Below are 56,354 nucleotides of genomic sequence, written 5' to 3'. Positions count from 1 at the left end.
TCACTGCCGTACGCGTCGAGTCTGTGCGGCGCCTGCTACGAGGTGTGCCCGGTCGCCATCGACATTCCCGAGGTGCTGGTGCATCTGCGGGAGCGGGTCGTGGAGGGCGGTCCGGCGGTCCGGCAGGGCAACAAGGTGATACTGAGACCGGCCAAGGGACACGCGGCCGAGCGGGCGGCCATGCGCGCGGCACGCTGGGCGTTCACCCACCCCGCCGCCCTGCGCTCGGGCCAGCGGCTCGTCTCCCGCACCCGCCGGCTGCACCCCCGTACCCTGCCGGGCCCGGGCAAGGCCTGGAGCGGCACCCGGGACCTGCCGGCCGTGCCCGCGGAACCCTTCCGGGACTGGTGGCAGCGCACGCGCGGTGGAAGGGACGGCGCCAAGTGAGCAGCAGGGAACGGATCCTGGGCCGGGTGCGGCGCGCGCTCGCCGATGTGACGCCGGACGAGCGGCCGTACGAGGAGGCCGTGCCCCGCGACTACCTGCGCGAGCACGGGGCCGGCACGGCCGGGCAGACGGTGGAGCTGCTGGCCGGGAACCTGGCGGACTACCGGGCGATCGTGCACCGCAGCGACGCCGAGGAGCTGCCGGATCTCGTCATGCGGCTGCTGAACGAGCACGGCTCCCGGGAGGTGCTGGTGCCTCCCGGGCTGCCGCCGGAGTGGCTGTCCGCCGCGGACCCGGTGCGGATCCACGACCGGGCGGTGAGCACGCCGCAGCGACTGGACCAGGTGGAGAGCGTGGTGACGGGCTGTGCCGTGGCGATCGCCGAGACGGGCACGATCGTCCTGGACGGCTCCCCCGACCAGGGCCGGCGCCGTATCTCGCTCGTCCCGGACCACCACATCTGTGTCGTCCGGGTACCGGACCAGGTGGTCCGCTCGGTCCCGCAGGCCCTCGAACGCCTCGACCCGGCCCGCCCGTTGACCTGGATCTCCGGCCCGTCGGCGACCAGCGACATCGAGCTGGACCGGGTGGAGGGCGTGCACGGTCCGCGCAAGCTGGAAGTCATCCTGCTCAGCTGACGGACCGGTCACCCGAATGGGTCCGGCCTGCGCCACCCGGCGGACGCCGCCACCGCGCGCCGCGCGCGGCCCCGTTAGCGTGCGGACATGATCCGGTTCGAGCAGGTCACCAAGCGGTATCCGGACGGCACGACGGCGGTGGACGGCCTCTCCTTCGAGGTGGCCGAGGGAGAGCTCGTCACGCTCGTCGGCCCGTCGGGCTGTGGCAAGACGACGACCATGATGATGGTCAACCGGCTGATCGAGCCGACCTCCGGCCGGATCTTCGTCGACGGGGAGGACATCGCCGGCGTCGACCCGGTGCGGCTGCGCCGCCGCATCGGGTACGTCATCCAGCAGGTCGGCCTCTTCCCGCATCGCACCGTCCTGGACAACACCGCCACGGTGCCCGCGCTGCTCGGCTGGAAGCGGGCGACGGCGCGGGCGCGGGCCGCCGAGCTGCTGGACCTGGTGGGGCTCGACCCGAAGACGTACGGGCCGCGCTATCCGGAGCAGCTGTCCGGCGGGCAGCGGCAGCGGGTCGGGGTGGCGCGGGCGCTCGCGGCCGACCCGCCGGTGCTGCTGATGGACGAGCCGTTCGGCGCGGTCGACCCGGTGGTGCGCGAGCAGCTGCAGGACGAGTTCCTGCGGATGCAGGCCGCGGTGCGCAAGACCGTGCTGCTGGTCACGCACGACATCGAGGAGGCGGTGCGGCTCGGTGACCGGATCGCCGTGTACGGGCAGGGCCGGATCGAGCAGTTCGACACGCCCGGCGCGGTGCTCGGGGCGCCCGCGACCCCCTACGTCGCCTCCTTCGTGGGCGCCGACCGGGGGCTGAAGCGGCTGTCGGTCACCGCGATCGAGCCGGACGACCTGTCGCAGCCGCCCGTGGCCCGCCTCGACGAGCCGGCCGAGCGTGCCGTCGAGCGGCTGCGGGCCGAGGGCGCCCGGTGGGCCGTCGTCCTCGACGCGCACGGCGATCTGCACGGCTGGGCGGGCATCGAGGAGCTGGCGGCGGGCGGCACGGTCGGGGAGCTGGCGCACCGGATGACCGCGTGGGTGCCGGTGGGCGCGCCGCTGAAGCAGGCGTTCGGCATGATGCTCCAGTACGACGCCGGGTGGGTCGCGGTACTGGACGGCGCGCGCTTCCTCGGCGTGCTCACCCCGGCGAAGCTGCACGAGGCGCTGCGCCGCTCGGTGGACGCGGATGCGCGGGGCGTGGCGCGGGGGCAGGTGTCGTTCGACTCGGTGGCGGATGCGTGAGACACCTGCCGGGCCTCACTTCAGCAGGCCCTTGTCCTTCAGATAGGCGCGGGCCACGTCGGCGGGCAGCCTGCGCCAGCTGTCCACCTGCTGGTTCATGTCGGCCAAATCGCGTGTGCCGAGGACGTCGTTGAGCTTGCCCAGCGCCTCGGCCACGCCCGCGCTGCCGGCCCGGGAGCGGTTGACCACCGGGACCACGTAGTCGGCGTTCTGCAGGTGTCTGTCGTCGGTGAGCAGGACCAGGCCGAAGGAGTCGAGGGTGGCGTCCGTGGTGGTGGTCAGCACCAGCTGGTCCCGGCCCTCCTGCACGGCCCGTTTGGCCTGTGTGGTGCCGACTCCCTTGGGGTCGACGCCGGTGATGTCGATGCCGTACACCTTCTTCAACCCGGGCGCGCAGTACGGTCGTCGGACGCACTCGTCGCCGGCCGCGATGCGCACCTTCAGTTTCGACGCGCCGAGGTCGCCGAGGGTCCTGAGGCCATGCCGGCGGGCGTAGTCCGCGCGTACCGCGAAGGCGTTCTGGTCGACGGCGCGACCGGGCGGGAGGACGGTGAGGCCGCGGGGTGCGGCGAGCCGGCGCAGGGCGGTCATCGTCTCGCCGAGGTCGGGTGAGCCGACGGGCTCGGCGTTCGCGCCGTGGGTCTTGGCGTTCAGCCAGTCGGCGAAGGTGGCCGCGTACTCGGGCACGACGTCGATCTGGCCGGATTCCAGGGCCGGTTCGTACAGCTCCCGGTTGTTGACGGTGAGCAGGGACGTCCGGTAGCCGGCCTGGTTGAGCAACTGGGCGTAGAGCTGGGCGAGCAGATCGCTCTCGGTGAAGCCGGCCGAGCCGATGGTGAGGTGGTGGCTGTCGCCGGGTGCCGCGGTGACCTGGCCGCGGTTCTCCAGGGAAGGTCCGGTGCCGCAGGCGGTGAGGGAGAGCAGCGTGACGGCGGTGAGCGCTCTTCTCATCGGCCACCCCGCGCCCACCCCGGTGCCAGCCGCTCGGCGATCTCGAAGGCACCCTCGACGACGAGCGCGAACACGGCGACGAGCAGGGCGCCCGCGACCACCTGGGGCGTACTGGCGAGGTTGAAGCCGGCGGTGATGATCCGGCCGAGGCCGCCGCCGCCCGCGAGCGCGGCGATGGTGGCGGTGGCGACGAGCTGGACGGCGGCGATCCGCACCCCGTTCAGGACCATCGGCAGCGCGAGGGGCAGCTCCACCCGCAGCAGCATCTGCCGTCCGGTCATCCCCATGCCCCGGGCCGCCCGTACGACGCCGCGGTCGACCTCGCGCATGCCGACGTAGGCGTTGGTGAGCAGGGGCGGCACGGCGAACAGCACCAGGGCCACCACCGTGGGCCCCTCGCCCCACCGGCCGACCGGGGTGAGCAGCAGCAGGACCAGGACGGCGAACGTGGGCACGGCCCGGCCGACGTTGGAGATGTTGACGGCGAGCGCGCCACCCTTGCCGAGGTGGCCGAGGACCAGGGCGACGGGCAGCGCGATCACACAGCTCAGGAACAGGCAGACGCCGGTGAGCACCAGGTGCTGGAGCAGCCGGTGCCCGACGCCGTCGTCGCCCGACCAGTGCGCGGGGTCGGTGAGCCAGTGCCAGGTCTGGGTGAGCGTGCTCATGCACGGCCCGCCTCGGTCCGGGACGCGTTCTCCGCTCGCGAGACCTCGGGCCGCCCTCGCCCGGCGGGCACCCGTGCGCGGCCCGCCCTGCTCCACGGTGTGATCAGCCACTGCACGCCCAGCAGGAGCAGGTCGGCGCCGACGGCGATCAGCACGCAGAGCACGGACGCGGTGAGCACCTGGGCCTTGAAGTAGGTGTTCATGCCCGCGTAGATGAGGTTGCCGAGCCCGCCGAAACCGACGATCGCGCCGACCGTGACCAGGGAGACCGCCGAGACGGTGGCGATGCGCAGGCCGGCCATCGCGGCGGGCAGGGCGAGGGGCAGTTCCACGGTGAGCAGCAGGCGGACGGGGCCGTAGCCGAGGCCGCGCGCGGCCTGCCGGGTCTCCTCGGGGACGGCGCGCAGGCCCACGAGGATGTTCCGGACGAGCAGGGTCAGCGAGTACAGCACGAGCCCGGCGACGACGAGGGTGGCCGACAGGCCGTACAAGGGCAGGAGCAGGGAGAACATGGCCAGCGACGGGATCGTGTAGAGGACCGTCGTCAGGGCGAGCACCGGCCCGGCCGTCCAGGCCCAGCGGCGGGCCGACACCGCGAGCGGAAGGGCGACGGCCAGGCCGATGAGGACCGACAGGACGGTCAGCTGGAGGTGCTGCTCGACCGCGTCGAGGAGGATCTGGCGGCGGGTGCTCAGATAGGCGCCGCAGATCCATTCGTTGCGCGCGAGGCAGTCGTCCGGGGGCGCGGTCACGGTTTCATTGGACCGGGTGGACGAAGGGGACGGCACGTCGGGCTGGCCCGTACGGGGTGCTCCGCGGCACGGCGGACAGCAGCCGGTGCCCCGGCCCTCTCCGCCGCATCCACGTGACAGCGGCGGTGAACAAGCGCTTAGATAGGAGCTGAGACAGGAGTCCGTACACCACTCCCGACCTGCCGGAGGCCCCGTTGTTCACGTCCGTCGACGACGTCTCCGCCCGCCTCGCCGAGACCGGCTACCTCGCCTCGCCCGCCGTCGCCACGACCGTCTTCCTCGCCGACCGGCTCGGCAAGCCGCTGCTGGTGGAGGGCCCCGCCGGGGTCGGCAAGACCGAGCTGGCCAAGGCCGTCGCCCAGGTGGCCGGGGCCCGGCTGGTCCGGCTGCAGTGCTACGAGGGCGTGGACGAGTCTCGCGCACTGTACGAGTGGAACCACGCCAAGCAGCTGCTGCGGATCAGCGCGGGCCGCGACGAGAGCTGGGACGAGACCCGCACCGACATCTTCAGCGAGGAGTTCCTGCTGCCCCGCCCGCTGCTGACCGCCATCCGCGGTGACGAGCCGACGGTGCTGCTGATCGACGAGACCGACAAGGCCGACGTCGAGATGGAGGGGCTGCTGCTGGAGGTGCTCAGCGACTTCCAGATCACCGTCCCGGAGCTGGGCACGGTCGCCGCGACCCGGCGCCCGTTCGTCGTGCTCACCTCCAACGCCGGTCGGGAGCTGTCCGAGGCGCTGCGCCGGCGCTGTCTGTTCCTGCACATCGGCTTCCCCGAGGAGGAGCTGGAGCGGCGGATCGTACGGCTGAAGGTGCCGGGCCTCGACGCGGCGCTGGCCGAGTCGGTGGTCCGCGTGGTCGGGGCGCTGCGCGCGATGGACCTGCGCAAGGTGCCGTCCGTCGCGGAGACCATCGACTGGGCGCGCACCCTGCTGGCGCTGGGCGCCGACACCCTGGACGAGACGGTCGTACGGGACAGCCTCGGGGTGATCCTCAAGCATCAGGACGACATCCAGAAGGCGGCGGCGAAGCTCGACCTGGACGCGCTGTGACCGCGGTCGCCGAGCGGATCACCGGGCTGGTCGGGGCGCTGCGCGCACACGGCGTGCGGATCGGCACCGGCGAGACGGTGGACGCGGCCCGCGCGATGGAGGCCCTGGGCCTCACGGACCGGGAGCTGCTGCGCGAGGGGCTGGCCGCGACGCTGCTGCACGGCCCCGGACAACGGGCGGTGTTCGACCCGGTCTTCGACCTGTACTTCCCGCGCGGGGTCGGCGGCCCGGACGGAGAGTCCGGGGACCGCGAGGCACTGCGCGACCGGCTGGCTGAGGCCCTGGCGGCCGACGACCGCGCGTTGATGGCCCGGTTGGCGGTGGACGCGGTCGACGCCCTCGGCGGCTACGGCAGTTCACCCGGCTCGGACGGCTGGTCGGCGTACCAGACGCTGGACCGGCTGCGCCCGCAGACCCTGCTGGCCCGGGTACGGACGGACGTCCGGGGCCGGGACGGCAGCGGTTCCGGTTTCGCGGACCGGCTGCTGGACGACGAGATCCGGCGCCGTATCGAGGCGTTCCGGCGGATGGTGGGAGCGGAGGCGCGGCGCAGGGTCGCCGAGCGGCGCGGGCGGGACGAGATCGCCCGGCGCGGTGTCGTACCGACCGCGGACCGGGTGGACTTCCTGTACGCGAACCGGGACCAACTGGCAGAGCTGCGCAGGGCGGTGCAGCCGCTCGCGCGCAAGCTGGCCACCCGGCTCGCCGCGCGCCGCCGCCGGGCCGCACGCGGCACCGTCGACCTGCGCCGCACCCTGCGCTCCTCGCTCTCCACGGGCGGGGTGCCGATGCGGCCGGTGCTGCGCCGACGCCGCCCCGTGCGCCCCGAACTGGTGCTGCTGTGCGACGTGTCCGGCTCGGTGTCCGGCTTCTCCGACTTCACGATGCTGCTGGTGCAGGCACTGCACGACCAGTTCAGCAAGGTCCGCGTGTTCGCCTTCGTCAACCGGCTCGACGAGGTGACCGGCCTGCTCGACCACGGCCGCGCCGACCCCGACGGGCTCGGCGCCCGCATCCACGCCGAGGCCACGCTCACCGGCTGGCACGGCAGCAGCGACTACGGCATGGCACTGGGCGAGTTCGCCGCGCGGTACGGCGGCGCGGTGGGCCCGCGCACGACCGTGTTCGTCCTCGGGGACGCCCGGACGAACATGAGCGACCCGAACCTGGCCGCCGTACGGGAGGTCGCCGGGCGGGCCCGCCGCGTGTACTGGCTGAACCCGGAGCCACGGGACCGGTGGGGCACCGGCGACTCCGCCGCGCCCGCGTACGCCGAGCTGGTCGAGATGCACGAGTGCCGTACGGCCCGTCAGCTCAGCGCGCTGATCGCCCGGCTGCTGCCGGTGTGATCGACTGGTCCCGAACGACCACGACCGGCATCGAAGGACGTACGCGATGAGCCACTCCCCCGTAGCGCTCGGCACCTTCCCCACCCCCGTCGAACCGGCGCCCCGGCTCGCCGCGGCGCTCGGGCTCGGACCCGGGGACCTGTGGATCAAGCGGGACGACCTGACCGGTCTGGGCGGCGGCGGCAACAAGATCCGCAAACTGGAGTGGACGGTGGGCGCGGCGCTCGCCGAGGGCGCGGACACCCTCGTGACCACGGGCGCCCCGCAGAGCAACCACGCCCGGCTGACCGCCGCCGCGGCCGCCCGGCTGGGCCTGTCCGCCGTCCTCGTGCTGCGCGGCGCGCCGGGCGCCTCCCGGTCCGGGAACCTCGCCCTGGACGGGCTGTTCGGGGCGCGGATCGCGTGGGCGGGCGAGGTGGACCAGGCCGGGCTGGACGCCGCGGCGGCCGAGGTGTGCGCGCGGCTGCGGGCGGACGGTGCCCGGCCCGCGCTGATCCCGTTCGGCGGGTCGGGGGTGCCGGGCGCCCGGGGCTATGTGCGCTGCGGCGAGGAGCTGGACGAGCAGGTGCCCCAGCTGCGCACGGTGGTGGTCCCGCTCGGTTCGGGCGGCACCATGGCCGGCCTGGTCGCGGCCCTGGGCACCGGTTCGGTGCTCGGCGTCGACGTGGGCGCGCTGGCCGACCCGGCCACGGCCGTCGCCGAGTTCGCGGCACCGCTCTCGACCGAGGAGATCACCCCGGAGGGGCTGCGGGTGCGCCGGGACCAGGTGGGCAGCGGGTACGCGACGCTGACCGAGCCGGTGACACGGGCGCTCCGGCTCGCCGCCCGCACCGAGGGCCTGGTCCTCGACCCCATTTACACGGGCCGGGCCCTGGCCGGACTCCGGGCGGCCGTCCGCGACGGAGACGTCCGGCCGGGCGAGAAGACGGTGTTCGTCCACACCGGCGGCCTGCCCGGCCTGTTCGGCCACCCGGACGCGGTCGCCTTCGCGGAGGAGGGGGCGACGGTTTTCGACGGGTGACGGCGGAGGACGGTGACCGCGCTTCAAGGGGCCGTGGCGGGGCTGGTGGCGGGGCTGGTGGCGGCGCCCGGAGGGCTGACCGCGCGTGGCGCCGGCGACCGCGCGTCGAGGACTGACGGGGCATAGGGGGCTGACGGACCGAGTACGACTCCGGCCGCTGACACGCCGACCGGGCCGCACGGTGTGCGACCCGCTCCTGCGGAAAATTGGCCGGTCGTCACCTGCAACCTCGGCCGGGGTCGGACGTCTGTCGGGGTGGAGGCCTCCACTTCGACCACAAGTCCGACCCCGAACGACCGAAGGAACCCATGTCCGCACACCGTGCATCCAGGCCCAGCCGTGCCCGCAGGCTGAAGGCCGCCCTGGGGGTTTCCGCCGTAGGCGCGGCCCTGGCCGTCGCCGGCACCATGACCGCCCAGGCGGCCCAGGACGGCAGCCACGCGACCCCGTCCCCGGTGCCGTCGCCGGTCCGCACCGCCACGCCGTCCCCCGTGCCCTCGCCGGTCCACACCGCCACTCCGTCGCCGGTACCGTCACCGATCCGTACGGTGACTCCGACGCCCGCACCGGCCACACCCACCCCCGTGCCCGCACCCACGGACGCCGCCCCCAGCCCCGTACCCTCGCCTCCCGCCCGAGCCACCCCCAGCCCCGTACCCTCGCCTCCCGCCCGAGCCACCCCCAGCCCCGTGCCGTCACCGGCGCGGACCGGACATGGTCCGCACCACGGCGTCGCCACACCGGCGCCGGTTCCGCAGCACCGCTGAGCAGCAGCACCTAGGCAGGGCCGGGAGCGGGCGTCCCTCGGTGGCGCCCGCTCCCGGCTCCGGGAGATCCATGACGACAGCCACACCACCGGCGGCTGCCCTGCGCTGGGCGCGCGGCATCCCGCGACGCCCCACGCCCTGGCGGCGGTTCACGCAGGCACCGCGCACCCGCGCAGGCGCTCGCCTCCTCCCCCGCGCCCGTACGGACACGCCCACCGATCCGGCTCCCGGTACGGGCGCCACGCACACGGGAGCGCTCCGGGCGGTCCCTCTCTCCGGTGCCGAACAGCCGCCGGGCATCGAGGAGTTGTATCACCACCGCCGGCTCGCCCTGGTCCGGCTCGCGGTGCTGCTGGTGGACGATCTGCCCACCGCCGAGGACGTCGTGCAGGACGCCTTCACCGCGCTGTTCCGCCGCCACGGTCACCGGCTCGCCTCGCTCGACGACCCGGAGGCGTATCTGAGGACCAGCGTGGTCAACGCGGCCCGCTCGGTGCTGCGCCGGCGCAGGACCGTACGGGCGCACACCCCGGCCCCCGAGCAGCACGCCCCCGCCCCGGAGGAGGACGTGCTGCTGCACGAGGACCACCGGGAGGTACTGGCGGCGCTGCGCACGCTGACCCGGCGGCAGCGGGAGGTGCTGGTGCTGCGCTACTGGTCGCATCTGAGCGAGGCCGAGATCGCGGCGACGCTCGGCCTGTCGCGGGGTGCCGTCAAGTCCACGGCCAGCCGGGCCCTGGACGCCCTCGGCCGACGTCTGGAGGGGCTGCGATGACCGAGTCCGGTACCGGGACCGCGCCGACGCCGGTCGAGGAGCGGCTGCGGGCCGCGCTGGCCGCGCGGGCGCGTTCCGTCGGCCCCGCCGACCTGCGGCCGTTGCTGCCGCCGACGGCGGTGGAGCGGCCCCGCCGGGTGCTGCTGCGCCGGACGGTGGTGGGCGCGCTGGCGCTGGCCGCCGTGGCCGCGCTGGTGTTCTTCTCGGTGCGCGGCGGTCCGTCCCGCCCGACCGAGCCGGCCCGCCCTCCACGCCCGGCGACCGGCACACCGTCCCCGGTCCCGAGTACGGTCACCCCCTCCACGGCCGAGCCGTCGCCGAGCGCGCCGCACCCATGAGCTGACGAGCCCCCGACCACGCCCCGCGGTGTCCGAGTCCGATGTCGTGGTTCTCGACATCCGGGCCGGCGACGGTCACTCCGGCGGCCCGGGGCGGGCCGCGATCAGCGTGAACGGGCCGCCGTCCAGGTCGGAGAAGGCGTACGCCCCGTCGTAGCCGGTAGTGGTCGTCGCGACGACGTCGCCCGCGGCGTCCAGCAGGGTCACCCGGGCGTCGCCGAGCGGCCGGCCCGCCCCGGGCACGGTACCGCGCACATGGGCGCCCGGCCGCAGTTCGGCCTCGACGCGGGTGACGCCGGTGCCGTCGAATCGGGCCTCTTTCGGGACGACACGGTCTGCGTGCCGCTCCCTGATGTAAGTCGTTGATTGACGTAACCAAGGAAAATGCGCGTTTCCGCACTCACCGGTACGACGCCCGCCCCGCTAAGTTGGGCGCCATGAGCAATCTTGACCGCGCGCCCCTGCCCAGCGTCTGCGGCGGCCGCGGATTCGTCGTGGCCGAGCCCGTCCGCGAACTGCTGAGCCCCCGTCACGTGAGGCTGGGCGAGTCGACCGAGGTGCGCCGGCTGCTGCCGAACCTCGGCCGTCGCATGATCGGCGCGTGGGCCTTCGTCGACCACTACGGGCCGGACGACATCGCCGACGAGCCCGGCATGCAGGTCCCGCCGCATCCGCACATCGGGCTGCAGACGGTCAGCTGGCTGCACGAGGGCGAGGTGCTGCACCGCGATTCGACGGGCAGCCTGCAGACGATCCGGCCCGGACAGCTCGGCCTGATGACCTCGGGACACGGGATCAGCCACTCCGAGGAGAGCCCGCGCCCGCACGCCCGTTTCCTGCACGGCGCCCAGCTGTGGGTCGCGCTGCCCGACGAACACCGCCACACCGAGCCGGAGTTCGAGCACCACCCGGACCTGCCCACGGTCACCGCGCCGGGCCTGACCGCCACGGTGATCCTCGGCGACCTCGACGGCTCCGCCTCGCCCGGTACGACGTACACCCCGATCATCGGCGCCGACCTCGCCCTCACCCGGGGCGCAGACATCCGCCTGCCCCTGGAGCCCGACTTCGAGTACGGCGTCCTGGCCATGTCCGGCGAGGTCCACGTGGACGGCGTACCGGTGCTCCCCGGTTCGATGCTCTACCTCGGCTGCGGCCGCTCCGAACTCCCGCTGCGCGCCGAGTCGGACGCCGGAATCATGCTGCTGGGCGGCGAGCCGTTCGCGGAGGAGCTGATCATGTGGTGGAACTTCGTCGGACGCACCCAGGACGATATCAAACAGGCCCGGGAGGAGTGGATGAGCGGGTCGAGATTTGGGGAAGTGAAGGGGTACGAAGGGGATCCGTTGCCTGCGCCGGAGCTGCCGCCGGTGCCGCTGAAGGCACGGGGTCGGGTGCGCTGAGCTGGGACTGTTCAGCGCGGCACGCACATAGACCAGGGAGGGAAGGTGCACCCTGCTCAGTTCGCACAGCCCCCTGAGCAAACCCCCTTCAGACCACCCGCTCCCCTCCATCTCGAAGTGCATGCTCCGCCGGCCGTGGTCAGCTTCGGTCGGACCGATGCCGACCCAATGCTGACTTTACTGACAGGCAATCAGGTTACTCTCGGGAGTCCGCTCACCCTTCCCGCGCCCCCACTCACCTCCGCGTTCAGCTGATCGTGAAATGCCGCTTTGAAGATGCGCGGTGGCATCTGGTGCCCGGCTGGGTGCGGGCGCCGCGCACGATGTCGCCACCGGCTGCGACGGGATCGCGGCTGTTGCTCAGTGTCAGGGCGCAAGGACGCGGTAGGCCCTGGCGACCGAGGGGCGTTGCTCTGGTTCTTGCCCCGAGGTGCTGACGCCCTTCTGGGCGACCGCCTGTGAACCGGCCGAGGGGAGCCTGTAGCCGCCCTGCGTGTCCGGCGCCCGTGCCACCTCGACACGGGCACCGGACCGGTCTCCTTGTCCGGCCGGTCTGCCCGGCCCACGTCACCCGCGGAGGGCACGGACAAGTTGCACCCTGTGTACCGTCGGGTCCGTTGCCGGACTTACGGATAGCTCACCAGGTACGCCACGTTGCTGCTGGGGGTTACCTGGTTGCCGGTGTTGTCGATGATGTGGTTGATGGTGCCGTCTCCACCCAGGACCGTGGTGACCATGCTGTGGAACTTCACCGCTGACGTGGTGGGCACCTCGATGGCGTGGCCGAGGACGACGGAGGGGTTGTCGCGGAGGTAGGCGTAGACACCCACACCCCATGCCTCGTGGGAGGTGACCGAGTTGGCGACCTTGTAGGAGGCGTAGCCGAGGTCGCCTCCGCTGGTGGTCCAGCTGGACTGGTCGGGGACGTCGTAGGGGGTCTCGCTCTGGTAGAAGTACGTGCGGCCGCCGTTGCCGTTCCAGGTGGTCTGGTACTTCTGGTAGTGCTCGACCGCCAGGCCGTACATGGTGACGTTGTTGCCGTTGACGATCAGTCCGTTGGCGGCCGGGTTGGTCGTCCAGCCGACGCCGTTGGTGTGGTCCGCGCGCCACAGCCAGAGGTCGTCGCCGATGACGTCGTTGCTGTTGATCACCAGTGTCTGGGTGGCCTTGCCGGCGATGTCGCCGCCGATGCGGAAGAACACGTCGTGCAGCACGATCGGGTCGGCGGTGTGACTGGCAGTCGAGCCGGTCGGGCCGACCTGCATGAGGGTGTTGGAGTTGGTGGTGTTCGCGCTGATGAGCAGCCCGGCGATGTCTATGCCGTCGGCGTCGGCGGTGGTGATCGCGGTGACGCCGTTGTCCGGTACGAGGGTGGCCAGGCCCAGGCCGAGGACGACGGTGTCGGGGCGGGTGATGTTGAGCGGGGCGGACAGGTGGTAGACGCCCGGGGTGACGATCAGGTTCTGGCCCGCGGCGAGCGCGTTGTTGATCGTCGTGGCGGTGTCACCGGGCTTGACGATGTAGAACTGGCTGATCGGCAGCGAGGTGCCCGGGGCGCTGCCGTTCGTCCAGTCGGGGCCCTGCACATTGGTGCGCACCGAGGGGACGAACACCTGCCAGTTGCCTGAGCCGTCGACGTAGAGGAACGGCTTCTCGCGCATCACGGGGCTCTGGGCGACGGTGGTGTACTGCGGATTGGGGAAGCTGGTCGCGGGGGCCCCGGTGTCGCCGACGAAGACCATGTTCCAGTTGTGCCCGGTCCAGCCGCCGTTCATGGCGGTGTCCTGGGTGAGGAACTGCTGCTGGGTACCGGAGTTGATCTGGCCGGAGACGCGGGAGTCGCCGATGTAGCCGCCGCTGGACCAGTTGGTGCTGGTGCCGTGGGTGTCGTCCCACAGCTTCATGCTGCCGTGCACGTCCATGCGCCGGAACGGGTCGGCCTGCGAGACGGCCCACATGGTGCTGCCCGAACTGGGGCTCACCGACATGTTCTCCGCGTCGCGCCAGAAGTTCTGGGTGGCGTTGCCGTCGCTGGTGTGCCCCTCGACGTGCACGCCTCCGCCGGTGATGGACACCTGGTCCGGTGACAGGCCGAGTCCGGCGACCTGGGTGTAGTAGCCGACGGGTATGTCGACGTTGTAGGTGCCGGGGGTGAACAGCAGGGCGTTGCGCTGGGTGCCGAACTCGTTGTTCTGCTGGGTGCTGTAGACCTGGTTGATCTTCGACTGGATGGTGGACGTCGGCATCGACGGATCGAACACCGTGACGTTGGGGCCGAAGTCCGGGGTGCCGGCCGGCGGGGTGATGCCGGCGGAGAGCGAGAAGGACTGGGCGGCGGTGCCGTTGCAGGTGTATTGCTGCAGTTGGACGCTGTCGGCGGTGGACGCCGACGGCACGTCGAGGCACTTGCCGCTGTTGCGGTTGACGAAGTGGTACGTGCCGGAGGCCTCGGCGACGGGCAGCCACTGCTGGTTGGCGCCGCCGCCGTAGAGCCACAGCTGGGTCAGCGCGCCGTCGGCGGTGGAGACGCCGGTCTCGTCCCAGACCTGGTCCGGCGCTGAGGCCACGCCGATCCGGTAGTAGCCGCTGTCGGTCGGGGTGAACTGCCAGGACTGCGCTCCGGTGCCGTTGCAGGCGTACTGCTGCACGGCTGTGCCGTTGCCGGTGGCACCGCCGCTCGCGTCGACGCACTTGCCGCTGCCTGCGTTGACGACGGCGGTGGGAGCGGTGGGGATGCTCGCGGCGGCGGCACTCGGGGCGGACGCCAGCGCGATACCGGCGGCGGCCGGCAGCAGGAAGGCTGTCGTGAGGGCGGCCGTGCGTCTGCGCCGGCGGGGTGCGCGGACGCGCGCGGCGGGAACGGCGGCAGGAACGTCAGTCACACGTGTCTCCTCGGTCGCGATGTGGGGGCGCGATGCGGATCGGACGCTAGGGGCAGCCCGCCCGGCCGTCAATACATCAAAATATAAGGCGTGAATTATCTTGGTCATCGGCGGGTGCGGTGAGGGCCGTCCAGGGAGGTGTGGTCCGCCGCGTCCCGTGGCTGGGCCGATCAGGGGCAGTGTCGGATCGGCCCTCTTGGGGCGAGGCGCAGAACCGGGGATCGTCGTGCACGGGTACGCCGAGGCGCGACGGAGTCCTTCGCGGACACCCCGGCCGCTGCCCGCACCCTCGGCACCCTGCTCGACGCGGGCCTCGGCCATGCGGCCCCTTGGACGTAGCGGCGAGCCGGGAACACCTGGCCGGGTTTCGCGACACGCTCGCCCGTCACGGCCGCCCGTACGTCCCACTCGCCGAGGGCGGCTTGACCCTCGACAGCGGTATCGCGGCCATGTCGGACTGCTGGACCGCCGCCCGGACACGGACGGCGTGTTCGCAGCCAACGACCTCATGGCCCACGGCGCCTGCCAAGTGCTGCGCCGGCGCAGCTGCCGGGTGCCCGAGGACGTGACCGTCGTCGGCTTCGACGACTCCGGTATCGTCATCACCCGCCGTCCTCGACTGACCACGTCCGCCAGCCGGTTGAGGAGAGGGCGGCGGAGCTGACCCGCTTGCTCGACGAGCACACCCACCGCGCACTCACAGACGCGGCGCCGGTCGTCTCCGAGCCCTGACTTGTGGGTCGCGAGTCGGCATGACGGCGCGGTCAGGTCCGTACCGGATGCGTCAAGGGATGTAAGCAGAGCCCGGCTTGGGGCTGATCGGGCGATCGGAAGCCGAATGCGCCGGACGCGCCACACGCGACACCGGTGGCGAGATCAGTGCCGTGTCGTCGACAGAGCCGCAAACCCGACTGATTTCGGCTTCAGTTGTTGACGGCTGACACCGGTAGGACTACAACCCGAGAGAGCGCTCTCATGTCTGCTGTCGCTCCATCCCCACGCATGCCGGACCGGCTTGAGGAGACCCCACATGCAGAGTTCCGCCGGCGCACCCACCCACAGACCGCCGGTCGGCGCCGCACGCCCACGCGCGGCCCTCGGCCTGGTCGTCGTCCTGATCGCCGCCTGCTTCGCAGTCCTGGCACCGACGCCCGCGCGCGCCGCCGACCAGTTACTGTCCCAGGGCAGGCCCGCCACCGCCTCCTCGACCGAGAACGGCTCCTTCCCCGCAAGCGCGGCGGTCGACGGCAACACAGGCACCCGCTGGTCCTCGGCCTTCTCCGACCCGCAATGGCTGCGGGTCGACCTCGGATCCGTCCAGCAGCTCAGCCGTGTCACCCTGAACTGGGAGGCCGCCTACGCGACCGCCTTCCAGATCCAGACCTCCACCGACGCCGGCACCTGGACCACCGTCTACTCCACCACCACCGCCACCGGCGGAACGCAGGACATCGCCATCTCCGGCAGTGGCCGCTACGTCCGCCTCCACGGCACCGCGCGGGGCACCCCGTACGGCTACTCCCTGTGGGAGTTCCAGGTCTACGGCCCCGGCGGCACTACCCCGCCGGACGACTTCTGGGGCAGCACCAGCGACATCCCCCCGGCGAGCAACGCCGTCGAGGTGAAGATCCTCAACCGCACCAACGGCAAGTACCCCGACAGCCAGGTGTACTGGAGCTTCAACGGGCAGGTGCACTCCATCGCCGAGCAGCCCTACCTCGACATGCCGGCCAACTCCGCGGGCCGCATGTACTTCTACCTCGGTTCACCCAACAGCCCGTACTACGACTTCATCGAGTTCACCGTCGGCAACAATGTCTTCAACGGCAACACCACCCGGGTCGACGCCTTCGGCCTCAAGCTGGCCATGCGCCTGCACAGCAAGGACGGTTACGACGTCGAGGTCGGCGAGAACCGGCAGACCTTCGCCGAGGACCGCTCCACCACCTTCCAACGCTTCACCGACGCCGTTCCGGACCAGTTCAAAGTGCTGGCCCAGGCCCAGGCCCCGTACCGGATCATCGCGCCCGGCAGCGACGCCAGTTTCCGCGCGGGCGGCGCCAACGCGAACTACTTCACCGCCTACGCCCAGTCAGTGGGCGTGAACGCGGCCACCTCCGACATCTTCGGCTGCGCCGCCTCGCTGGCGGGCAACCCCGACATGTGTGCCGCCCTCAACCGCCACGTCGCCACCCTGCCGGCCTCCCAGCAGTCCGACCCGGCCCAGTTCTACAAGGCGGCACCAGCCAACTACTACGCCAAGTTCTGGCACGACAACGCCATCAACCACCTCGCCTACGGCTTCCCCTACGACGACGTGGCGGGCCAGTCCTCCTTCATCTCCCACGCCGATCCGCAATGGCTCCTGGTCGCCGTCGGCTGGTAGCCGATCCGGTGGCACGGACACCGAACGCATGCTGATCCCCTGACTGGCGGGTCCGGCGGGTCGCACGACCCCGCCGGACCCGACGGCCCCGTATCCGTCGCCCCCGCATGCCCCGTTCCCCGGACGGAGGGCACAACGTGGGACCACCCAGCACACCGATCACACCGGATCGCCCGACAACCGCCCGAGTCGCAGAGGCTTCCGCGCTCTCGGCGCCACCGTCGGCGCGACCGCGGCTCTTGGCCGTCTGCCTGCCAACTACCTTTTCACTAGGCTTACTTCACTACTTGACGAAAGCGGTCACCCCCCTTTAGGTTCTCGGGTCAGCCACGCGTTGTACGACGCCTCCCTCCGTTCACGAGGTGAGGCGTCGGCCGCCACCCCCATGTGAAAGGCCACCCCCCTCTCATGGCCCGATCCCTTTCCACAGCCGCCCTCACCGCCGCACTGGGTCTCTCCGCGTGCCTGCTCACCGCCTCCCCCGCCCAGGCCGCCACCGGCGCCATCACCGGGCTCGCCGGCAAGTGCCTCGACGTCGCCGGCGCCAACTCGGCCGACGGCACGCCCGTCCAGCTCTACGACTGCAACGGCACGAACGCCCAGCAGTGGACGGTCGGCACCGACGGCACCATCCGCGCCCTCGGCAAGTGCCTGGACGTGACCGGCGATTCGACCGCCGACGGCGCCAAGGTACAGCTGTGGAGCTGTACCGGCGGCGCCAACCAGAAGTGGACCGCCACCGCCGCCCACGACATCGTCAACCCCCAGGCGAACAAATGCCTGGACGTCACCGGCAACAACTCCGCCAACGGCACCCGGACACAGATCTGGAGCTGCAGCGGCGGCGCCAACCAGAAGTGGAACGCACCCGCGAGCGGCGGCGACAGCACTCCGTCCGGCTTCGTGGTGAGCGAGGCGCAGTTCAACCAGATGTTCCCGAACCGGAACTCCTTCTACACCTACAGCGGACTCACCGCGGCCCTCAGCGCCTACCCGGCCTTCGCGAACACCGGCAGCGACACGGTCAGGAAGCAGGAGGCCGCCGCCTTCCTCGCCAACGTCAGCCACGAGACCGGCGGACTGGTCTATGTCGTCGAGCAGAACACCGCCAACTACCCCACCTACTGCGACTGGAGCCGGCCGTACGGCTGCCCCGCCGGACAGGCCGCCTACTACGGCCGCGGACCGCTCCAGCTGAGCTGGAACTTCAACTACAAGGCGGCGGGTGACGCGCTCGGCATCGACCTGCTCAACAACCCCTGGCAGGTGGAGAACAACGCCTCCGTCGCCTGGAAGACCGGCCTGTGGTACTGGAACACCCAATCGGGACCAGGCAGCATGACCCCGCACAACGCCATGGTCAACAGCGCCGGATTCGGCCAGACCATCCGCAGCATCAACGGCTCCCTCGAATGCGACGGCAAGAACCCGGCCCAGGTGCAGAGCCGCGTGGACGCCTACCAGCGCTTCACACAGATCCTCGGGGTCTCACCGGGCAGCAACCTGTACTGCTGACGCCAGCCGCCCCGACAAGGAGCCGTAATGCCCAACGTGAAGTCCCTTGCCAAGGGCCTGCTCGCAGCACTCGGTGCGATGACGCTCGTCGTGGCCATTCCGGCGAGCGCCCACGCGAACGTCCTGCAGTTGCTGTCGCAGAACGCCGACGGCCTGGAACAGACCTTCTCCCCCGCCTACGACTACGACGGCGACGGCTGCTACGCCACCGCCGCCATCGGCGCCGACGGCACCATCAACCCCGGTCTGAAACTCGGCGGTGACGTCAACGGGCACTGCCACGACTACGCCCAACTCGCCAACGCCAACACCTACTCACGCGAGAAGTGCAACAACGGCTGGTGCGCCGTCATGTACGCCAGCTACTTCGAGAAGGACCAGGCCACCTACGGTCCGGCGGCCATCGGGCACACCCACGACTGGGAGCACGTCGTGGTGTGGATCAACAACAACGAGGTCCAGTACGTCTCGGTGTCCCAGCACACCGGCTACCAGGTGGCCGCCCGCTCCTCGGTCCGCTTCGACGGCACCCACCCGAAGATCGTCTACCACAAGGACGGCCTCTCCACCCACGACTTCCGCTTCGCCAACAGCAACGACGAGCCTCCGGAGAACGTGACCGGCGGCTGGTTCTACCCGCGCCTGGTGGGCTGGAACGGCTACCCGGCCGGCTTCCGGGACAAGCTGATGAGCGCCGACTTCGGCGCGGCCACCATCAAGATCAAGGACGGCGACTTCGCCTACGCGCTGGCACACTCCATGCCCTCGGGCATCCCCTTCGATCCCAACGCCTGACCTGCGGAACAGGGGGGATTGCAACCGGGCCGGTAGCGCCGCTTCCAGCTTCCTGGCCGTCCGCGCCACCTTGCGCGGACCCGGCACCTCCCCCTGGAACTGTCCCCATCACCTGGAACTGTCCCCATCACTGTCCGCAAGTTGAATCCCCAAGGCACAACGTGGCTGACGCCAAGGGCTCCGTCCTCCTGCACCGAGCCGCACTTGCGACTGGAACGAGCTTCTAGGCCCGGTAGGCCGCGGAGATCTGGCCGACCAGGACGGCGAAGGGCATGTCGAGGGCGCCGTAGACGGCGGCGGACTCCGGGGCCGCGTTGTCCGCCAGAGCCTCGACCATGAGGGTGGCATAGTCGGAGACGATGACCCCCGCCTGCTGCATGCGCAGCAGTCCTGCCTCGCGCTTGGCCTGGCTGAAGGTACCGGAGGCGTCCACGGCAACGTACGCGTCGTACCCGGCGGCCGTCGCGGAGATGGCGGGCAGCGCCGCGCACACCTCGAGAGACACCCCGGCGAAGATCAGTTTCCGCCGACCGGTGGCCTCGATGGCCTCGCGGACCCGATCGTCGTGCCAGGCGTTGACCGTGCTGCGATCTATGATCTTGTATCCGGCCGGCAGTGCCTCGACCAGCTCCGGGGTGGTCGGCCCCCACATGCTCTCCGCAGCGGTGGTGGTGACGACCAGTGGGATGCCCAGGACAGTCGCCGCCCGCGCCATGGCCACCACGTTGTGCTTCAGTTCGACGAGCGGAATGTCCCGGACGCCGGACAGAAGGCCCACCTGGTGGTCGACAAGCACCACGGCAGCGTTCTCCCGGGTGATCGGTTCCAGGAACTTGCTATGCGCGCTCATCTTCCGCTCCTTCGGGTAGAGCTGCAGTGGATTTAGTCACCAATGTTGATAGTCAATATCAGTGACTACTTCGACGCTACGCCCCGGCCTTTCGCAGCGCAAGCGCCGGTCGGTCATGCGGGATTCGCGTGACGCCGTCCGAGCCCTGAGGCAAGTGAATAAAATCGCTGGTGACCCAGCACAGCGGCGGACGCGCCGGGACAGGAGAGGCGTTGGACGGGCACCACACCGCGGAACCGGACCTCGGCATGCTCGCCGCCCGGGTCCTCCTCTCCGTCCAGCGCGAGCTGTTCTCCGCGCTCGCCGAGCAGGGCTTCGATGACATCCCGCCCCGCACCGGCGCCGTCCTCGCCTATCTGCGCACCGACGGCATCCGTGCCAGCGAGCTCGCCCGCGCCTCCGGACAGCACAAGCAGGTCATCGGCACCCTCATCGACGACCTCGAACGCCTGGGCTACGTCGAACGCAAACCCGACCCCGCGGACCGCCGGGCCAAACTGATCTGTCCCACAGAACGCGGCCTGCTCCAGATGGAGGCCGCCGCCTCCATCATGCGCACGATCGAGGAACGCCACGCCAGCGCTCTGGGCACACAGGAGTACGCCACATTCAAGAAGGCCCTCCTTCGCGTCGCCGAATTCCAGCGCGAGGTCGAGCACGACCATCAGGCGCCGGGGCGCCGTCAGGACGACTGAACGACCAGTCGACGGCTGGTCTCGGCACCACGTTCATCGGCGACTGCGATGAGAGCCGCCACGGAGGTGTGGTGGGGTCGCCTCCCCTGGCCCCGGCGGCTCGTGACCGCTCCTCAGCGAGGCGTATGCCGTGCTGAGGACAACACTCACCGCAGCGGCTGGGGCAAGGACTACGACGATGTCTTCGCTCTGCCCGCCGACGTCATCGACCGCATCCTCGACCGTCCCGACCTCTGCTTCCTCAGCCGCCAGATCGTCAACCGCCCCGACGGCACCCCGACGCCTTCCTGGCACGATTCGCCGAACGCGTCGGCGGCCCGCACATCCGCTCAAGCGCCCTGCATGCCCCGTGCCTACCCACAAGGTCCGGTCCGGAGCGGTCGGGGCTAGCTTCGAGTCCGTGGTCGAGCTCTCCGACCACGGCAAGGTGCTGGACCGCTTCCTCGAACTGTGCGCGCCGCAGATGTTCATGTACGGGGAGCAGAACAACTCTCAGTCGTGCCCCCGACACTGGCCGAAGCGGCGCCGCATCGCCGAGATCAGCCGCTGCGCGCACTTCCCCCCGTACTCCAACGCACCGCCGATGTGGGCCCGCCCAGCGACTTCGTCACCCGCGCCGACCGCTGATACAGCCGGGTTACTCCGATCCCGGCTGCGGATCCCATGTGCCGTCGGGCGGGTTGAGCCACTGCCCGACGGCGGCGTTCATGCTGCCGCACGCGGGGTCCTCGGGCACACCGGCTCCGGGGGCGAAGGTGCGCAGCTCGAAGTCGTACTCGGATCCCTCGGGATGGGCCCCGCTCGCGCCGACCATGGCGTCCGGGATGAGGGAGAGGTCGGGTTCGAGGCCGAGGACCTCCTTGGCCGTGGCCAGCTGGAGCACGGCCCAGCCGGGACCGTTGTCGACCCACTGGCGGGCCACGACCTGCTCACGCGTAATGCCGAACACGGCCACGATGCGGTTCGGATAGGCGTCGTCGAGCGCGCCGTCACGCACCCGCGGCGGCGCGGCGAATGACAGAACGCCCTCGCCGCGGCGCACGTGACCAGGCCGGCGGCGCACTCCTGCACGATGCGGTCGGCCTGCTGCGGCGTGCCGCCGCCGTCCGTCCAGGCACGGGCGGAGCCGAGAGCAGGGTGCCCGGCGAACGGCAGCTCGCCTCCCGGGGTGAAGATCCGCAGCAGGTAGTCCGCCTCGAAGGTGGTGGGGGGCAGCACGAACGTGGCCTCGGAAAGGTTCGTCCAGCGCGCCAGGCGCTGCATCTCCTCATCGCTCAAGCCGGTCCCGTCCAGGACCACCGCGACCGGATTGCCGCTGCAGGGGATCGTGGAGAACACGTCGACCTGTGCGAACGATCGAGTGCGCGGCGTGGTCATCGCGGGCCTCCCGGTAGCGGCTGCGGCGGATTCCGCGCGTCTCGCGCACGGCGGAAGCAGGTGGGTTCATCCAACGGGCACGCGCCCGGCCAGGACAGGGCCACTGACCACAAAGTGGACTGATCACCACGAACCCTTGGCTACCGCGGGCGCTTGTGCCCGCGGTAGGCAAGGGTTCGCGGCCGACGCCCGATCCCCGCTTATCAGGTCCCGGTGGGGGCGACCAGGCGACCGCCGACGAAGGTGTGGGTGGGGTGGAGGTCACGGAGGGCGTCGCCGGGGCAGTGGGCGGGGTCCTGGTCCCAGATCGTGAAGTCAGCCCAGCGGCCCGGGGTCAGGGTGCCGCGCAGATGGGACTCGCCCGTGAGGTGGGCCGCCCGGGTGGTGTGCAGGGTGAGGGCCTCGTCGTACGTGATCGCGTGCTCGGGTCCCTTGACGCCGATGACCGTCTGCCTTGTGGTCATGCCCCACACCGAGCGCATCGCGCCGAACTGGCCGACCGGGAAGTCGGAACCCGCGCTGACCTGGGCGCCCAGGTCGATCCAGCCGCGGGCCGGAAAGAGGCGGGCGACGCGTTCCGGGCCCCAGAAGCCCTCCTCGACCTCGGCGGTGTCGTGCAGCAGGGGCTGCTGGATGGTGACGGGGATGCCGAGGGCGACGGCGCGGGCGCGCTGCTCGGGGCCGGCGAGGCCGCCGTGCTCCATGACCAGGCTGCCGGCGGGCAGGCCGGGGTTGCGCTGCAGGACGCGTTCGTAGACGTCGAGGAGGGTGCGGACCGCGCGGTCGCCGTAGGCGTGCGTGCCGACCCGCCAGCCGCGCCGGACCACCGCCTCGACCGCCTCGACCAGCGCGTCCGGCTCCCAGATCAGCATCCCGGAGAAGGAGTGGTCACAGGCGTACGGCTCCTCGGTGGCGCCGGCCTCCAGGCCGCCGTCGAGGCCGAACTTCACGCCCCACACGGACAGGTATGGGTCGGAGTTGTCGCGCCACTCCTCCATGGTGTCGAGGAGGTCTTCCACCTGGGCCGCGCTGGTCATGCCGAGCGCCGAGATCAGCGCGCGCACCCTGATGTGCAGCGCGCCCGCCTCGCGGGCGGCTTGGAGCACCCGGTAGTCCTCGGGGGCGACCGCGCAGTCCCGCACGGTACCGATGCCGGTGGCGGCGTAGTCGCGGGTGGCGATGCGGAGTCCTTCGATGCGCTCGGCCCGGTCAGGGGCTGGAACCAGGCGCTCCACCAGGTGCAGGGCGTTGTCGATCAGCCGGCCGTCCAGCTTGCCGTCGGCGTCACGGCCGATGGTGCCCCCGGGCGGTACGGGGGTGTCCTCGGTGATGCCCGCGAGGCGCAGCGCGTAGCTGTTGACGACGTCGTTGTGGCCGCCGCGCTTGACCAGGACCGGGTGCCGCTCGGTCGCCGTGTCGAGTTCGGCCGCGGTGGGCATACGGCGCTCGGCCAGGTTGAGTTCCTGCCAGTTGGTGGTGGTGCGGATCCACTCGCCCTCGGGCGTGACCGCGGCCCGCCGCCGGATCAGGCCGAGGAACTCGGGGATCGTGCGGGCCTGATGGACCGGGACGTCCTGGGCACCGAGCGCGGCGAAGATCAGGTGGGTGTGGGTGTCGTCGAAGGCCGGCAGCACGGTCGCGCCGGGCAGGTCGCGGACCTCGGTCTTGTCGGTGACCAGGTGGTCGAGGCCGTGCGGGTCGGCGAACACGGCCGCGATCCGGTCGCCGCGCACCGCCAGGGCCCGCTGCGGGACCTGGCCGGGCACCAGGGTGTGCACCGCGCCGGCGCGGATCAGCAGGTCGGCTCCGTGATCAGACATCGTCTTCTCCCTCAGCTCGCAGCGTTTCGAAGGTGTCGCTGACGAGACTGTTGTAGAAGCCGTTCGGTAATTCGCCGCCATATCTGGATCGACCGCGCAGGAAACACGCCATGCGTACACCCCGATATGCGGATCATGCGCCAACGTCGATCGGGACGGACGCAGGAGCGCAGCCGCTCCGCTCGAATCGCCCCGTGATCCCTGAGGCGGGGCGGTCCGGCCGGGGCTGCGCGGACGCACCGCCGTACGTCGCCTCACTCCCCGTACACCGACCGCGCCTGCGCACGACGGGCGTGCGCAACTCGGTGTGCTTGGCGCCGTTCGCTACTGAATCCGCCGGCCCTTCATCGCTGTGCCTGGGGGAAGACCACGCGGAGTGTCTGGACTCGTCTGTTGCGGCGGATCATGAGCCAGGCGAGGATCGGCGGGCAGGGGTCAGGGATGCCGGCGGGGTTGGTGACGTGCATTTCCCAGATGGTGACGGAGCGGCTGGCCACGACACGGCGCAGATGCTGGGTGACGCCCTTGTCCCGGTTCCTTCGCATGGCCGGGAACGGATGGCAGCGTTCGCCCGGCGTGCCCAGGACACCGACCAGTTCGGTCTCCGGCGGCCACAGTTCCTGGATCTCCCTGGGCTGGCAGCCGCGCCGGGCGCCTTCCAGTGTGACCTCGGCCTCCTGCCGGCTCTCCTCGGTGAGCCGGGAGGCGTCGTCGTGCACGTGTGTGGCGGTCGTCAGCAGCACCTGGGAGAGCTTCGCCCGGGCCTGGTTGAGGCGGCTGCGCACCGTACCGACCGGGATCTCGCAGGCGTGGGGGATCTCCTGGTAGGAGGTGATGTTGCTGAAGTGGCGCAGCATGAGCACCAGCCGCAGCGGCTCGGGCAGTTGCTCCACCGCGGCTGGCGTCCCACCGGTGCGGGACGCCGGCCATCGGCGGGGTTCAGTGGGCGGCGGCCGTGTGCAGGGCCTTCGCGTACAGGGTCTTCCAGAGCCTGCCGGCGCCCGGCATCACGAAGAAGACAAGGAGCGCGATGGAGGCCAGGGTGAAGGGGAATGGGCGCACCCACTGGTTCCAGTCCGCGAAACGGTCGGCGATGGTCAGGGAGTACAGCCGGTCCGAGGAGTAGATGGTGACCAGCAAGGTGAGGAACTCGGCCCAGTGAGGCATGGCCGGCGTGCGGAAGATGTGCTTCATGACGGTCTCCTCTCTCAGCCGAAGTGGCGGATGCGGGCTGCGGTCGCGGGCGCGTAGGGCAGCCAGTCGCTGGTCGTTCCAGTGGTGACGAATTCGGCGACGGCGGTTGCGAATTCGAGGCTCAGGGTGCGCTGGGCGTCGCCGGCGCCGGCGAGGACGGGGCTGCCGGGGTAGGCGTCGAAGGTGTTGAAGAGGAAGGGCAGTTCGGCGCAGTGGGTGGCGCCCAGGGCGTACGGGTCCTCGGCGGGGGCGTAGTCGAACTGGTAGACGTAGGTGGTGTTGCCGCCGGCCGCGTGATGGTCGGCGATCTCCAGCGAGCCGTCGCGGAAGAGGCCGTCGGTCTGCACCGAGGTGAAGATCTGCGCCGGTGTCGCCTGCGGGAGGCGGGCGGCGTGCTGCTGGTAGACGTCCAGGGCGGCCTGTCGGCCGACCTGGGCGGTGAGGACGTCCAGGGCGGTTTCGGTGGTGAGGTTCTGGATGCGGGGGTCGAAGGCGAAGAAGGCCGTCGCTTCGTCGCGGGTGGTGCCGATCAGCAGGGTCTTGCCCTCCAAAGTGCCGTCAGTGAGCGCCTGTTGCCGGGTGCGGGGCATGCCGGGGGCACCGAGGACCGGGTACATCGGCGGAGCCGCGTTACCCGGAGCCGCGAGCTGGACGGAGAGGCGGCCGTAGGCGTCCAGCAGCTGCTCGGCCGGCAGGGCACGCAGGGCCTTCGCGGCATCAGTGCCGACTGGGATGTCCAGCAAGCGCAGGTAGGCGTCGGCGTTCTCGGCGGCCTGGTGCGGATCCTGTGGGTTCAGGCCGAAGGGGCCGCTCTGCAGCAGCACCCGGGTGATGGACCCGCTCGTCTCGGGGTCGAGCGCGAGCGACAGGGCCGAGTACGCTCCGGCGGACTGCCCGCCGACGGTGACCGTGCGCGGGTCGCCGCCGAAGGAGGCGATGTTGTTCTGCACCCAGCGCAGCACGGCGGCCTGGTCCTGGGGGCCGAGGTTGGCTGCGCCGATCTGCGGCAGGTAGAGGTAACCCAGCGGTCCCACCCGGTAGTTGGCGGTGACGACCACGATGTCGCCCAGCGCGGCGAGGCGGCCGCCGTCGTACCAGTCCCAGCCGCCGGAGCCGCTGGTGAAGCCGCCGCCGTGCCACCAGAGCAGGACGGGTCGGGCCGCACCGTCCGCCAGCGCCCGGCGTGGAGTGAAGACGTTGACGGTCAGGCTGCCGTCCTCGTTCCAGTCCGGCACGCGCTGCCCCTGCACCTTCTCCAGCCGGGAGGCCGCCTGCGGAACGGAGGGGCCGGCCTTGGCCGCGTCCCGCACGTCCGTCCAGCCGGGGTGTGGCTGCGGCGGCGCGAACCGCAGCTCGCCGACCGGCGACGCGGCGTACGGGATTCCCCGGAAGGAGACCGCCTCGCCCTCCGCAACTCCCCTGACCTTGCCCCGGTCGGTGTCCACCACCGTGTGCTCGATGCCGGTCATCGTGCTCACCTGCTCTCTCGTCTCGGTTGCTCTGAGACGTTTCTAAGCCGAGGCGAGAATCTGACCCAGAAATGACCATCTGGATCGAGGAAAAAGTACATATGATCTCAATCCATGGAGAGAGTGCGCCATCTGTTGAATGAAACGGACAGTCGGATCGCCGCCGCGATGCTGGCCGCTCCGCGTGCCTCCTGGCGCACGGTCGGCCGGGTCCTGGGCATCTCGGAGCGCACTGTCGTACGCCGTGCTGCACCACTGTTCGGCGACGGGACGCTGCGGGCCACGGCCGTACGCAACCCCGTGCACTTCCCCGAGCTGATTCCGCTGGCCCTGCGCATCCGCTGCCGGCCCAACCGGATCAGCGCCATCGCCGCCACCCTCGCCCGCCGTCCCGACACCATCTGGGTCGACGTCCTCGGCGGCGGCGACGAGATCTGCACCGTCCTGTTCCTGGACGGACCGGACGCCCGCAGCAACCTGCTGCTGCGCGACCTGCCCGCCACCCCCGCGGTCCAGTCCTGGACCTCGCACGTCCTGCTCCGGGTCTTCCCGGCCGCCTTCGACTGGAGCGGCGGCCTGCTGACACAGACCGAACTGACCAGCCTGCGGCCCGACCTGTCCGCGGCACCTACCCGCCCCGTCCTCCAGCCCCTCGACCACCAGCTGATCACCGCACTGATCGAGGACGGCCGAGCCTCCTACACCGACCTCGCGCGCCGCGCCAACACCACCGCCCTGACCGCTCGCCGCCGGGTAGAGGCACTGGTGGGCGGCCAGGTACTCAGGCTCGCGACCGAAGTCGATCTGGCCCGGCTGAGCATCCGGACCGAGGCCCTTCTGTGGATCACCGTCGCACCTGGCGGCCTGGAGGAGACGGGCCAGCAGCTCAGCCGCCACCCACAGGTCCGCTTCGCCTCCGCCACCACCGGCTCGGCCAACCTCCTTGTGGCTGTCGCGGCAACCGACCTCGACGCGCTCTACCACTTCCTGAGCGAGACCATCGGCGCCCTCGAACACATCACCACCCTTGAGGTCACCCCCATCCTGACCGGGGTGAAGAGGACCGGCCTGGTCCGCCCGGGCAGCCTCTGAGCCGATCACAGGTTCCGGGTAGGCACCACCGGAACCGTGGCATTCTCGCGAGGGCAAAACGGTCGAGCTCCCGACCCGACTTACTTCGGGGCCTACGAGCCTTGCTCTGCGAGTGTGACCTTCCGGCCCGCGCGCGCCGCCTCTCGGATCCGCTCCAGCATGCGGTGTCGCCGGACGGCGTGCCGGAAGTCGGGAACGCCGTCCTCGTCCGGCGCAAGGTTCCCGGTGATCTGGTCGCGCAGAAGCGCGTACTCGTGGGCGACATTGCAGGCGGGCTCGGCGGGTCGCTCGGCCCATTGCGTCAGCGACCGCTGATAGCGGGCGGGAACCGGCAGCTCGGTCAACGTGCCGTCCTCTCCTCGGGCTCCGTTGAGCCGCAGTCCCCCATACCACCACTGGGCCTGGTCGGCCTTGACGACGAGATCGCCGTCCGTGCCGTTGATCTCCCAGTGAAACGCGGTGGCGCGTGAGGTCCCACCGCGGATGTGCATTGCGGCTACGGCCCCCGACTCCAGCACCCCGGTGACGGCGATCTGGTCCTCTGCGGTCTTGGCTACGACCGCCCCGCTCGTGACGTGGGTGACCTCCGGGCGCAGGTTTTCGATGACAGCCGACACCTCACGGAACTCCCCGAGCACCATGGCCAGCGCGTCGACCGAGTGCCCGAAGGGGATCGACAGCAGCGTGGCGCCGCTGGTGACGTCCAGCACGTACGCATAGTTGTCGTCGTAGGTGGCGCCGCCGATCCAGCCCGACCCGAGCATGCTGGTCGACAGCACCCGCCCCACGTAGCCGTCGGCGACCAGGTCCCGCAGATACCGAAGCGGCGGAGCCGACCGGGCCTGCAGGCCGACGGCCGTGAGCACACCCCTGCGATGCGCGAGGCCGGCCAACTCCTCGGCCTGCGCGAGGTCGGCACCGAGCGGCCACTCGCTGAACACCATCTTCCCCGCTTCCAGCGCGGGCCGGATGAGCTCCAGGTGATGCGGAACCTTCACCGTCACCACCACGAGATCGACTTCCTCACTGCGGGCCAGCTCCTCCGCGCTGCCGTAGGCCAGCGGCACCGCATACCTCTCGCCGGCCGCACGCGCCGATTCGGCGCTGCTGGCGCTCAGCGCCCGCAACTCGTATCCATCGAGCCCGGCCAGTGCCGGCACATGGGCAGCGGCCGCCCACCCGCCGCTCGCGCTCAGACCCACGACACCGACGCGGATCGGCTCCCGATGAGGGGAAGTGGACGTCATGTGCGCCCCGGCGTTCGTGGTCATGCTCTCTCATCTCAAAGCGGCCCATAGCCATGGAGGACACGGTCTGAGCAACACGGTCAGTTACACGTCGATCGGCTTGCCGTTCGTTACAGCGGAACCTCACTCGGCGAGCTCGCTCCGCCGCGCCCTGCCCCTGCGGCGCGTCGGCGCCTCCGAACCGGCCGAGGAACAACCGAACGAACGACCGGCGCTGCTCTACTTCGCGTCCTGGGGCGAGGCGGTTCATTGCGTCTACGGCGACGGAGCCAGCTCGATGGGAAGGTGCCGGGGGCCGCGCAGCACGGCGCTGTGCCGGTAGGGGGGAGGGTCTTCGACCAGGGTTGCGGTGGTGAGATGGGGAAGGAGTGCTCCCAGGGCGATCTGGGCTTCGACCCGGGCGAGGGGCGCGCCGTAGCAGATGTGGACGCCGCTGCCGAATCCGAGGTGCTGGTTGTCCCGGCGGGTGGGGTCGAACCGGTCGGGGTCGCGGAACCGCTTGGGGTCACGGTTGGCCGAGGCCAGCGCGAGCACCACGGGCACGCCCTTGGGGATGGTCGTGCCCGCGACGTCGACGTGGGTGAGGGGCGTGCGGTCCAGCAAATGGACCGGGGGCTCGTAGCGCAGCAGTTCTTCCACTGTGCCGGGAAGCAGGTTGGGTTCACGGCACAGGCGCTCCAACTGGTCGGGGTGGCGCAGCAGAGTGAGTACGCCGTTGGTGATCAGATTGACCGTGGTCTCGTGTCCGGCGACGAGCAGCAGCACGGCGGTGGCCGCCAATTCCTCGCGGGTGAGCGCTCCGGCCGGGTCGGGGTCATTGACGAACGCGGACAGCATGTCGTCCCCCGGATGGCCGCGGCGCTGTTCGGCAAGGTCTACCAGGTAGCGGCCCATCTGCGCTCTGGCCTGGTTGCCGGCCTGTTGGCTCATGGTGAGGTCTTCGCCGGGCCGGATGTCGCCGGAGTCGGTGATGGCGGTGGACCACTGCCGAAAGGTCGGCTCGTCTTCGCGCGGTACACCGAGGAGTCGGCAGATGACGGTGACAGGCAGGGGGTAGGCGAAGTCGTCGACGATGTCGACTTGCGTACGTCCCTGGAGCGACTCGATCAGTTCGTCGGTGATCCGGGTGATTTCGTCTCGCATAGCGTCGATCCGGCCCGGACTGTGCGGGGGACCGAACGGCCGTGTGGCCAGGCTGCGCAGCCTGTGGTGTTCGGGGTCGTCGAGCCGGATGAAAGGGTGGGGCTCTTCCTCTTCCGCCGGCAGGCCGCTGTAGGCGCCGGCGCGGTTGCGGCGGTCGGAGCTGAGCCGTGGGTTGTGGAACAGGGCGACGATGTCGTAGTACCCGCCGACCAGGTAGCTGCCGTCCGTCTGCCGCGCCACGCCCGCCTCGCGGAGTTCGGCGTACAGCGGGTAGGGGTCGGGGCGGTTGGCGTAGTCGGTGATCCGTTCCAGCAGGGTGTCGACAGCCATCGACGGGCTCCTCGTGACAGGGAAGGACGGAGGGGTCAGCCAGTGGGCCGGACCACGGTCAGTCGGCGGTCCGGCAGGTGACCGGTCAGCGCGACGGTGGGGCCGTGGGACAGTCCCTTCGGATCCGGCACGTCGGAGGGAAGCGCGAATTCGGTCACCAGCGGGTGGCCGTCGGCAGCGCCGGGCGCAGGCGGGAACGGGGCGGCGCTCTCGATCAGGCCCTGGTAGTACTCCAGCCACTTGGCCATGTTGACGGTGACGGCGGCAGTGATGCGGCCCCGGTAGCCGTAGACCGCCACCAGACGGCGTTCACTGAGTGAGCCCTGGGCGATGACCACCTGGTCGGAGTAGGTGGGGACACCCACGGACTTGATGTTGACCCCGAACTGACTCGACCAGAAGACCGGAACCGCGAGGTGGGGGCGCCGCGGCGGCCCGGGACTGATCATGTTGTGGGCCGCCACCTCGGCCTGCGCGACCGCGTTGCCCCAGTGCTCCAAGGAGAGCATCTGGTAATCGAAGAGCGGGTGGGGGAAGCGGGAGACGTCGCCGGCCACAAAAACATCGTCGGTGACGATTCCGTACATGTCGAAAGCGCGGCACCCCGCGTCACAGGCGACCCCGTGCGGGCCCGCCGCCAGCCCGGAATCCGCCAGCCACTCGACGTTGCGGACCGCACCCATGGCGATGACGCACACGTCCGCGTCGATGTGGCTGCCGTCGGAGAGGTCAGCTCCGGTGAACCGCCCGCCGGCGTTCCCGCACAGCGCGGTGACCGTCACTCCGCAGCGCAGGTCCACGCCGTGGGCCCGCTGCAGGCCGGCTGCGAGCTTCGCCAGTGTGCCGCCGAGGGCACCCACCAGCGGTGCGGTGCCGCGTTCTGTGACTGTGACCTCGATGCCCCGCTCCCGGCAGGCTGAGGCGATCTCCGAGCCGGTGAAGCCTGCGCCGATGACCAGCACCCGGCGCGGTCCGGCGGTCAGCCGCTCGGCCAGGCACCCGGCGTCGTCACGAGTGCGCAGGGTGAAGACTCCGTCCAGGGCGGCCTGCTCCGGTTGGGGCCAGGGGCGCGCCCGGGTTCCGGTGGCGATCAGCAGCCGGTCGTAGGGCAGGGACTCACCGTCGGCCAGCAGGACCTGACGGCCGACCGGGTCGAGCCCCGTGGCACGCACTCCGAGGCGCCAGTCGGCGTCCGGGTCGCGGCGCATCGGCAGCCCGGTAGTGTCCGCCGCCGACATGCCGAGCAAAACCTGCTTGGACAGCGGCGGTCTGTCGTAGGGCGGGTGGGGCTCGTCCCCGACCACGGTCAGGGAGCCGGTGAAGCCCCTCTCCCGCAGTGCCTCAGCGGCCCGCAGCCCGGCCAGCGACGCGCCGACGACGACGATGGGGCCCTCCCGAAGGTCACCGGGCCCGGGCACCGGCGGTCACCGCCTCACCCACGAGGATCGCCTGGACCGGGCACGCTGCAGCGGCCTGGCGCACGCGCTCCAGCTGCTCGTCCGGGACTTCCTGGCGGTACAGCAGTGCTTCCTCGCCATGCAGCTCGAACATCTCCGGTGCGAGAAACACGCACTGCGCATACGCCTGGCAGCGGGTGAGGTCCACGACGATCCGCATCCCAGGCCTCTCCCTCCGTCGCCTCGAGCCCCCTGTCTCTATTTAGGCTCCGGAACGCGCCAGGTGCTCGCCCGGCTACTCCGTCGGGGCCGGATCCAGCGGGCAAGGGTGTTCGAGAACGCGCGCATGCGGGCCGGAATGAGGCTGCGATCGGGCACCAGGAACGGAGGCGCCGCGAAAGAGATGAGTGTGGGGATCACGAAGAATGCAGACCGACAGTGGCCGGCATGGCTACCGGATGCTTTGGGAAGCGGTCATCGTCTCGCCTGCTGCTGCCGTAACCACACCGCGTCAACTGCTCACGCCAGGATCAGAAACAGCTTCTTTGCGGGTCGAGGCAGACATCGTGGGCATGGGCGTCGGGTTTGGCATATCCATCGCGGCCCAGCCCAAAGTCATCCGATCGCGAGCTGTCCGCCGCGTGCCTCGAGAACCGCGCCGGTGATGTAGCTGGCGCGGGACGAAACAAGGAACACAACCGCTTCCGCGATTTCCTCCGGGTCTGCGACCCGCCCCAGTACGGTGGTTCGCCCGATCGCCTGGAGGGTTTCACCTCCCATCTCCTCCGTCCCGGGGGTATGGACAGGGCCCGGAGCCACGGCGTTCACGCGGACGCCCTGGGCGCCGAACTCGTCAGCCCATACTCGTGTGAGAAGTTCGAGTGCAGCTTTGGAGGCCCCGTAAGCGCCCGATTCCCGCACCGGCGTGGTCGCCGCCGCTGTACTCACATTCACGATGACGCCACGCCCCCGCTCAGCCATTCCCGGAGCGAGGGCACCGACCAGGAGCATCGGCGCGCGTGAGTTGACGGCCATCTGAGCGTCGAACATCTCGGCGGTGGTGTCCGGCGTACTGGCGAACCGGTAGATACCGGCGTTGTTGATCAGAACGTCCACCTCGCCTGCTTCAGCGGCAAGACGCAGGACGTCTTCAGAGCTACTCAGATCCGCAGCAACGAACCGGGCCTTCCCGCCTGCGGCAGCGATCTCTTTGACGGTCTCCGCACCCCGCTGCTCGTCCCGCCCGTGGACGATGACCGAGGCCCCCAACGCTGCCAGGCGCAGGGCCACGGCCCGGCCGATGCCGGCGGTAGCGCCGGTGACAAGAGCGGTGGATCCGTCCAGTTCTGCAGCCATGAAAAGCTCCTCCAAGCCGAGAGGAACGACATGCTGTCGGTTGTTCCTCGTGTAACTGATGATCCTGATGGTTCATGCCATGGCGACGACGGACCCACGCCGGACAGATCGTTGATCATGGTCCAGCCCGGGGCCGTGGCCCACGCGGTCTTGGGAGGCCGGCGAGCTCGCCTTCGCTGATCACGTCCGCGGGCGACTGGTACGCGCCGTACTGCCGCCGGGGGGTGGAGGCGCCACCCCCGCTGTCCGGCGTGCCATTGCCCCGGTCCTGACGGTGACGCAGACTTCCGGGTACCCGGCCGGCGAGCGTGACGGCCCCGCTCGGGCGCCTGGCGCGGCTGCTCGACGTCCCGCCGGAACTCGCCCATAGCAGTCCGGCATACGGCTGTCGCGCGACGGCCATGGGGCCAGGCGGCGTGTGTGCGCATCAGGCACTCGGTGCGGCTGCGAGCCTCGCTTCACGTCGGCAGACGTCGGCGGTGCATCGGGCACGTGTCCCGTGACCGTGGGGCTTCAGCTTGCAGTGGTAAGTGGAGGAGGAGTGCGCTGTGTGCTGCGGCCAGGGGGGTCGGTGGTGGGGGTGCCGGTGCGGATGAAGCCGAGCCAGGCGGTGCACACACGGCGGCCGAGGGGCTCGATGTCCTGCGGGCGGACGCCGGCGAGCATGGGGGCGTCGGCCCAGTCGGCGTCGGTGCCGAAGAGGAAGCGCAGTTCGATGCAGTGGGCGGCGCCGAAGACGGAGTCGGGGGCGGCGGCGTCGAACCGGTAGGCCCATACGCGGGCGCCCGCCTCACTGAGCTGGACGGCCGGCTTACGGGAGGGACGGGCGAAGGCGAACTCCCTCGCGGCGTGTTCCACGCCGTCGGCGGCGAGCGCGGAGCCCGGGACGGGACCTCGCGCACCCGGCGCGGCACCGGGTTCACGGCGTGGAGGGCGACCATCTCCCGTTCGGTGATGCCGATGGTGACGTCCAGGCCGGGTGCCCGGCGGGTGAGAACGTCGGTCCAGGCCGCGCGGTCCGGGAGCGGGTCTACGCCCGCGACCGGCACAAACGGTGGACGGAGTCGAGCCCGAGCCTGCCGGCGGCTTCTCGGGCGACGGAGCTCTGGGCGCCCAGGGTGTCCGACACCGGGGCATCGCGCGGATTCGTGCCGAGCCGGGAGAGGAAACGCTCGGCGGCGCGCTTGGCGTGGTCGGCCTCGCCGAGGCTCAGCCCTGCCGAGGTGCTGTTCACGATGGCACCGTGGAACGGGCCCTCGGTCCCGGGCATGCCCAGCAGGCACTGCACGCTGTGGGCGCTCGCGGGCCGGCCGGCCAGGGTGACATGGCCGGTGTGCCCCGCCGAACGAGGCGATGCCGTCCCGCACCCACCGCAGCGCCGCCAGCTGGTCGGAGACGCCGAGGTTGCCTTCGGGGATCCCCGGGGAGCGCAGACAGCCGAAAGCGCCGAGCCGGTAGTCGACCCGAGACGACGATCATGGCGTCCGACCGACTGGTCGGGCGATCCGATCGGCGGTTCGAACCTCCTGCAGGTCCACAGGTGTTGAGGTACCCACGGGGACTCGAGCGAGGCCCCCGACTGCGGGTCCGCCGACAGTGACATGGGCGGGCCCGCGCTCAGCGACCGGGGGCGACCGGGTGGGCCCGACCGCGACAGTCATTCGGTCAGTGCGTCGCGGTGACAGGAAGCCAGGACTTCCTGCGGGCAGACGTCCGGCCTGCCGGCCGGCAGCTGCGGGCCCTCGGCGCGGAGACTGGCCGCCCTCTGAGCGTGGCCCGAGCCAGTGGTACCCGATGCGCCGGGACCACTGGCTTCTCGGCCCTACCATGTGCATGGTTGGAGCGTGGCGGTGCGGTCAGAGCCGACCTGCCACGAAGTCGGCCACCTGAGCGCCGAGTTGCTGGCCCGCGTGGTTGTCAAGGGAGGTGTGCTGGCCGGACCAGATCCGGCTGAGCCACGCTTCGGTGGCGGCGTCCTGGAAGCCGGTGAAGGTTCGAGTGACGCCCTTCGAGGTCACCGCAAAATGATGCCGCGCCCCGTAGAGTCCGGCGAGCGTCGTTGCCGCAGCCTGGCTGAGAGCGCCGTGAGCGCCCGGATAGGACGGATCCGGTGCGGTCGGCAGCAGAGGGGTCCAGCTGGGATCCCCGACGATGCTCGGGTTGTAGTGCGTACCGCCGAGCCGGATGGCGGTCACGGGCCGCCATACGCGGTAGGCGTACTTGGCGTCGTACATCGCGATCGCGGTGTCGGCGAGGGACAGGTCGAGCCGGGCGAAGACCTTCACCGCCTTCTCCAGGTTCGCGTTCTGGGAGGTGACGAGGTTCTGCGTGATCTGGTTCCAGACGTTCCATACGGGTGCCGCCGCCCAGAACTTCGCGGCTGCCGTCTGATCGGGAGTGCGGGTGCTACTGGTCTTGCTCCCCAGGCTCTTGACCTCGTTCAAGGCGGTGGCGTACGCGGCGCTGCTCACGGCCGGCGGCGGTGCCGGGCGGAACTGCCGTCCGTCGGCCAGTACGAACGGCTTGACCGAGCCCCAGTCGGTGAACACCGGTGTCGGGAATTTGGGAGGGGTGGGCCGGTAGTCCCCGGCCTTGTCGCCGGGGCGGAACCGCGGCGGCTTGGCTGAGGATCCGTCATTGGACCGCAGGGTGATCAGCCGGCGGGCGACCTCCGCTCCCACACCAATGCCCGCCTGCTTGCCCGGGCCGCCGGATATCGCGGACAATTGGCTGCTCAGCCGCTGGTTCAAGCCTGCGCGCCTGGCCGGGTAGAGGGCGACCAGCACATCGTGGGCCGCCTGGTCCGCTGCGGCGTCCGCACGAGCGCCTCTTGGCGCCGTCACCGAGAACACGTAGGCGGGGCCGGCCCGGGTGATCGATACCACCGCGTCGTACTCGGCAGCCTGCAGAAGCGCGAAGCTGCGCGTGGGTTGGACGGTGGACGGCTGCGCCTTCGGATTGCTGAGGATGGTGACGAGCTCGCGGTTCCACTCCACGACCGACATCCCCGACCCCGTCGCGGCGGTGCGCAGGGCCGGCGAGTGAGCGGTGGTGGACCCGAAGGCCGGGCCGGCGAGTCCGGCTGCCAGCGCGGCTCCGGCAAGTATGGCGAGTGTCTTCTGCTTTCCACCCATGTTCTGTGGCTCCTTGTCGCTGGTGGCGGGCTGTGACAACTGGCGGTCATGCGCGTGGCTCATCTGTGTCGGCCACGCGAGCGTGATGGTGTCGGGGTGGTGCGGGCCGGCAGCCAGGTCGAGATGGCGGCGGTCGTGGAGGACGAGTTGCTCGGCGGGTTCCGCGGCAGCTGCGACGGGGCCGGGGTCGTCCAGGGCCCTCCGGTCCATGAGGGCCTTCCGGCGTAGCAGCCAGGCGCGTTCGGCTCCGGGGGCCAGCACTGGGTGCATCTCGCGGCGCAGATCTGGCGCATGCGTATATGCCTCGTGCGGGGGCGGGGCGTCGATGCCCTTGCCGCTGTTCGGTGTGACGTCCACGCTCACACCTCCGCCGGTACGCAGGGGCCGGCGCCGCAGCGTTGACACAGCACCGTGTCGTGGTGGGGGCCGCCGCGATCGAGTGCCGATGGGCGGGCCGCGGACCGCATGGGCACCTGGGCCGGGCCCGGGCAGCCGTCGATGGGACACGGCTTGTGGGTCGCGAAGGACCACTCGGCGGGGGCGTCGGGTGACCCGACGCCGCGGCCGCCCCCGGTAGCCCGTCGCTGTGCTGCAGTGCCGGCCCCGGCAGGGGGTCGCAGCTCGTGCGGAGCGTCCGGCCCGGTCATGGCGAGCACCTCAGGCAGGCGCGGACTTCGCGGCCGCTGCGTGTCTGGCGAATCTCGGTCGACTGGGCAAGGAACTGGACGATGCCGGTGCCACGGCCGTGTTCGTCGGAGGCGATGCCGGGGCGATGACGCTCCACGGCCGCGCCGGAGTCGGTGACCACGATGTGCAGAGTTTCGTGGTCGAGGGCGAGCAGCAGGGTCATGCGCTCATGGCCGTACTGGGCAGCGTTGGCGGCGAGTTCGTCGACGATGAGAATGGCGGAGTCCCGCTCACCCGCGGGCACACTCCAGGTCTCCAGCAAATCGGCTGCGAAGTGACGAGCGGCGGAGACGTGCGCCTCCTGCGCCGGCAGGGTGAGCAGTGCATGGCGGCGGCAGGGCCGGCCGAGCAGTGAAGTCGGGCTGGGGGAATCGGTCACGAACATGGTCTTCTGGCTCTTCTGTCGATGTGCGGAGACCGGAACGGGGTGACCGCAAGCAATTCGGGGGTGGTCGGTAGGCCGGATCCTGATCCTGCGTGGGCGCGCTCAATCAGTTCCACGGACGACACATGCCGGACGGTTCGAGCGATTTGCCTTTTTTGTTCCGATTCTTGCGAGTCGTGTCAATGTCGGCGCCTGTCTGGGCTCAGCTGCCTCTGTCCAGAGCACGCTGTTGCGCGGCTGGACTGGGCACCGGCAGCTCGGTCCCCTCGCCCGTGGTCTTCCGGACGACCCCGTGGAAGCGTCGCGCCGTAGACCGGGACGGACGTCCGTGCCTGCATTTCGGCTGGATCGCGGTCCTCCGCGTGCAGACGTGATGGATCCTCTTCTCCGGGTTGTACGGACTTCGGGAAAAGTAGTGTCGTGCGCGCCCCGTCGGCCCGCTCATGCATGAAGTCAGCTGTGGACTGGGCCGGTTCGACGGAGCGGGGGCGAGAGTGACCAGGGCCCGGAACCGTCGGCGCGTCGCGAGAGGGGCCAGGGTGTCGGTTTTCGCCTCCTCCGGCGGAAGCGGGGATGTATGCCGCCGCACCTCTTTCGCACAGCCGTGCCCGCCCGTGTACGCGGCCGGCACCCGCGGGGCCCGGCGCGGGATGGCCGGCCTGCCCCTGCGGAGGTCGCGTGACGGAAGCAGGCCAGAGCCCCACGACCGAGCTGCAGAACTGCCCCGGTACCGACACAGCCGCCCGAGACAGGTCGTGCAGGGGAAGCAGCCGCCGCAGCTGACCGGCCCCGCGATGTGTGGCACCACCCCCGACAGATCGATCGGATGGCTGCTTCAACCCACCCCTCGACCCTCGACCTGCTGATCGCGTACGCGGATGGCCTTCACCTTGATCAACCTGGCCGGGGGTGATCCTTCCCGGCCGGCGGCGGCCGACTCGCCCATCAGCCGCCTCCGCGCGCTGGCTGCCGCTCAGCCCCTAGGCCATACAGGTGCCGGTGTCGGCCTCCGAGGCCGCCACACTCATCGGCCGCGAGCCCTTGTCGGACGGTCCCGCAGATCCCGGAGCCACGCGATGCGGCGGGATCGAGGGGCTACGGTGATCACGAGCGTGCCCGTCCAGCCGGTGTCACGGGCAGAAACCTCTTCCATTGCCATCAGCTGGACGTCCTGTGCGCGCCCCTCCAGCTCGGTCCACCGGTCTTGAGGGCGGCCCGGTGCTTGTCGAATGTCCGGGGTCCCTCGCCGCGGAGCGCCCGGCCTTTCGAAGGCGACGTCGTCTTGGCCTCTTGTGCCACCAATCCTCGCGCCCTGCTGCTGCCGTCATGCCACTGGGCGACCGGCCGCCCAGTGACATGACCGCCATGGTCTGGCATCACGCTCGGATGGTGACCAGCTTCTGACCGTTACCCGCGAGGATCTCGAAGTGCTCGATGACTCCCGGAGCCATGGCGACCGCTCCTGGGATCGTGGTGCCGGGAGGGTACTCGCCTGCCCGCCAGGTAGCGCCGTCCGTCCTGGCCCCGCCTGGCCCGACCGCCTGCAGCCGACAGGTGATTCCGGCGGGCGCCCCTCCTGCGGAGATCTGCAGAACACTGCCCCAGGCAGAGGGCGAGACCTTCACCGAGGCGGAGACGCCGGTGGTGGGATCGCTCCCGGAGAAGGTGCGCCAGACGGTCGGCGCGGTCGGCCCGGGCGGCCTCGCCTGACTGCCCACGGATCCGATGGCCGCCAGCCATGTGCCACCAGCCGCTGCCGCGATGAACGTCAGCGAGACTGCAGCGCCGGCCAGTTGCAGACGCCAAGACCTGCGGCGCCTGGCCGCAGCCTGCTGGAGCAGCCTCTCCAGCACACCCCCCTCTGGGGTCTTCGACACCGCGGGCGCGGCGGGCCGTTCGGGCAGCGGGGAGCCCTGCGCGCTTTCGGCTGCCCGTACCATCAGTCGGTCGGTCAGGTCCGTTTCGGCCGCCGGCACCGTCTGGCCCGAGGCTTCGGCTTCGGTCACCGTCGCCAGCAGCGCAGGCAATCCCGCCAGCTGGGCGTGTTCGGCCCGGCATTCGGTGCATGCCGCGAGGTGGATGCGCACCTGTTCCATTTCCGCCGAGGGCAGCGTGCCCAAGACGTAACCTCCCAGCGTCAGCCGGAGGGCGTCGTGCTCCGCACTCATGGTCGCCGCCTCCTGCCCGCCACGGTCATGGCTCGATCCCCCGTTCCTGCAGCGCCAGCCGCAGGGCGTGCAGGGCGTAGTACGTCCGCGACTTCACTGTGCCGAGCGGGATGCCCAGCACCTGTGCGGCCTCCGCCATGGTCAGGCCCCGGTAGTAGGTCTCCAGCAGGACGGCGCGGTGGTCCGGGGACAGTGACCGGACGGCTTCGGCAACCGCCCAGCTCTGCAGTGCCTGCTCGATCTCGTCCTTGCCCGGCTTCTGCTCGGCGGCTCGCTCCAGCACATCGCCGCCGGCCTCGGCCGGCCTGGACTGCCGGGCCCGGTGGGCGTCGATGACCAGGTGTCGAGCGACCGTACACAGCCATGCCCGGGCCGGGCCGCGTGCGGGGTCGAACGCGGCGGGATGCTGCCACGCCCGCAGCAGTGTCTCCTGCACCACGTCCTCTGCCCATTGCCAGTCTCCTGAGGTCAGTCGCAGCACGTAGTGGAACAGGGCTCCTGCGTGCTCCGCGTACAGCGTGCGCAGCAGTTCCTCATCCGCGGTCGAAAGGGTCCCTTTACCAGAGACACGGTGCGCGGAGCGATCCGGATCGGTCCTTGGACCATGTTTTCGGGAACTCCAGGGCATAACACGATCATCAGGCATATGCGCTGATTTGTCCCGCACGAACAGCTCGGTGCCTGTCACGCGCTGTGAGTACTGCAGATGGTACGCCCTTGCGGCGTTACGACCTCGCCATGATCAAGCATGCACGGATCCGGGACCGGCTGAACTGCAGCGATCCCATGAAGTCCCACAAAAGGTGCGTATCCATCGAACCGCAGGAGCCATGCCGTCCGTGGAGGCGAACAAGAACCGGCTTACGCGCAACTCCTCATCGCTTCCCCTGCGGCAAGGGGTGGAACAGGGGTGACCGAAATGCACCAGGCGACGCACGCGCTCTCACCACCGGCCCCGCTCCCCTGCCCCCGTGCATCGAAGCCGGTGCCACTCTGCAGCCCCGACCGATGTCCAGCACACACCACGCCGATGACGCTACGCACAGTGATCGGCGGCTGTGCGGCGACCGGGGCAGAGCTCCATCCGGGCCAGTGTGCCCATCACCCGTATGGGCGACGCCGACCTGCCCCGAGTCGCTCGCGGCTGCCTGCTCGGGCGAACTGCCACGTGTCGCCTTCATCTTCGTGGCGTGGCAGGGCGGATGCGCAGCGCGGAGCACCTCGAGGCGGGCAGCCGGCACGGGGCGGCACCCAGGCTCGCTCGCCGGGTCCGTGAGGGACGCGTGCCCATGAACGCGACATCCACCACATCCCTGCGGTTGCGTGCGCCCGAGCCGGCGCAGTTCCCGTCTCCGCCTGATCAGTGAGGAACGCACACCATGTACGTGAACCTTCGCCCATCAACTCGGCGATCCCGTGCTGCGGCCGGGCTGGCCGTCGCCACCATCGCCACTGCCGGTGCGCTGGGGCTCCTCAGCTCATGCGGCCCGTCGTCGCATTCCTCGTCCGTCGGGGCCGGCGCCATCACGCCCGGTCCGGGTCAGCACCAGACCCCCGGGATGCCCGGTGCCACGGGGTCGGGGAAAACGGCGGGCTCCGCTCCCGGCGCCTCCCCGATGCCCAGCATGACCATGCCCATGAGTACCTCGAGCACGGGCGCGGCGGCCGCGCCGATGACCGGGAATGCCGTCGCGATCAAGAACTTCGCCTTCTCTCCGGCCACGCTGCAGGTCAAAGCGGGCACGACGGTGACGTGGACGAACCAGGACACCGACGCCCACACCGTCACCAGCGCCGCATCGGGTGGCCCCCTGCACTCGGCCGCCCTGGCCACCCACGCCGCCTACAGCTACACGTTCACCAAGCCCGGCACCTACGCCTACATCTGCACCATCCATCCGTTCATGACCGCCACCGTGGAGGTGACCCGATGACCGACTACTACGACCGTCACGACGGAGCACCGGCCGACGACGCCGGCCGGCCTGAAACCGAACACGGTATGACTCGGCGTCAACTCATGCGTCACGCAGGATGGTTCGGCGGCGCGGTGGTGCTGACTGTGGCCAGCGGAGAGGTGATCAGTCACATCGCGGACTCCCGGGACACCAACGCCGGGGCTGCCGCCGGGGCCGTCGCAGCGGGAAGCGGCGCGCTGCGGTTCGTGCAGGTCTCCGACAGCCATATAGGGTTCCAGGGCCCGGCGAACATGGACGTGGCCGGCTCATTCACCGAAGCGATCAACCAGGTCAACACACTCGGATTCAGACCGGACTTCGTCATGCACAGCGGCGACCTGACCCACCTGTCCACGGCCGGGCAGTTCGACCAGGTCAAGCAGATGATGACCGGAATGAAGACAGACCGCGTCTTCACCGTACCGGGCGAACACGACTCCATCGGCGATGCAGGCCGCGCCTACCGGCGGACCTTCGGCATGGGCACGCTCGGTGACGGCTGGTACAGCTTCGACACCCACGGCGTGCACTTCATCGCCCTGGTCAACACCCTGAGCCTGGAGAAACTCGGGCACCTCGGCAACGCGCAGATCGACTTCGTACGCAAAGACCTGGCGGGACTGCCATCGGACACCCCCGTCGTGGTCTTCAGCCACATCCCGCTGTTCGCCATGTACCCGAAGTGGGGCTGGAGCACCGACGACGCCCTCAAAGTCATCGCACTCCTGCGCCGCTTCTCCTCCGTCACCTGTCTCAACGGGCACGTCCACCAGTTGTTCACCAAGACGGAGGGCAACATCACCTTCCACTCCGCCACCACCACCGCCTACCCACTGCCCAAACCGGGCCGCGCCTCCGCCCCCACGCCCCAGGTCGTCCCTGCCCGGCAGCTCAAGGACGCACTCGGCATCCGCAGCGTCGGCTACCGCCAAGGCGACCGCGAACTGGCCATCAAGGACCAGAGGCTGGCATGAACACCCAAAGATTCCTCGTCCCCACCCTGCGGGCGGCGACCGCCGCAACCCTTGCCGCGGGCGGATACATCCACGCCCAGCTCTACATCGACGGGTACCGCTTCATCCACATCATCGGCCCCCTGTTCCTGCTCCAGGCCAGCGCATCCTTCGCACTGGCTGCCCTGCTGCTGATCGGGACACCACCCCCGCTGCTGAGGGTCTCCGAGGCAGGCGTCGCGCTCGGCGCCCTCGGCGGCTTCACCGCTTCGCGCACCATTGGCGTGTTCGGATTCACCGAGCGCGGTCTGCAACCGGCACCACAAGCCGTCCTCAGCCTCCTCGCCGAAACCGGCACGCTGCTGCTCCTCGCCGTCTGGCAAGTGAGCGCGACCAGACAACGCCGCGCTGCCCGACCGCCCGTCAGTACACCCATCCGGAACCGACCCATCACCCGTACACCACCCAACTGAACCACCACCACGACGGGTCACGTCCGCGGCGTTCTCAGCCCTGTGATCCTCGCCCGGAGCCGACGCCCACTACCGTCGTCGACGCGAACGAGGGGACTGGCACGCAGACGCCCAGCGACACCTGTTCAACCGCCTGATCGGGCAGCTCTAACACTGCCTCCAGACCGGCGGACTGTTCGACGAACACCTCACGTTCCCCTCTGAACTGGCCGCTGCCGCTTGACACGTTGGTGTCGTGAGATGTCTCGGTGGGCAGGAGGCCGTCCCCGCCCGCTCAGCCCTGACGACGAGTACTGTCGGGGAGCGGCATCAGACAGCGCGAACACCCATGAGTTCTCCGCCGGCCACGGAGCAGTTGTTGCCGCAGGGCATCAAGCCGGGCCGTCCGCCCTTGTGGACACGACGGCAACTGATGGACCGCATGCGGTGGCGGACCCGGACCAGTGTCCCCTGGCACGATGTTTCGGAACGGTACGAGCCCTGGGGCCGGGCCCACGCCCAGTTCCGCCCGGTAGCGCGACGGCACCTGGACGGGGATCGGGGGCGATCCGACTGCCCCGGCTCGGTCGTGGGCGACCCCGAAGGAGACCGGACCGGGTGCGGGCGATCAAAGGGCGAACGTGGTCGTCGCTGTTACGGAGGTCGTGTCATCGCATCCCTGGTGGCATCGGGTGCAGAGCATCGCTCGAACGGTCCAGCCAGGGCGCGGGTGGCTGCCCCCGGGGGTTTCGTGGTGTTGAGCTACGCGAGACCTGGATGTCCATCACTGGAGACGTCATGCGATCCCGATCCACGCTGCCTCGCATCACTATGGCGCTGATCCTTGCCGTCGGCGCCCTGATGAGCGGCTGCACCAGCGCCCCGTCCCAGTCGTCGTCGATGATGTCGTCGCCGTCGCCCTCGCCCTCGTTCGCCGAGGGTGCTCCGCTGCGGGAACCGGCGCAACTGGTCAGCCACAACGGGCTGCTGCGGGCGGATCTCGTCGTGGAGAGACGGCGCGTGAATCTCGGCGGCCACGCATTGTGGGCGCTCACCTACAACGGCAGTTACATGCCGCCCACGCTGCGGATCCGGCCGGGGGACAAGATGGAGTTGGCCTTCAAGAACACGCTCGGCGAGGAGACCAACCTTCATGTGCACGGTCTCCATGTGTCACCGAGCGGCGACGCCGACAACATCTTCCTCCACATCCATCCGGGCGAAACCTTCCACTACTCCTACCAGTTCCCCAAGACGCTGCGCGCCGGCACCTACTGGTACCACCCGCACCCCCACCACACCTCCGCGCCGCAGGTCGCCGGTGGCATGTCGGGCATCCTCATCGTCGACGGCCTGCAGCAGTACCTTCCGGCGAACCTGCACCACATCACCGAGCACGTCATCGCGCTGAAGGACTTCCAGCTCCAGGGCGATGCCATCAAGACCCAGGGTCTGCACATCGGTGCGCCCACACATCGCACCGTCAACGGCCAGCTGAATCCGGTCATCCGCATCCGGCCGGGCGAGACCCAGTTGTGGCGGCTGGCCAACATCAGCGCCAACATCTACTACAAGGTCCGCCTGCGGGGCCAGAAATTCCATGTGATCGCGCACGACGGGACACCCGTCGACCGCATCTGGACGGCCGACTCGCTGCTCCTCGCGGCCGGGGCCCGCTTCGACGTACTGGTACAGGGCGGTCCGGCCGGCCGCACCGAGCTGGAGACGCTCCCATACCAGACCGGACCGGGCGGCAATTCCTTCCCGCAGGCGACCTTGGCCACCCTGGTCACCGCAGGCCCTTCCACGCGACCGGCGACGCTGCCCACCTCGTCCTTCGCGCCGACCGTGGATCTGGCCCACGAGAAGATCGCCGTACGGCGCACCGTCGTGTTCTCCGAGAACGCGGCCGGCACCAAGTTCTACATCAATGGCAAGCAGTTCGACCCCAACCGGGTGGACCTGCGGGCCAAGCTGAACACGGTCGAGGAGTGGACCGTGGTCAACGAAAGCAACGAGGAACACTCCTTCCACGTGCACACCAATCACTTCCAGCTGATGAGCATCAACGGCCGTCCGCACCAGGGCCACGGCCTGCAGGACGTCGCGAACGTCTCCGCCCACGGGCGGCTCGTCATCCGGATGCGTTTCAAGGACTACACCGGCAAAACCGTCCTGCACTGCCACATCCTCAACCACGAGGACCGGGGCATGATGGCGGTGCTGGACATCGAGAAGTGACACACGGCGCTGCGAGCGGGATCAGCCGGCGGCGCCGAGCGCGGCGCTGACGCCGGCGATGACCGCTCCGCCGATAGCGATCGAGACGAACGAGCGAAGGAAGCCCGTCTTGAAGAAGCGCCAGCGAATCCAGGCCAGGGTCACCAGTTCGAGGGTGATCGTGACCAGTGCCACGGCCAGCGCGAGGCGGTATTGAGGGATGAGGAAGGGCAGGGTGTGCAGCACTCCGCCGAGGAAGGTGCCCGCCCCGGTGATGGCTCCGCGTAGGTAGGGGCTGCCGCGGCCGGTCAGGTCTCCGGTGTCGGACAGGCCTTCGGAGAAGGCCATGCTGACACCGGCGCCGATGGCGGTGGCCAGTCCGGCGAAGAACGCGTAACGCGACTGTTGAGTGGCGAACGCCACGGCGAAGATCGGGGCCAGCGTGGACAGCGAGCCGTCGATCAGGCCGTTCATGGCGGGTTGCGCCCGCTGCAGGAGGAACGATCGCTCGACTTGGTGTTCGGAAGGGCTCACTGCCGTGGTGGTGGCGGTCATGGTGTGTCTCCTGGCTGATCAATACCCCGTCAGGGACTCGAGGGAGAGGCCGGGGAGCAAGCGCGTGCCGTTGTTCCCCGGGGCGGGGAGAGCGGGTCGTGTCTTCGAAGCTCGCAGAGGCCCGTCCGCTGCGGTAGCGGCCGTAGGCTTGAGGGGATACAACCCCGGCTTGCAGCTGGGAGGGCGGCTCATGGCTCTCAGTACGCATGTTCCCGACCTGGCCGCGCTGGAATTGTTGCTGGGTGTGGCCCAGGAGGGCAGCCTGAACAGCGTCGCCCGGGCGGTGGGGGTGAGCCAGCAGGCGGTCTCGGCGCGGATCAGGGCCATGGAGGCCCAGACCGGCGTCACGCTCGTGCACCGGAGCCCGCGCGGCTCCAGACTGACCGCCGAAGGTGTCGTGATCGCGGAATGGGCCGCCCGCCTGCTGGGTGTCGCCGCGGAGATGGACGCCGGGATCGCCGCCCTGCGCGCCGACCGCCGTGACCGGCTGAGGGTCAGCGCCAGCCTGACCATCGCGGAGCAGCTCCTGCCGGGCTGGCTGTCGTCCTTCCGTGCGGCACAGCGGCCGGGAAGCACAGCGCCCGAGATCCTGCTGACCGCGATCAACACCACCACGGTGATCGCCCACGTCACCGAGGGCACGGCGGACATCGGCTTCACCGAGGGCCCTCAGCGGCCGGCCGGGCTCCATGGCAGGGTCGTAGGCCACGACACGCTCGCCGTGGTCGTCACTCCGGGCCACCCCTGGGCCCACCGCCGCCGACCGGTCGGCGCCGCCGAGCTGGCCGCCACACCGCTGGTCAGCCGCGAGGTCGGTTCCGGCACCCTCGACACCCTCACCGCTGCTCTGGCCGCGGTGCTCGGTCCTGGCGCCCCCCAGGTCGTCCCGGCGCTGGCGCTGCCCACCACGGCGGCTGTGCGCGCGGCCGCACTGGCCGGCACCGCACCAGCCGTCATCAGCGAACTGGCCGTCGAGGACGATCTGGCCACAGGCCGGCTCGTGACGGTGCGGACACCGGAGCTCGACCTGCGCAGGACTCTGCGCGTCATCTGGGACGGCGCCTCCACCCCGCCGAGCGGTGTGGCAAGGGACCTGATCGCTCACATCACCCGCCGCGATCAACCTTGGCGGACACGCAGGCCCGCATTCGGCCCGGAGCCGGCCACCGACGCCGGCATGTCCCGCCGTTCTGCCTCCTGACCTCGCCGAACCCGCACCACGCATTCTCTGCGTGCGTCTGCGGTCGCCGGCCTGTCCCCGGCCTCCGGCATCGGCCGACCGCCCCGTCGGGCAGCGTTGGGCAGCCCTCGGAGACTGTGACGCCTGTCCGCTACAGGAACGGTTTGTATCCCGGCAAGCACAGGGCCACTACCGGCGGCTTCCGGTGGGTGTGAGCGTCGAGACAGGAGATTCCACCCACGAAGGGGGTCGACATGCAGACGGTGAGACCGGGCGCATCCGGCCTGGCGGTGACGCCTGTCGCGTGCGGCACATGGCAGTACGGCGCGGACCGGGGACCCATGGCCAAGCCCGCCGCGCTCCAGCCGATCGAATACGCGAGGCCGCTGGGCGCCAACTTCTTCGACACCGCCCGGGCCTACGGGTCCGGCGGCTCCGAGTGGCCGCTCGAAGTGGCAGCGGCAGACGAACTCGGTTCGGCCCGCGAGTCGGTCGTGATCGCCGCCAAGGGCGGCCTGCGCAGGGACGGGGACCGGCTGGTCCACGGCGCCAGGCCGGCATGGCTGCGCAAGGGTCTCGAGGCCGGAACTGCTGCGCTCGCTGAACTGGTGGCGCACGGCCTGATCCATCATGTGGCGGTCTACGACTGCACCCTGGCGCAGATGGCCGACTTCGCCACCGCACTGCCGGTGGAAATCGTCCAGCCGCCCTACCGCCTCATCCGCCGCGACATCGAATCAGACCTGCCGGGCCGCCCCGCCGTTCAGGTCGCCATCGTCGGTGGCCGCACCCCGGCCCACCTGGCGCAGTGCCTCGGCGCACGCCACCGCCACCTCAGCCGGTCCGACCTGGCCGAGACCGACCAGACCATGACCGCCACAATCCCGTTCGGCGATCCCACCCTGGAGGAAATGTCATGACCACCACCCAGCCCACATCGCCGGCCGACACACCGGCCTCCCTCGGCGGCCGCGCGCCGAAGACACCCGTCATCGCCTTCCTGGGCACCGGGCGGATGGGCGGCCCCATGGCCGTGAACCTGGCCCGGGGCGGCTTCCAGCTTCGGGTGTGGAACCGAACCAGCAGCCGTGCCGCCGCCCTGGCCGGTCACGGAGCGTTCGTCGCACACACCCCTGCGGAAGCGGCCCAGAGCGCCGGAATCCTCATCACCATGCTCGCCGACGGGCCGGCCACCGAACGGGCCGCGAACGGCCCGGACGGGTTCCTGGCCCGACGCCCCGGACTGATCTGGGTGCAGATGGCCACCATCGGAGCCCGCTGGTCGGCCCGGCTCGCCGTGGCCGCCGCCCGCCACGGGGTGACGTTCGTGGACGCCCCGGTCTCCGGGAGTCAGGGACCGGCCGAGGCCGGACAGCTGATCATCCTGGCCAGCGGTCCCGATCGTGTACGTGACGTCCTCACCCCGGTGTTCGGCGCACTGGGCCGAGCCACCGTCTGGCTGGGACCGGCCGGCGACGGCACCAGGGCGAAGCTGGTGCTGAACAGCTGGCTCGTCGACCTCGTCGAAGCCACCGCGGAGGCTCTGTCCTTCGCCGGCCGGCTCGGCCTGGACCCGGCCTCGATCGTGGAACTGCTGCAGTCCACCCCGCTCGGCTCGCCGTATGCGGTACAGAAGGCCACCACCATGCTCGCCGGCGACTTCACCCCCGCCTTCGCGCTCAAGCACGCGGTCAAGGACGCCGAACTGGCCGTACAGGCCGCGTGCGGCCTCGGCACCCACCTGCCGCTCATCGAAGCGCTGCTGCCCCGCTGGCGGCACACCGCCCTCGAGCACGCCGACGACGACCTGTCCGCGGTCTACATCACCGCGTGATCGAACCCGCCCGACGAAAGGACGCACGGCCATGAGGACACACGTCGGCCCACCGGCCCCTCCTCGCCGTACACGGCCACGACGCGTCCCCACAACGACACCAGCACGGCGGACCACCACGACCACCCCGGCATCGCCGCCAGGACGGGCGAGCACGGACGGCTGGGGTTGGCCCGCATCCTGATAGCCGCCTTCATGGTGGCCCTGGGCTTCAGCATCGTGAACGTCGCCCTGTCGTCGATCCAGCGTGAACTCCACGTCTCCGCAGCCTCGGTCCAGCGGGTGGTCACGGCCTGTGCCATCGCCTTCGGCGGCCTGCTCATCCTCGGCGGCGGGGCCGGCGACCTGTACGGGCGCCGGCGTCTGTTCCTCGCGGGGATCGGCGTATTCACCGCCGCATCCCTGGCCGGCGGACTCGCCCGCGGCCCGGTACTGCTGATCGCCGCACGCGTGGTGCAAGGCACCGGGGCCGCGATGGTCGCGCCCGCCGCGCTGTCACTCATCACCACGGGTTTCGCCGAAGGCCCGCGCCGGACCAGAGCACTGGGCCTGTACGGTGCGACGGCGTCCATCGGCTTCGTCGCCGGCCAAGTGCTCGGCGGCGTGCTGGTGGAGTTCCTCAGCTGGCGCTCGGTGTTCCTGGTGAACGTTCCGGTGGGGCTGGCCGCCCTGCTGCTGGCCCCCCATGTCCTGCGGGAGTCGAGACTGGCGCGTGTCGGTCGGAAGCTGGACGCCGTCGGTGCGGTCTTGATCACCCTGGCCGTGGCCGCCCTGGTTTTCGCTGTCTCCCAGATCGCCACGACCGGTATCGGCTCCGTCCCCGTGCTGGCCCCGCTCGCACTCTCCATCCTGGCGGGCACGGCCTTCGCGGCGAACGAACACCGGCACGCCGATCCGCTCGTGCGTCCGGCGCTGCTGCACACCTACGGCTTGCGCAACGCCAGCACTCTCATGCTGCTGCTCGGCATGTGGAACGGCGGTGAAATGCTCGTGCTCTCCGGATACCTCCAGCAAATTCTGCACATGTCGCCGCTCGATGCCGGGCTGAGCATCGCTCCGCAGGGGATGGTCGGACTGGCCACCGGCCTACTGGGCGCACGGCTGACCCGGCACCTCGGCATTCAACGCGTGCTGGTGGTGACCGGAACAGCCGCCACCGCCGGCTTCGCCGCCCTGACCCAGCTCCCCATGGCCGGCGGTTCCCACCTGCCGCTCGCGGCCGTGATGCTCGTCGGATTCGGCACCGCCGGCATGGCATTCGGCAGCATGGTCACCGCGAGCGCCGGAATCGCCGACCATGACCAGGGCCTGGTCGGCGGAGTGATCAACACCAGTCGGCAACTGGGTGCCGCGACGGGGGCGGCGCTGCTTCCCGCGGTCGCCGACGCGGCCGACCGAACGAGGCACACCTGGGCACGGTGTCACCTGCCTCATGTCACTTGCCGACGGAGACGCTTTCGCGTACCCGCCTGCTCGCCCGAATCTCCACAGCGTGACCTCGCCATGCCGTCCTACTCCCGAGTACTCCCAAGTGGTGGGACCGACGTGTCCGAAATAGCGTATGAAGTAGACGCTCCGTGGATGTTCGGTCGATGGAGGGCATCATGACCGACAACACAGCTCCGGACGGGGAATGGAGCGGGACGGAATGCCCGATGGGGGCGTTCGCCCGGCGGACGTTTCTGCAGGGCACCGCTGCCGGCCTCGTCGTCGGAACGGCGGGCGAAACCGCCCTCAGAGGGGGTACAGCGGCCGCCGCAACGGCGCCTGAGGCCGATGCGGAACCCTCGTCTCGGACGATTCCCTTCCACGGCTACCACCAGGCGGGCATCGCCCTTCCCCCTCACCCACAACGGGTCGCCATTTTTGTCGCGCTCGACGTCACCGCGTCCGGCCGCAAGGAACTCACCGAGCTGTTCCGCACGTTGACTGCGCGCGCCCGCTTCCTCACGGCGGGCGGCAGACCGCCCGAAACGTCTCCGACCGCGCCACCGTCAAGCTCGGGCATCCTCGGACCCACGGTCGTGGCAGACGGTCTCACGGTGACCGTAGGCGTGGGCGCCTCTCTCTTCGACGACCGATACGGTCTGCGCGCCCGGAAGCCGGTCCAGCTCGTCACGATGAAGGCATTCGAGCATGACGACCTGGATCCGGCACTGAGCCAGGGGGACCTGCTGCTCCAGATATGCGCCGACAACCGGGACACTACGGTGAACGCCCTGCTCGACATCCTGATGCACACCAAGTCGGCGGCGAAACTGCGCTGGCGCATCGACGGACAGCGCAATCCGCACCGCCCCGTCGGTGTCCGGCGCGACTGGTTCGGTTTCAAGGACGGCATCTCCAACGTCGACACCACCAGCGCCTCCCAGATGGACCAGGCGGTCTGGGTCCAGCCGAAGAGCGCCGAACCGGCCTGGACCGCGGGCGGCACCTATCACGTGGTGCGTATCGTGCACTTCTTCATCGAGGCGTGGCAGAAGGTGCCCGTCGCCCAGCAGGAGCGCATCTTCGGCCGTCGCAAGGCGAGCGGCGCCCCCCTTTACGCGCTGGGCGAGAACGACAACGACAAGTTCGACCCCATCTACACGAACGACCCCCAGGGACTCATCACCCCGCTCAACTGCCATATCCGGCTTGCCAACCCCCAGACCCCGGAGACCGCGGCGACCAGCACCATCCTGCGCCGGAGCTTCGACTACGACCGCAGTCCCAACCTGCCCGAGCTCGACATGGGACACGCGTTCAACTGCTTCCAGCAGGAACTCAACACCTACATCGCCATGCAGACCCGGCTGCAGAACGAAACACTCGTGCCTTTCATCAGCCCTCGGGGTGGAGGCTACTTCTTCACGCTCCCCGGCGTCCGGGACAAAAGTGACTACTACGCCCGCGGGCTGCTGACCTGATACCGGGCCGAACCACCGGACCGGACCACGGCACTGCGCACAGGAGGCGAGATGTTGTCTGCCGCGCGGACCCCAGCAGCGAGCCGCCGAAGCCACGGCGGGACACCACGGCCGGTCCTCGCGGCGGGCGTTGCCGCGCTGGTGGTCCTCTGTGTGCCCACCGCCCCCGTGCACACAGTGGCCGCGGACCTGCCGCCCGCGGCCGCCCGCGCGGACAGCCGCGTCTACGTCACCAACCAGCAGGACGACACCGTCTCGGTGATCGACGCCCACACCCACAAGGTGGTCGCGACCGTACCGGCCGGCACGGCGCCCGAGGGTGTGGCCGTCGCCAAGGACGGCAGGCGCCTGTATGTCGCCGACAGCGGCTCGGCCCGCGTCTCGGTCCTCGACACCCACACCTACAAGACCGTCGCCACGGTGCCCGTCGGCAAGAGCCCCACCGGAGTCGCCCTCAGCCCGGACGGCGGGTCCCTCTACGTCACCAACGGCACCTCGAACACCGTCTCCGTGATCGACACCCATACCCAGCGGGCCTCAGCCACCATCCCCGTCGGCAGGTCCCCGGTGAACGTGGCCCTGAGCCGCGACGGCACCCAGGCGTACGTCGCGAACGCGGGATCGGGCACCCTGTCGGTCATCGACACCCGCACCCACCAGGTCACCCGGCAGCTCCCAGCGGGTCGCTCCCCGGTGGCCGTGGCCGTCACCAAGGACGGCAAGGCGGCCTACGTCGCCGACGAGGTCGGGACGCACGTCCTCGCCATCGCCACCGACAGCGGCAAGGCGACCACCGTCAACGTCGGCACAGGCCCCTTCGACGTCGCCATCAGCCCTGACGGCCGCTACGCCTACTCCGCGAACCTCGGCCCCGGCAACGTTTCCGTGATCGACACCGGCAGCACACACGTCTCGGCGACCATCGCCCTCGGCCCGCCCGGCACCGACCCGTTCAACCTGGCGGTCACCGACGCCGCGATCTACGTCACCAACCAGGGAGCGGGCACCCTCGCCGTCGTCGATTCCGCATCCCACAAGGTCGTCGCCACGGTCACCGTGGGCGCCCAGCCGTACGGGGTGGCGGTGCGCTGAGGCAGCCGATCACGACGAACGGGTTCGCCCCAGGGAGTATCACACCGCTCACGGGGAGTCGCGTGCGGCAGTCGCGCCAGATCCCGGTCCGCGCTCCGCTGGAGGGCGGATCACGCACCGTCTCCGCTGACTCCTCCAGGGCGAACAGTGCCTCGAGGCTCTCTCCGCTGCTTACCTATACCTAGGTCGATCTTGCCCTGCTGGAGCACCTGACTTCGCGCGCCACGCTCCGTCAAGCCGGGTCTTCAAAGGTGAGCGGTGTGGAGGTGTCCGCGGGTTCACCGTCGTGCCGTCGGGATCTGCGGCCTGGCCGCCCGCCTTCAGCGGTCGCAGGTGACGTGGAGGCGGGCCCAGGCGTTGTTGGCGTAGCCCTTTGGGTTCCAGACCGTCGCTGGGGACTCGGGCTGTACGGCTGCGGCGGAGTCCCAGGCGCGGACGAGGACTTCCGTCTCCCCCGCCGGGAGCATGAGCGTGGCGCGCCAGTGCTGCCACGTCCACGGGTTGTCCGGTGCGTTCAGATCGGCGTGGACCCACGTGGTGCCGCCGTCGGCGGACACGTCCACGCGTGTCACCGTGCGGTCGTCGCCGGCGAAGGCCACGCCGACGACCTCGGTAGCTCCGGACGGCAGCCGGGCGCCCTTGCCGGGCCGCAGGATAGCGATGTGAATGACGATCGGCCCGAGCGTGATGCCGTCGCCTGGTCCTGCCCTGTGAGGGTCCGCCTCGGGAGGCAAGAGGCTGTATTCCCACTGGAAGTAGTTGTCGGACGGCTCGGTCTGTGCGGTGATGCACTGGAGCCATTTGACGCTGCGGGCGCCGATGTAGCCCGGGACGACGGCGCGCAACGGGGCACCGTGCGCGACGGGAAGAGCCTGATCGTTCATCGCCCAGGCAAGGAGCACCTCGCTGGAGGTGGCCTTCGCCGCAGGTATTGAGGCGCCGAAGGGCTGTGGTGGGTCGGCGTCCTGTGACACGTCGGCACCCGTGAAGGCAATGTGGGCCGCTTCTGCGTGCAGCCCTGCCTCTGCCAGTACATCCGCCAAGCTCACACCGGTCCACCATGCCGTGGAGATGGCTCCCGGGCCCCAGGGGACCTGGCCGGGTATGTCGCGGAACTCCATGAGGTCGGCGCGACGGTTGCCCGCGCACTGCAAAGTGGCGAGCACTTTCCGTTCGGGGAAGCGGCGCCGCAGGTCGTCCAGCGACAATTCCAGCGGGCGGTCGACCGCGCCGTCCACCCGTAGCCGCCAGCTCGCCCCGTCCACGCGAGGGATTGGGGCATGGTTGCGGCCATAGAAGGTGTCCAGAGGGGTGACCAGGTCCACGAGCGCGCCGGGAGGTGGTTCAGCGTTGTAGGGCTCGGTCTGGTGCACGATCATGTCATCCCGTTTGCCCCATATGCCCATATCGCCACTATGCTCGAAGTTCTTCCAAGCGGCACCTCTGATCTCACTCGGTTTCGGCGACCCGACAGAATGCGCATCGCAGCGGCCTCCAGTAGGAGAGCGAGTCATGGGTAAGGAACGCCCCGGGGACGACACAGACCCATCCCACGCCCGAGATCATCTGGCGAACGAGCGCACCTACCTCGCGTGGCTGCGCACATCCGCAAACGTGATGGCGCTAGGGCTGGCCGTGGCCAAGTTCGTCGACGACAGCCGCACCCGTTCACTGGCCGCAGGCGCTCTACTGATGACTGTCGGAGCGGCTGGGCTGGCCTACTCCGCAGTGCGCTACCGGAGCGCCGCAGCCGATATCAGGCACGAACGACTTCTCGCCGCCAGCCGAACCGGAGGACCACTGACTGCAGGCGCCGTACTGACCGTCGCACTCGCTGCCGCCCTATTGCTGCTCTGGTGACGTCAGTGCGGCCAGGCCGTTGACGCTGGCTGTCGGCGTTGCGGAACCCGAACGCGTTGCGAGCGACGAGCTTGATCACACGATTAATGCCCTCGCTCTTGGCGTTGCTGTACCCGTGTCAATGAACGCGACGCTCTCGGGCCACCAGCGGTCAACGGTGCCGGCGAGGGTGCGGACTTCGGGGTTGTCGGAGTCCGACGAGCCAGGTCAGGAACTTCCTGCGGGTGTGGCCGACTTGTGGCTGTCGGCGCCGGTACGGGCCGGGGCGAGGAGGGTGCGCAGGTTCTCCGTGGCGATCCATGCGCTCAGGAGCATCTGCCCGATCTTGCCCCTAGTCGAACAAGGGGTTCCACATCCATGCGAACTGCTCGTTGGTGCGGTCTTTACGATTGCGTAGCAGGCGTCGTCCGGCCTTCCACTCAGGATCGGTGGCCCGTCCGCGCCGCCCGCGGTCCTGGGAATTGGTGCGGCGCCGCACCAGGCAGAGCATCTTGTTGGCGAGCTGGACGACGTGGAAGTGGTCGACGACCACGAGGGCGTCCGGGAGAGCGGTGCGCACGACGGCCCCAGTAGGTGGCTGACATGTCGTGGCGACGTAGCGAATTTGCTGCCTCCAGGACAGACCGGACAGGCCACCGGCCAAACCCGCTCCGCCGACCGCGCGGGCTACTGCCCCGTCTGACCTGCGATCGCAGCTGCGGTCGACCCGTCGTGAACCATCGTGAACCCGTTCGGCGTACACGGCGCGAAAGCCTGATTGGTCGTGCAGTCGTTCGCCATTCGCCGACAGATGACCCATCCGAGTGAAGGTCTCCGGCCAAGGTGAGTATGTATAAATTGTCCGTTAGATTCCTTCATGGCTCGAGGCGCTCCGGGTGACCAGCGTCAGGCGTCATCAAGGTGACCTCAGCGCCCCGATGACAAGCATTGCCCTCGCTGGCAGCCATTGCCGAACACGGCGACCAGGCTGCCGCGAAACCTCTCACGCCACGCGGCGCCGTCCTCACGGCTCAAGCGCCACGGCAGCTTGCCATGCGGGTCATCCGCCGGCGGCGTGACCACAAGGAGTGAACATGGGTATGAGAACAACCTTCACCCACACGTTCATAGCGATGGTCGTATACGCGTCAATCACCGCCTGCGTGACGCCCGGGACGCTGGAATCCGCGTCCTCCCCCCTGGATCCGGTGCAGGGCCTCATAGTTGGGTCAAACGCCAGCCCCTCAGCGCATGGCACGCCGATACAGTCTCCGGCGCTGCCCGGGGCCCAGCAGATCTCGGGGAACGACCGGGTGTACACCGCTGACCAGGCCTCCAACACGGTGAGTGTCATCAACCCGGCGACGAATACGGTGCTCGGCACAATCGCCCTGGGAAAACCGCGATTGAGCCCCAGCGCGGACGTGCTGGGAGCCATGTACGACGGACAGATCGACGTCCACGGCCTGGGCTTCTCCCGGGACGGAAAGTGGCTCAACGTGATCGACGTGACCACCAACGCCGTCCACGTCATCGACACCGGGACCAACGAGGTGGTGCGCACCGTGTACGTCGGCCGGTCCCCGCACGAGGGGTTCTTCTCTCCGGACGGCACCCGGCTGTGGGTGGCGGTGCGCGGCCAGAACTACATCTCGGTGATCGACTGGCGGGCGGGCAAGGAGGTCGAGCGGATTCCCACCGAGGACGGGCCGTCGAAGGTGGTTTTCAGCCCCGACGGCAAATTTGCCTACGTCAACCACCTGCGCGCCTTGGTGCTGGACGTGATCGATGTGGCCTCCCGCCGAATCATCCGGCGCGTGGCGATCCCCGCGGAGGCGGGCGGGTCTTCCGACGAGGCCATCTCACCCGACGGCCGGGACATCTGGCTCGGCATGCCCACCAACGGCCGGACCACCGCCGTGCTCAATGCGGCCACCTACCGCGTGGAGGCGGTGCTGCGCACCGGGCCGCGCACCAACCACCCTAACTTCGTCACGGTTGACGGCGTCGACTATGCCTACCAGACCGTGGGCGGGCTGAACGAGACCTTGGTCTACCGCCGATCGCGCAACGGGGCGCCGCCCACGCTGGTGAAGA

At 70.1% G+C, this 56,354-nt stretch carries 51 protein-coding genes and 6 pseudogenes (2 of these 57 cut by a window edge); 29 read left to right on the top strand and 28 right to left on the bottom strand.

Annotated elements, in window-relative coordinates:
• From ACWDEN_RS07535 to ACWDEN_RS07525, 3 genes are all read left to right on the top strand, one after another.
• On the top strand, positions 1–387 hold the final stretch of the coding sequence (locus ACWDEN_RS07535) for a lactate utilization protein B (protein ID WP_450857843.1). The gene continues 1,092 nt to the left of window position 1, outside the view; 387 of the gene's 1,479 nt are visible here — the last part of the coding sequence; the start codon falls outside the window, past its left edge; its stop codon occupies positions 385–387.
• A complete protein-coding gene (locus tag ACWDEN_RS07530) occupies positions 384–1,025 on the top strand; it encodes a LutC/YkgG family protein (RefSeq protein ID WP_450857841.1) in 642 nt (213 codons plus the stop codon). Before ACWDEN_RS07535 ends, ACWDEN_RS07530 begins: the two co-directional genes overlap by 4 nt.
• 87 nt (positions 1,026–1,112) lie before the next feature.
• Complete coding sequence (locus ACWDEN_RS07525) at positions 1,113–2,267, top strand: betaine/proline/choline family ABC transporter ATP-binding protein (RefSeq protein ID WP_351605620.1); 1,155 nt, start codon at positions 1,113–1,115, stop codon at positions 2,265–2,267.
• 15 nt (positions 2,268–2,282) lie between these two features.
• Here the strand turns inward: ACWDEN_RS07525 and ACWDEN_RS07520 are convergent, their stop codons facing one another.
• The 3 genes from ACWDEN_RS07520 to ACWDEN_RS07510 are packed head-to-tail and all read right to left on the bottom strand — an operon-like array spanning position 2,283 to position 4,638.
• Positions 2,283–3,218, bottom strand: a complete 936-nt coding sequence (locus ACWDEN_RS07520; protein ID WP_450857839.1) for an ABC transporter substrate-binding protein — start codon at positions 3,216–3,218, stop codon at positions 2,283–2,285.
• Positions 3,215–3,886, bottom strand: coding sequence for an ABC transporter permease (locus tag ACWDEN_RS07515; RefSeq protein WP_450857837.1), 672 nt, complete (start codon positions 3,884–3,886; stop codon positions 3,215–3,217). The genes ACWDEN_RS07520 and ACWDEN_RS07515 overlap by 4 nt, the downstream gene beginning before the upstream one ends.
• Positions 3,883–4,638, bottom strand: a complete 756-nt coding sequence (locus ACWDEN_RS07510) for an ABC transporter permease (RefSeq protein ID WP_450857835.1) — start codon at positions 4,636–4,638, stop codon at positions 3,883–3,885. The genes ACWDEN_RS07515 and ACWDEN_RS07510 overlap by 4 nt, the downstream gene beginning before the upstream one ends.
• 194 nt (positions 4,639–4,832) lie before the next feature.
• Here ACWDEN_RS07510 and ACWDEN_RS07505 point away from each other — a divergent pair, with 194 nt between their 5' ends.
• From ACWDEN_RS07505 to ACWDEN_RS07485, 5 genes are all read left to right on the top strand, one after another.
• A complete protein-coding gene (locus tag ACWDEN_RS07505) occupies positions 4,833–5,690 on the top strand; it encodes an AAA family ATPase (RefSeq protein WP_351605609.1) in 858 nt (285 codons plus the stop codon).
• Entirely contained in the window at positions 5,687–7,039 is a 1,353-nt protein-coding gene (locus ACWDEN_RS07500; protein WP_351605606.1) for a vWA domain-containing protein, read from the top strand. The genes ACWDEN_RS07505 and ACWDEN_RS07500 overlap by 4 nt, the downstream gene beginning before the upstream one ends.
• Before the next feature lie 46 nt (positions 7,040–7,085).
• Positions 7,086–8,060 (top strand): pyridoxal-phosphate dependent enzyme, encoded by a 975-nt coding sequence (locus ACWDEN_RS07495; RefSeq protein WP_351605603.1) that lies wholly within the window; start codon positions 7,086–7,088, stop codon positions 8,058–8,060.
• A gap of 837 nt (positions 8,061–8,897) precedes the next feature.
• Positions 8,898–9,602 carry an RNA polymerase sigma factor gene (locus tag ACWDEN_RS07490; RefSeq protein WP_450857832.1) on the top strand — a complete coding sequence of 235 codons (705 nt, stop codon included), beginning with the start codon at positions 8,898–8,900 and terminating at the stop codon, positions 9,600–9,602.
• Positions 9,599–9,940, top strand: a complete 342-nt coding sequence (locus tag ACWDEN_RS07485) for a hypothetical protein (protein ID WP_450857830.1) — start codon at positions 9,599–9,601, stop codon at positions 9,938–9,940. Before ACWDEN_RS07490 ends, ACWDEN_RS07485 begins: the two co-directional genes overlap by 4 nt.
• 19 nt (positions 9,941–9,959) lie before the next feature.
• Here ACWDEN_RS07485 and ACWDEN_RS07480 read toward each other — a convergent pair.
• A pseudogene (locus ACWDEN_RS07480) lies at positions 9,960–10,243 on the bottom strand (carboxypeptidase-like regulatory domain-containing protein); the annotation flags it as partial.
• A 134-nt stretch (positions 10,244–10,377) separates the two neighbouring features.
• Here ACWDEN_RS07480 and ACWDEN_RS07475 point away from each other — a divergent pair.
• Positions 10,378–11,343, top strand: coding sequence for a pirin family protein (locus tag ACWDEN_RS07475; protein ID WP_450857828.1), 966 nt, complete (start codon positions 10,378–10,380; stop codon positions 11,341–11,343).
• A gap of 626 nt (positions 11,344–11,969) precedes the next feature.
• On the opposite strand, the gene ACWDEN_RS07470 is transcribed toward ACWDEN_RS07475, so the two are convergent.
• Positions 11,970–14,225 (bottom strand): RICIN domain-containing protein, encoded by a 2,256-nt coding sequence (locus ACWDEN_RS07470; RefSeq protein WP_450857826.1) that lies wholly within the window; start codon positions 14,223–14,225, stop codon positions 11,970–11,972.
• A 323-nt stretch (positions 14,226–14,548) separates the two neighbouring features.
• Between ACWDEN_RS07470 and ACWDEN_RS07465 the strand changes: the two are divergent.
• From ACWDEN_RS07465 to ACWDEN_RS07450, 4 genes and pseudogenes are all read left to right on the top strand, one after another.
• Positions 14,549–14,957: pseudogene (locus ACWDEN_RS07465) on the top strand (substrate-binding domain-containing protein); the annotation flags it as partial.
• Between the two features lie 298 nt (positions 14,958–15,255).
• A complete protein-coding gene (locus tag ACWDEN_RS07460; protein WP_450857824.1) occupies positions 15,256–16,611 on the top strand; it encodes a beta-1,3-glucanase family protein in 1,356 nt (451 codons plus the stop codon).
• A gap of 408 nt (positions 16,612–17,019) precedes the next feature.
• Entirely contained in the window at positions 17,020–18,126 is a 1,107-nt protein-coding gene (locus ACWDEN_RS07455; protein WP_450857822.1) for a lectin, read from the top strand.
• 27 nt (positions 18,127–18,153) lie between these two features.
• Positions 18,154–18,921 carry an NPP1 family protein gene (locus tag ACWDEN_RS07450; RefSeq protein WP_450857820.1) on the top strand — a complete coding sequence of 256 codons (768 nt, stop codon included), beginning with the start codon at positions 18,154–18,156 and terminating at the stop codon, positions 18,919–18,921.
• A 223-nt stretch (positions 18,922–19,144) separates the two neighbouring features.
• On the opposite strand, the gene ACWDEN_RS07445 is transcribed toward ACWDEN_RS07450, so the two are convergent.
• Positions 19,145–19,771 carry an isochorismatase family protein gene (locus tag ACWDEN_RS07445; protein WP_351605583.1) on the bottom strand — a complete coding sequence of 209 codons (627 nt, stop codon included), beginning with the start codon at positions 19,769–19,771 and terminating at the stop codon, positions 19,145–19,147.
• Between the two features lie 170 nt (positions 19,772–19,941).
• Here ACWDEN_RS07445 and ACWDEN_RS07440 point away from each other — a divergent pair, with 170 nt between their 5' ends.
• Complete coding sequence (locus tag ACWDEN_RS07440) at positions 19,942–20,466, top strand: MarR family winged helix-turn-helix transcriptional regulator (RefSeq protein ID WP_351605582.1); 525 nt, start codon at positions 19,942–19,944, stop codon at positions 20,464–20,466.
• A gap of 637 nt (positions 20,467–21,103) precedes the next feature.
• On the opposite strand, the gene ACWDEN_RS07435 is transcribed toward ACWDEN_RS07440, so the two are convergent.
• From ACWDEN_RS07435 to ACWDEN_RS07410, 6 genes and pseudogenes are all read right to left on the bottom strand, one after another.
• Complete coding sequence (locus ACWDEN_RS07435) at positions 21,104–21,508, bottom strand: PhzF family phenazine biosynthesis protein (RefSeq protein ID WP_450857817.1); 405 nt, start codon at positions 21,506–21,508, stop codon at positions 21,104–21,106.
• A 53-nt stretch (positions 21,509–21,561) separates the two neighbouring features.
• Positions 21,562–21,843: pseudogene (locus ACWDEN_RS07430) on the bottom strand (PhzF family phenazine biosynthesis protein); the annotation flags it as partial.
• A 203-nt stretch (positions 21,844–22,046) separates the two neighbouring features.
• Positions 22,047–23,663 carry an amidohydrolase gene (locus ACWDEN_RS07425; RefSeq protein WP_450857815.1) on the bottom strand — a complete coding sequence of 539 codons (1,617 nt, stop codon included), beginning with the start codon at positions 23,661–23,663 and terminating at the stop codon, positions 22,047–22,049.
• 344 nt (positions 23,664–24,007) lie between these two features.
• A complete protein-coding gene (locus tag ACWDEN_RS07420; RefSeq protein ID WP_351605574.1) occupies positions 24,008–24,556 on the bottom strand; it encodes a sigma factor-like helix-turn-helix DNA-binding protein in 549 nt (182 codons plus the stop codon).
• A 46-nt stretch (positions 24,557–24,602) separates the two neighbouring features.
• Positions 24,603–24,857: a hypothetical protein gene (locus ACWDEN_RS07415; protein WP_351605572.1), complete on the bottom strand. Its 255-nt coding sequence runs from the start codon at positions 24,855–24,857 to the stop codon at positions 24,603–24,605.
• A 14-nt stretch (positions 24,858–24,871) separates the two neighbouring features.
• Entirely contained in the window at positions 24,872–26,326 is a 1,455-nt protein-coding gene (locus ACWDEN_RS07410) for a carboxylesterase/lipase family protein (protein ID WP_450857812.1), read from the bottom strand.
• A gap of 114 nt (positions 26,327–26,440) precedes the next feature.
• Between ACWDEN_RS07410 and ACWDEN_RS07405 the strand changes: the two genes are divergently transcribed.
• Entirely contained in the window at positions 26,441–27,418 is a 978-nt protein-coding gene (locus ACWDEN_RS07405; protein ID WP_450857810.1) for an AsnC family transcriptional regulator, read from the top strand.
• A gap of 92 nt (positions 27,419–27,510) precedes the next feature.
• Here ACWDEN_RS07405 and ACWDEN_RS07400 read toward each other — a convergent pair whose 3' ends face one another.
• The 12 genes and pseudogenes from ACWDEN_RS07400 to ACWDEN_RS07345 all read right to left on the bottom strand — a co-directional run bounded on the left by ACWDEN_RS07400 (position 27,511) and on the right by ACWDEN_RS07345 (position 39,893).
• Entirely contained in the window at positions 27,511–28,689 is a 1,179-nt protein-coding gene (locus tag ACWDEN_RS07400) for a Gfo/Idh/MocA family oxidoreductase (RefSeq protein WP_450857808.1), read from the bottom strand.
• Positions 28,690–28,920: 231 nt separating this feature from the next.
• Positions 28,921–30,138 carry a cytochrome P450 gene (locus ACWDEN_RS07395; RefSeq protein ID WP_450857806.1) on the bottom strand — a complete coding sequence of 406 codons (1,218 nt, stop codon included), beginning with the start codon at positions 30,136–30,138 and terminating at the stop codon, positions 28,921–28,923.
• A 35-nt stretch (positions 30,139–30,173) separates the two neighbouring features.
• Positions 30,174–31,556, bottom strand: a complete 1,383-nt coding sequence (locus ACWDEN_RS07390; protein ID WP_351605557.1) for an NAD(P)/FAD-dependent oxidoreductase — start codon at positions 31,554–31,556, stop codon at positions 30,174–30,176.
• Positions 31,540–31,755 carry a ferredoxin gene (locus tag ACWDEN_RS07385; RefSeq protein WP_067051804.1) on the bottom strand — a complete coding sequence of 72 codons (216 nt, stop codon included), beginning with the start codon at positions 31,753–31,755 and terminating at the stop codon, positions 31,540–31,542. Before ACWDEN_RS07385 ends, ACWDEN_RS07390 begins: the two co-directional genes overlap by 17 nt.
• Before the next feature lie 395 nt (positions 31,756–32,150).
• A complete protein-coding gene (locus tag ACWDEN_RS07380; protein ID WP_351605554.1) occupies positions 32,151–32,891 on the bottom strand; it encodes an SDR family NAD(P)-dependent oxidoreductase in 741 nt (246 codons plus the stop codon).
• Between the two features lie 513 nt (positions 32,892–33,404).
• Positions 33,405–33,749 carry a carboxylesterase family protein gene (locus ACWDEN_RS07375; RefSeq protein WP_351605552.1) on the bottom strand — a complete coding sequence of 115 codons (345 nt, stop codon included), beginning with the start codon at positions 33,747–33,749 and terminating at the stop codon, positions 33,405–33,407.
• 172 nt (positions 33,750–33,921) lie between these two features.
• Positions 33,922–34,125, bottom strand: coding sequence for a hypothetical protein (locus ACWDEN_RS07370; protein ID WP_450857803.1), 204 nt, complete (start codon positions 34,123–34,125; stop codon positions 33,922–33,924).
• A gap of 115 nt (positions 34,126–34,240) precedes the next feature.
• Positions 34,241–34,342, bottom strand: a pseudogene (locus tag ACWDEN_RS07365) (hypothetical protein); the annotation flags it as partial.
• Between the two features lie 405 nt (positions 34,343–34,747).
• Entirely contained in the window at positions 34,748–36,382 is a 1,635-nt protein-coding gene (locus tag ACWDEN_RS07360) for a vanadium-dependent haloperoxidase (RefSeq protein WP_450857801.1), read from the bottom strand.
• Positions 36,383–36,668: 286 nt separating this feature from the next.
• Positions 36,669–37,091 (bottom strand): ATP-binding protein, encoded by a 423-nt coding sequence (locus tag ACWDEN_RS07355; protein ID WP_228623664.1) that lies wholly within the window; start codon positions 37,089–37,091, stop codon positions 36,669–36,671.
• A gap of 1,382 nt (positions 37,092–38,473) precedes the next feature.
• Positions 38,474–39,265 carry an anti-sigma factor family protein gene (locus ACWDEN_RS07350; RefSeq protein ID WP_450857799.1) on the bottom strand — a complete coding sequence of 264 codons (792 nt, stop codon included), beginning with the start codon at positions 39,263–39,265 and terminating at the stop codon, positions 38,474–38,476.
• Positions 39,266–39,290: 25 nt separating this feature from the next.
• Positions 39,291–39,893 (bottom strand): sigma-70 family RNA polymerase sigma factor, encoded by a 603-nt coding sequence (locus ACWDEN_RS07345; RefSeq protein ID WP_450858004.1) that lies wholly within the window; start codon positions 39,891–39,893, stop codon positions 39,291–39,293.
• Between the two features lie 1,009 nt (positions 39,894–40,902).
• On the opposite strand from ACWDEN_RS07345, the gene ACWDEN_RS07340 reads away from it, so the two are divergent.
• The 6 genes and pseudogenes from ACWDEN_RS07340 to ACWDEN_RS07315 all read left to right on the top strand — a co-directional run bounded on the left by ACWDEN_RS07340 (position 40,903) and on the right by ACWDEN_RS07315 (position 44,869).
• Complete coding sequence (locus tag ACWDEN_RS07340) at positions 40,903–41,199, top strand: plastocyanin/azurin family copper-binding protein (protein ID WP_369387366.1); 297 nt, start codon at positions 40,903–40,905, stop codon at positions 41,197–41,199.
• Positions 41,200–41,285: 86 nt separating this feature from the next.
• Complete coding sequence (locus ACWDEN_RS07335; protein ID WP_450857797.1) at positions 41,286–42,197, top strand: metallophosphoesterase family protein; 912 nt, start codon at positions 41,286–41,288, stop codon at positions 42,195–42,197.
• On the top strand, positions 42,194–42,649 hold the full coding sequence (locus ACWDEN_RS07330; protein ID WP_351605536.1) for a hypothetical protein: 456 nt from the start codon (positions 42,194–42,196) through the stop codon (positions 42,647–42,649). Before ACWDEN_RS07335 ends, ACWDEN_RS07330 begins: the two co-directional genes overlap by 4 nt.
• A 46-nt stretch (positions 42,650–42,695) precedes the next feature.
• Positions 42,696–42,872: pseudogene (locus tag ACWDEN_RS07325) on the top strand (IS110 family transposase); the annotation flags it as partial.
• Positions 42,873–42,977: 105 nt separating this feature from the next.
• Positions 42,978–43,469, top strand: a complete 492-nt coding sequence (locus ACWDEN_RS07320; protein WP_450857794.1) for a transposase — start codon at positions 42,978–42,980, stop codon at positions 43,467–43,469.
• Positions 43,427–44,869 (top strand): multicopper oxidase family protein, encoded by a 1,443-nt coding sequence (locus ACWDEN_RS07315; protein ID WP_351605531.1) that lies wholly within the window; start codon positions 43,427–43,429, stop codon positions 44,867–44,869. Before ACWDEN_RS07320 ends, ACWDEN_RS07315 begins: the two co-directional genes overlap by 43 nt.
• Before the next feature lie 21 nt (positions 44,870–44,890).
• Here ACWDEN_RS07315 and ACWDEN_RS07310 read toward each other — a convergent pair whose 3' ends face one another.
• A complete protein-coding gene (locus tag ACWDEN_RS07310; RefSeq protein ID WP_351605529.1) occupies positions 44,891–45,403 on the bottom strand; it encodes a VIT1/CCC1 transporter family protein in 513 nt (170 codons plus the stop codon).
• A 190-nt stretch (positions 45,404–45,593) separates the two neighbouring features.
• Between ACWDEN_RS07310 and ACWDEN_RS07305 the strand changes: the two genes are divergently transcribed.
• The 6 genes from ACWDEN_RS07305 to ACWDEN_RS07280 all read left to right on the top strand — a co-directional run bounded on the left by ACWDEN_RS07305 (position 45,594) and on the right by ACWDEN_RS07280 (position 52,418).
• Entirely contained in the window at positions 45,594–46,604 is a 1,011-nt protein-coding gene (locus ACWDEN_RS07305) for a LysR family transcriptional regulator (RefSeq protein WP_351605526.1), read from the top strand.
• 233 nt (positions 46,605–46,837) lie between these two features.
• Complete coding sequence (locus tag ACWDEN_RS07300; protein ID WP_450857791.1) at positions 46,838–47,503, top strand: aldo/keto reductase; 666 nt, start codon at positions 46,838–46,840, stop codon at positions 47,501–47,503.
• On the top strand, positions 47,500–48,417 hold the full coding sequence (locus tag ACWDEN_RS07295; RefSeq protein WP_351605520.1) for an NAD(P)-dependent oxidoreductase: 918 nt from the start codon (positions 47,500–47,502) through the stop codon (positions 48,415–48,417). The genes ACWDEN_RS07300 and ACWDEN_RS07295 overlap by 4 nt, the downstream gene beginning before the upstream one ends.
• Before the next feature lie 168 nt (positions 48,418–48,585).
• Positions 48,586–50,025 (top strand): MFS transporter, encoded by a 1,440-nt coding sequence (locus tag ACWDEN_RS07290; protein ID WP_450857789.1) that lies wholly within the window; start codon positions 48,586–48,588, stop codon positions 50,023–50,025.
• Entirely contained in the window at positions 50,022–51,326 is a 1,305-nt protein-coding gene (locus ACWDEN_RS07285; RefSeq protein ID WP_351605512.1) for a Dyp-type peroxidase, read from the top strand. The genes ACWDEN_RS07290 and ACWDEN_RS07285 overlap by 4 nt, the downstream gene beginning before the upstream one ends.
• 51 nt (positions 51,327–51,377) lie before the next feature.
• A complete protein-coding gene (locus ACWDEN_RS07280; RefSeq protein ID WP_351605509.1) occupies positions 51,378–52,418 on the top strand; it encodes a YVTN family beta-propeller repeat protein in 1,041 nt (346 codons plus the stop codon).
• 320 nt (positions 52,419–52,738) lie between these two features.
• Here ACWDEN_RS07280 and ACWDEN_RS07275 read toward each other — a convergent pair whose 3' ends face one another.
• Entirely contained in the window at positions 52,739–53,797 is a 1,059-nt protein-coding gene (locus ACWDEN_RS07275; RefSeq protein WP_351605506.1) for a sulfite oxidase, read from the bottom strand.
• A 133-nt stretch (positions 53,798–53,930) separates the two neighbouring features.
• Here ACWDEN_RS07275 and ACWDEN_RS07270 point away from each other — a divergent pair, with 133 nt between their 5' ends.
• Entirely contained in the window at positions 53,931–54,278 is a 348-nt protein-coding gene (locus ACWDEN_RS07270; protein ID WP_351605503.1) for a YidH family protein, read from the top strand.
• A 34-nt stretch (positions 54,279–54,312) separates the two neighbouring features.
• On the opposite strand, the pseudogene ACWDEN_RS07265 reads toward ACWDEN_RS07270, so the two are convergent.
• Positions 54,313–54,384, bottom strand: a pseudogene (locus tag ACWDEN_RS07265) (transposase); the annotation flags it as partial.
• Between the two features lie 225 nt (positions 54,385–54,609).
• On the bottom strand, positions 54,610–55,077 hold the full coding sequence (locus ACWDEN_RS07260) for a transposase (RefSeq protein WP_450857785.1): 468 nt from the start codon (positions 55,075–55,077) through the stop codon (positions 54,610–54,612).
• Between the two features lie 280 nt (positions 55,078–55,357).
• Between ACWDEN_RS07260 and ACWDEN_RS07255 the strand changes: the two genes are divergently transcribed.
• Positions 55,358–56,354: the 5' portion of a hypothetical protein gene (locus tag ACWDEN_RS07255; protein WP_450857783.1), read on the top strand. The gene runs 590 nt beyond the window's last position; 997 of the gene's 1,587 nt are visible here — the first part of the coding sequence; it begins with the start codon at positions 55,358–55,360; the stop codon falls past the right edge of the window.

This window comes from Streptomyces sp. NPDC001153, from assembly GCF_053598315.1.
Note: the sequence above shows the minus strand (reverse complement) of the source record. Positions and strands in the feature narration are given on the sequence as shown.

Bases quoted from the DNA above. Each gene is read 5' to 3' on its own strand.
- ACWDEN_RS07525 (WP_351605620.1), top strand. From the start codon at position 1,113: ATGATCCGGTTCGAGCAGGTCACCAAGCGGTATCCGGACGGCACGACG.
- ACWDEN_RS07520 (WP_450857839.1), bottom strand. From the start codon at position 3,218: ATGAGAAGAGCGCTCACCGCCGTCACGCTGCTCTCCCTCACCGCCTGC.
- ACWDEN_RS07515 (WP_450857837.1), bottom strand. From the start codon at position 3,886: ATGAGCACGCTCACCCAGACCTGGCACTGGCTCACCGACCCCGCGCAC.
- ACWDEN_RS07495 (WP_351605603.1), top strand. From the start codon at position 7,086: ATGAGCCACTCCCCCGTAGCGCTCGGCACCTTCCCCACCCCCGTCGAA.
- ACWDEN_RS07490 (WP_450857832.1), top strand. From the start codon at position 8,898: ATGACGACAGCCACACCACCGGCGGCTGCCCTGCGCTGGGCGCGCGGC.
- ACWDEN_RS07485 (WP_450857830.1), top strand. From the start codon at position 9,599: ATGACCGAGTCCGGTACCGGGACCGCGCCGACGCCGGTCGAGGAGCGG.
- ACWDEN_RS07475 (WP_450857828.1), top strand. From the start codon at position 10,378: ATGAGCAATCTTGACCGCGCGCCCCTGCCCAGCGTCTGCGGCGGCCGC.
- ACWDEN_RS07460 (WP_450857824.1), top strand. From the start codon at position 15,256: ATGCAGAGTTCCGCCGGCGCACCCACCCACAGACCGCCGGTCGGCGCC.
- ACWDEN_RS07455 (WP_450857822.1), top strand. From the start codon at position 17,020: ATGGCCCGATCCCTTTCCACAGCCGCCCTCACCGCCGCACTGGGTCTC.
- ACWDEN_RS07450 (WP_450857820.1), top strand. From the start codon at position 18,154: ATGCCCAACGTGAAGTCCCTTGCCAAGGGCCTGCTCGCAGCACTCGGT.
- ACWDEN_RS07445 (WP_351605583.1), bottom strand. From the start codon at position 19,771: ATGAGCGCGCATAGCAAGTTCCTGGAACCGATCACCCGGGAGAACGCT.
- ACWDEN_RS07425 (WP_450857815.1), bottom strand. From the start codon at position 23,663: ATGTCTGATCACGGAGCCGACCTGCTGATCCGCGCCGGCGCGGTGCAC.
- ACWDEN_RS07415 (WP_351605572.1), bottom strand. From the start codon at position 24,857: ATGAAGCACATCTTCCGCACGCCGGCCATGCCTCACTGGGCCGAGTTC.
- ACWDEN_RS07410 (WP_450857812.1), bottom strand. From the start codon at position 26,326: ATGACCGGCATCGAGCACACGGTGGTGGACACCGACCGGGGCAAGGTC.
- ACWDEN_RS07405 (WP_450857810.1), top strand. From the start codon at position 26,441: ATGGAGAGAGTGCGCCATCTGTTGAATGAAACGGACAGTCGGATCGCC.
- ACWDEN_RS07400 (WP_450857808.1), bottom strand. From the start codon at position 28,689: ATGACCACGAACGCCGGGGCGCACATGACGTCCACTTCCCCTCATCGG.
- ACWDEN_RS07395 (WP_450857806.1), bottom strand. From the start codon at position 30,138: ATGGCTGTCGACACCCTGCTGGAACGGATCACCGACTACGCCAACCGC.
- ACWDEN_RS07385 (WP_067051804.1), bottom strand. From the start codon at position 31,755: ATGCGGATCGTCGTGGACCTCACCCGCTGCCAGGCGTATGCGCAGTGC.
- ACWDEN_RS07380 (WP_351605554.1), bottom strand. From the start codon at position 32,891: ATGGCTGCAGAACTGGACGGATCCACCGCTCTTGTCACCGGCGCTACC.
- ACWDEN_RS07350 (WP_450857799.1), bottom strand. From the start codon at position 39,265: ATGAGTGCGGAGCACGACGCCCTCCGGCTGACGCTGGGAGGTTACGTC.
- ACWDEN_RS07345 (WP_450858004.1), bottom strand. From the start codon at position 39,893: ATGCCCTGGAGTTCCCGAAAACATGGTCCAAGGACCGATCCGGATCGC.
- ACWDEN_RS07340 (WP_369387366.1), top strand. From the start codon at position 40,903: ATGAGTACCTCGAGCACGGGCGCGGCGGCCGCGCCGATGACCGGGAAT.
- ACWDEN_RS07335 (WP_450857797.1), top strand. From the start codon at position 41,286: ATGCGTCACGCAGGATGGTTCGGCGGCGCGGTGGTGCTGACTGTGGCC.
- ACWDEN_RS07330 (WP_351605536.1), top strand. From the start codon at position 42,194: ATGAACACCCAAAGATTCCTCGTCCCCACCCTGCGGGCGGCGACCGCC.
- ACWDEN_RS07320 (WP_450857794.1), top strand. From the start codon at position 42,978: ATGAGTTCTCCGCCGGCCACGGAGCAGTTGTTGCCGCAGGGCATCAAG.
- ACWDEN_RS07315 (WP_351605531.1), top strand. From the start codon at position 43,427: ATGCGATCCCGATCCACGCTGCCTCGCATCACTATGGCGCTGATCCTT.
- ACWDEN_RS07310 (WP_351605529.1), bottom strand. From the start codon at position 45,403: ATGACCGCCACCACCACGGCAGTGAGCCCTTCCGAACACCAAGTCGAG.
- ACWDEN_RS07305 (WP_351605526.1), top strand. From the start codon at position 45,594: ATGGCTCTCAGTACGCATGTTCCCGACCTGGCCGCGCTGGAATTGTTG.
- ACWDEN_RS07300 (WP_450857791.1), top strand. From the start codon at position 46,838: ATGCAGACGGTGAGACCGGGCGCATCCGGCCTGGCGGTGACGCCTGTC.
- ACWDEN_RS07295 (WP_351605520.1), top strand. From the start codon at position 47,500: ATGACCACCACCCAGCCCACATCGCCGGCCGACACACCGGCCTCCCTC.
- ACWDEN_RS07285 (WP_351605512.1), top strand. From the start codon at position 50,022: ATGACCGACAACACAGCTCCGGACGGGGAATGGAGCGGGACGGAATGC.
- ACWDEN_RS07280 (WP_351605509.1), top strand. From the start codon at position 51,378: ATGTTGTCTGCCGCGCGGACCCCAGCAGCGAGCCGCCGAAGCCACGGC.
- ACWDEN_RS07275 (WP_351605506.1), bottom strand. From the start codon at position 53,797: ATGATCGTGCACCAGACCGAGCCCTACAACGCTGAACCACCTCCCGGC.
- ACWDEN_RS07270 (WP_351605503.1), top strand. From the start codon at position 53,931: ATGGGTAAGGAACGCCCCGGGGACGACACAGACCCATCCCACGCCCGA.
- ACWDEN_RS07260 (WP_450857785.1), bottom strand. From the start codon at position 55,077: ATGGGTCATCTGTCGGCGAATGGCGAACGACTGCACGACCAATCAGGC.